We start from the raw sequence: 57,671 nt of genomic DNA, 5'->3' as shown, positions 1-57,671 counted from the left end.
TCGATATGCCTGTGAACTGTCAGAAAAAGAGTGGAAAAAACAATCCACCGCGATGGCGGCAGCCGGAATTGCGGTCATCCTGCTGACGATCGCCGCAGGCTGCGTACCGTCGGTGGGATTACAGGGAAGCATTTTCGTGCTGCTTCCATATGCAGTGCAGCTGGCGGCAGCCTGCAGCCTCGCGTGGGCATGTGCAAGGCTTTTGGGCAAGGAATATCCGCTTCGGGAATACGTTTATCAGCAGACAGTGTGCAAAATATCGCTGCGCAGCGGAGTCTGCATCGCAGCAGCAGGAGTGTCCGTCATAGGAGAACTTGTTGAATTAACGCGTCACAGCAACAAAATTTTATTCTCCATTCCGTTCCTTCTAATAGAAGTAGTTATGGGCACTGCCGCACTTATACTTTTAAAAAACGTTAAAAAATACACGTGGAAACGTGCGTGACTGTGACGGAAAAATGTATTTTTGACACGGAATAGGATTGACAGAAAGCAAAAAAAATAGTAATATATTTAAACATTGGCTAGTACTTTGACGAAAGGAAAAGAAAATGGGCCGATGCAACCTGCAGGTATGGCGATCACAGGGGCGGAAAAGCTGTGAGAACCGGTATATTCTGCAACAAATGTACAATTTTTAAGAAAAAAACTCCTGTGTATCTGCATGAAATAAAAAGGATGCAAACGGTGTTTTTTTCAAAAAAAGGAGGATTCACATGAAAAAGGCGAACAAGGCTCTTGCAGCTCTGCTTGCGCTTACCATGGTGACCGGTTCTCTGGCTGGCTGCGGAAGCAGCAATGGCTCCGGCAAGACAGAGACTGCACCTGCTACGGAAGGCACAACAGAGACAGCAGATGCTGGTGCATCTGCAAGCGGCGCGGATACTCTGGTAGCATCCAGCGCACATTTTGAGGGAAAATTCTCTCCGTTCTTTGCAGCCAGCGCAGAAGATCAGCATATCGTTGATATGACCCAGATCGGTCTGGTAGGCGCTGACAGACAGGGCGCTATCGTGGAGAAAGGTATCGAAGGTGAGACCCGTTCTTACAACGGAACAGACTACACCTACTATACCGCTTCTGATCTGGAGATGACCCAGAACGACGACGGTTCCGTTTATTATGACGTTACTATTCGGGATGATCTGACCTTCTCTGACGGAACACCGATCACAATTGATGATGTAATTTTCAGCATGTATGTATATTGCGATCCTACCTATGACGGCTCTGCTACTCTGTACAGCCAGCCGATCCTTGGCATGGATGAGTACCGGGAAGGTATGGCAACCCTGTCTTCTCTGATCGCAGCAGCAGGCGAGGACAACACAGACTTCTCTCTGTGGACAGAAGATCAGCAGACTGCTTTTTGGGCTGCAGTCAATGACGGCGGTACTGCCTTTGCACAGGAAATCGTTGATTACATGGCAGAGAACCATGGCACAACCGACGTTGCTTCTGCGGCTGACGGATGGGGCTTCACACTGGCTGACGGCGCTACAGTAAAGGATTTCTTTATGGCTATCGGCGATCAGTATGGATGGAACTTCTCTTCCATGGAAGCTGAGACAGCAGGCTCTGCTCTGTCTGACCTGATTCCGGAAGATGTTTACAATTACTCCACTGTTGGTGTAAAAACCGGTGATTCGGCAGACTATATCGAAGGTATCCAGAAGACCGGCGACTACAGCATGAGAGTTGTAACGACCGAAGTTTCCGCAAACATGATCTATCAGCTTTCCTTTGCCATCGCTCCTCTGAGCTACTACGGCGATGCATCCCTGTATGATTATGACAACAACAAGTTCGGTTTTGAAAAGGGTGATCTTTCCAAGGTTCGTTCCGTAACCACCGCTCCGATGGGTGCTGGTCCTTACACCTTCAAGGAATTCAGCAACGGTGTTGTTTATCTGGATTCCAACCCGAGCTACTTCCAGGGCGAGCCTAAGATCAAGCATCTGAACTTCCTGGAAACACAGGAAGACGATAAGGTTGTCGGTGTGGAGTCTGGCACCATCGATATCGCAGATCCTTCTTACTCTACCGAAGTTCGTAACCAGATTACGGAATACAACGGCGGCAGCGAAGAGTTCGACGGCGATGTGATCACGCTGCGTTTGTATGACTTCCTTGGTTATGGCTATGTTGCCATGAGCGCAGACAACATCAAGGTTGGCAGCGATCCTGCATCCGAGCAGTCCAAGGATCTGCGTAAGGCAATTGCAACCATCCTTGCAGTATACCGTGATGAGGGTATTGATTCCTACTATGGCGATTCCGCTTCCGTTATCAACTACCCGATCTCCAATACTTCCTGGGCAGCACCTCAGGTAACAGACGACGGTTATCAGATCGCTTACTCTACCGACGTAGACGGCAATCCGATCTATACCGACGGCATGAGCGCAGAAGAGAAATATGAAGCAGCAGCACAGGCAGCACTTGGCTTCTTTGAAGCAGCTGGCTATACCGTAGAAGACGGCAAGCTGACAGCAGCTCCTGAAGGCGCTAAGCTTGGCTACCAGGTAAACATCGGTGCAGGCGGCTCCGGTGATCATCCTTCCTTCCTGCTGTTAAAGAATGCGGCAGACGCGTTTGCAAAGATTGGCTTCACCCTGACGGTAAACGATATCGCAGTTGCATCTGAACTGTATTCGACCTATCAGTCCGGCGTAGCTGAGATGTGGGTAGCAGCATGGAGCGCAACCGCTGACCCTGATATGTATCAGCTGTATCACAGCAAGGGCGCAACCAACTACTACAAGATCAACGATTCCGAACTGGATGAAATGATCGTTGCAGCACGTCAGTCCGTTGACCAGACATATAGAAAGAGCCTGTATAAAGCAGCCATGGAGATTATCATGGACTGGGGCGTTGAAGTTCCTGTTTACCAGAGAAGCGAATGCTACATCTTCTCTAGCGAGCGTATCAACATCAGCACTCTGACTCCTGATATGACTCCTTACTGGAGCTGGATGAGCGAAGTTGAAAAGCTGGAGTTAAACTAAACGACGGCGATTTCTGTGCAGCTTAAAACGCACAGACTGCAGGCTTATGCCCCTGATCTTCCTCCAAAGGAGGAGATCAGGGGCGATGCTGTATATCAAGGAGCTGCCTGAAGCAGGCGGCCGCTTGATATACAGCGGAAGAAGGGAATCGATAAGAACAAAGGGAGAATTTTTTATGCGGAAATATATTGTCAAAAGACTGCTTTTGTCAGTCGTGATTTTATTTTGCGTATCCTTCATCATTTACACTCTGATGAGATGTCTTCCCGGCTCTTTTGTGGAAACGAGAGCGATGCAGCTTTCGCAGGGAGCAGGTGCAAAATCCTATGATGAATGGATGGAACAGTTAAATGCATCCTATGGTCTGGACAAACCGATCGTACTCGGCTTTCTGACCTGGGTAGGCGACGCGCTGAAGGGCAACTTCGGTGACAGCTGGAAATATACCGTACCGGTATTGGACAAATTTAAGGAAGTTATCTGGCTTTCCTTTATTATGGGCGCGATTTCCTTCGTGCTGGAGCTGATTATTGCGATCCCGCTGGGTGTTATTGCTGCAACCAAACAGTATTCCAGAGCGGACTATCTGATTACGGCGGGTGCATTGATCGGTATTTCCCTGCCGACCTTCTTTTTTGCAACGCTGTTAAAGCTGCTGTTCTCTGTAAAGCTGGGCTGGTTTGATTTATATGGTCTGGTGGGACGTAACTATGCACAGCTGGATTCCTGGGGGCAGTTCCTCGATAAGGCAAATCACCTCGTTCTGCCGATCATCACGCTGGTGATCGTTTCCGTTGGTTCCCTGATGCGTTATACGAGAACAAATATGCTGGAAGTATTAAATGCGGATTATATCCGTACCGCGCGTGCAAAGGGACTTTCCGAGAAAAAGGTTATTTATCACCATGCGTTCCGTAATACCCTGATTCCCCTCGTTACGGTTGTCGGCGGTTCCCTGCCTGGATTGTTTTCCGGCGCACTGATCACGGAAACGCTGTTTGCGATCCCCGGTATCGGTTATACCTCTTATCAGGCGATGGTAGCAGGCGATATTCCGTTTTCCATGTTTTATATGACGTTTCTGGCGGTTCTGACGCTTGCCGGAAACCTGATTTCCGATATTTTGTACGCGGTGGTTGATCCCCGTGTCCGGATTGCATAAGAAAGGAGGAGAGCATGATGCAGGAAGAAAAGAAAGCGACAGAAGAAAAAATAGAGCAGGAACTGTCCTTAAATGACGACCGTCGTGTCAAAGTGCTGTCCCCCGGCGCACTGGTTGCAAAACGGTTTTTCCGAAACAGACTGGCAGTAGTTGGCTTGACTATGCTGGTCGTTATGTTTGTCTTTTCCTTTATCGGCGGTCTGGTAAGCCCTTACGGACAGGATGAACAGTTCTATACTTACACGCACATGGACAAAGAGTATGTGGGTGTGGTAAAAAATAACGATCTGCGTTACACGATCAATGACGGACAGGAGTTTGGCTCCATTCTGCAGGCTCAGCTGATGCTTGCGATCGGCAAGAATGCGGAAAGCTTTGAGTATAAAGATGTGACCTATGAGGTAGAGAAAGAGGGCGAAGACCTTTATCTGATTTCGAGCAACGGCACAGTGCTGGCAATCGCAGCAAAGGACATCGTAAACGCTGCAGACGGCGCAGAGGCTTCTACATTGACTTTCGCAGTCAAGCATGAAGCGTTAAAGGCCTATGCAAACGGAGAAACTGCTTTTACTGCAGACGGACAGGATTATACGATGGATGCAGATGGAAACATTTTATCCGGCGGCGATGAGATCGGTTATGTCAGCCGCTTCGTTGTACAGGCAAAGGAAAACGGCGTTGTCATCAGCCGTGACTTTAAAGAAAAGCTGGCAGATGCCATCGACAGCGACACCGAAGAATTTGTATACACCGATGCAGACGGTGAGGAATACACCTACACCATCACTTACAAACCGGATTCCAAGACCTGGTCTGTACTGCAATCGAAGGAAACCTATGTGTATGACCGTTATGCAGGTCCCTCCAAAACCCACTGGCTCGGCACCGATACCAACGGTATGGATATGCTGACCCGTCTGATGTACGGTGGCCGTGTATCTCTGGTGATCGGATTTATCGTTGTATTTATTGAAGCGTTCCTGGGTATCCTGCTGGGCGGTATCGCCGGATACTTCGGAAAATGGGTGGATAACCTGATCATGCGTATTGTAGATATTTTCTACTGTATTCCGTCCACACCCCTGATCATCATTCTGGGTGCTGCGATGGATGCCATGCAGCTCGATCCCCAGATCCGTATGCTTTATCTGATGCTGGTTCTCGGTTTCCTGGGCTGGCCGTCTATCGCACGTCTGGTGCGTGGACAGATCCTTTCCCTGAGAGAGCAGGAATTTATGACAGCCGCGGAAGCCTGCGGTATCCGCGCTTCCAAGCGGATTTTCCGTCATCTGGTTCCGAACGTTATCCCGCAGCTGATCGTAACCTGTACGATGAGCCTTGGCGGTACGATCATTACGGAAGCAACCCTTTCCTTCTTAGGTCTGGGTGTTAAGTTCCCGTTCGCATCCTGGGGTAACATCATCAACGACGTCAACAATGCTTACGTTATGACCAACTACTGGTTTATCTGGATCCCGGCGGGTATCTGTCTGCTGATCACAGTACTTGGCTTTAACTTTGTAGGCGACGGTCTGCGCGATGCGTTCGACCCGAAGATGAAACGATAAGGAGGGAGAACCAGCTATGGCAAAAAAACATCCGGAAGGCTATCTCTCCGCGAAAGAATCCAGACGGATTTCCAGAGAGAACCGTAAGATTACAGGTAAGTATGAAAAACAGTACAAGCGTAAAAATGTTCCGGAGCAGGAATATCTGACACAGATGCACAATCCGGAAAATGCAGTGGAATTTGATAATCTGCATACCTATTTCTTTACAGACGTCGGAACGGTAAAATCCGTTGACGGCGTAAGCTTTGAGGTTCCTATCGGCAAGACGGTTGGCGTCGTAGGCGAGTCCGGCTGCGGTAAATCCGTAACCAGCTTATCCCTGATGCAGCTGCTGCAGCGTCCCCAGGGGCAGATCGTAGATGGTCAGATCCGCTTAAACCTGGGCGATAAGGCATATGATATTGCAAAAACTCCGATGGAGAAGATGCAGAAGCTGCGCGGCAATTATATGTCCATGATTTTCCAGGAGCCTATGACTTCCCTGAATCCGGTTTTTCGTATCGGTGAACAGGTAGAAGAAGTAATCGAGCTGCATGACGGCGAAGGAAAGAGCAAGGAAGAGATCAAAGCCCGTACCATTGAGCTTTTGGAGATGGTCGGTATTGCAAACAGCGAAGGCGTTTACAAGATGTATCCCCACGAGCTCTCCGGCGGTATGCGTCAGCGTGTCATGATCGCAATGGCGCTGGCTTGTAACCCGAAGATCATCATCGCAGACGAGCCGACGACGGCGCTGGACGTAACGATCCAGGCACAGATTCTGGATCTTCTGCGCAACTTGAAAAATAAAATCAATTCCTCCATCATGCTGATCACCCACGATCTGGGCGTTATCGCAGAGATGGCGGATTACGTTGTTGTTATGTATGCAGGACGCGTTGTGGAAAAAGGTACGGTACAGGAGATTTTTGCGAATCCTTCCCACCCTTACACAATCGGTCTGATGGCTTCCAAACCGGTGATCGGCAAAAAGGTCGATAAGCTTTATTCCATCCCCGGCAAGGTGCCGAACCCGGTCAACATGCCGGATTACTGCTATTTCCGTGACCGCTGCGAAATGCGCTGTCCGGAATGCGATGGAAAATACCCCTGCGAGATCAGCCTGTCCGAAACACACAAGGTCAGCTGCTATCGCTATTACGATAAGAAGGAGGGAAAATAAATGCAGCCAATCGATAAGGATTTCACACCGGTAGAATATGATCCGCAGTATATTCTGATGGTCAATCAGCTGAAAAAATATTTTCCCATCAAAGGCGGTATGGTCGGTAAAACCGTTGGACAGGTCAAGGCTGTTGACGGCGTAACCTTTAACTTGAAGCGCGGAACCACCATGGGTCTGGTAGGCGAGTCCGGCTGCGGCAAGACGACGACCGGACGTACCATCCTGCGTCTGTCCGGCGAAAAAACCGGCGGACAGGTGCTGTTTAACGGAAAAGAGGTTTATGACCTTTCTTCCAAAGAGATGCGAAAGATGCGTACAAAAATGCAGATCATCTTCCAGGATCCGTTTTCCAGCCTTTCTCCCCGTCTTCCTGTCGGTGAGATCATCGGCGAAGCGGTTCGGGAGCACAATCTGGTTCCCAAGGCAGAATTAAATGACTATATCGATCAGGTTATGGATAACTGCGGTTTGCAGCCCTTCCACAAAGACCGGTATCCCCATGAGTTCTCCGGCGGACAGAGACAGCGTATCTGTATCGCAAGAGCACTTGCCTTAAATCCGGAATTCGTTGTCTGTGACGAGCCGGTATCTGCGCTGGACGTATCGATTCAGGCGCAGATCATTAACCTGTTAAAGGAGCTGCAGGAAAAATACAGCCTGACCTACCTGTTCATTTCCCATGACCTGTCGGTAGTCGAGTATATTTCCGATACCGTCGGCGTTATGTATCTGGGCAATCTGGTAGAGTACGGAACGACAGAGGATATTTTCCGTAATCCGCTGCATCCTTACACGGAGGCCCTGTTCTCTGCAATTCCGATCCCGGATCCGGAAGCGAAGATGAACCGTATCGTGCTGGAAGGCTCGATCCCTTCCCCTGCAAATCCGCCGGAGGGCTGTAAGTTCCACACCCGCTGTGCCCACTGCATGGAGCGCTGCAAGCATGAAGCGCCGGTTCAGAAAGAGGTGGAACCCGGACATTACGTTGTCTGCCATCTCTACGATAAATAATGGGAACGGATAAGCAGGAAGAAGAGGACGACGGCCGCGTGATCGCGGACATGAGCGGTATCGAAACGCCGTCTCTGTTTGCCCCTTTTTCCGGACGAAAAAAAAGACGGGAGGGAGAAGTTCCGAAGGTCAAAAACGACCGGCCGTGGGAAGATTCCTCCCTGAATAAAAAAGAACGTTTCTGGTATGCGATGGGAGCGCTCAAAGCGGCGCTTCTCATCGGACTTGCCTATCTTGCCGGACTAGCGGCGGTGATCCTTTTGCTGTTGCTGCTCTGGAAAGTTCTGTAAGCTGGCTGAGCGGCATGGAGGTTCCGTTCAAGGTTTACATGCGCCATTCGCAATACAATAGAATGCACACTCTGCGAACATTCTATTGTTATGAATCGCATCTTGCTTTCTGGAAGCGTTCATGCTATAATCAATGTGTTTCGCATTGAGAGGTATCAATGCAGGGAAAGATGAAATGTGGACGGAGAGCCGGAAAACGGCGGATTGTGAGGAAACATGGAGATTCTGAGAATTATTTTAACTGTGATTTTTATAGTGATGTGTATTGCCCTGACAGTTCTGGTTCTGATGCAGGAAGGCAAAGATGCAGGACTTGGCGCTATCGCAGGCGGTGCAGAGACCTACTGGGGAAAGAACAAAGGTCGTTCTATGGAAGGACTGCTTGTTAAAATTACCAAATGGCTGGCAATCGGCTTCATGGTAATTGCAGTAATTCTGAACATCACCAGAATCTGGGGCTGATAAGCGGTATTGTCTGAGCGCATATCGTGGATAAGAAGTACAGAATGTTACGAAAGCACTCCGCACGGCGGGGTGCTTTTTTAGCTATCAGCTTTGCTGATAGCTAAAAAAGCACTTTATCGCACTGCGGCGGAACGGAAGATGTCGCTTACGCGACCCGCCGCAGGCGACGAATCCGTCAGAAGCCGGATTCGATTTGGCAGCATTACAGTGGTGTAAAGCACGGAGCAATCCGTATGTAACATGAGATCGCACTGCGGTAGCGCGGAAGGCACCGTTTCATTTTATAACAGGTGACATATGGAAGATTTATTGGAAAAGAGAAAAAAACTGATCTGTGAGCTGGTGGAGGACGAAAAGTACGTCCCGATGAAAGAAAAGGAGCTCGCAATCTTCATGCAGGTAAAACCGGAAGACCGGCGCGAGCTAAAGCGTATTTTGGAGGAGCTTCTGGAAGAGGGAAAAATAGAACAGACCAAGCGCGGACGGTATGTGCGCGCAGAAAAGAAGCTTCTGCGTGCAGTTGGTTTGTACCAGTCGAGCGAAAACTTTGGCTTTGTCGTGCCGGACAACAAAAAGCTGCCGGATATTTTTATCCCGCGGGAAAAGAAAAAGGATGCCTATGACGGTGCGAAGGTCGTTGCAGAATATATCGAGAGTCGGGAAGAGGGCAAAAGTCCGGAGGGCGAGATCATAGAGGTGCTGGGCGGAAGAGATGAGCCGGGCATCGATATGCTCTCTGTTGTGCGTGCCCTTGGCATTCCGGATGAATTTCCGGAAAAGGTATTGAATCAGGCGCAGCGCGTCTCCAAGCCGGTCAGCGAGACTGATTGCGTGATGCGGCGAGATCTCCGGGCGATACGGATGGTGACGATCGACGGCGAGGATGCGCGGGACCTGGATGATGCAGTCAGCCTTGAAGAAAAAGACGGCAGATGGCTGCTGGGTGTTCATATTGCGGACGTTGCAGACTATGTGCAGGAAAATTCCGCGCTGGACTGGGAGGCAAAGGAACGGGGAACGAGCGTTTATCTGCCTGACCGCGTGATTCCCATGCTTCCCAAGGAGCTGTCCAACGGGTGCTGTTCGCTAAATGCCGGGGAAGACCGACTGGCGCTGTCGTGCCTGATGGAAGTGGACAAGGGCGGAACTATCGGCAATTATGAGATTGTGGAATCTGTGATCCGTGTGGACAAGCGCATGAGCTATACGCAGGTGCAAAAAATTCTGGACGGCGACGAAGCCCTTTGGGAAGCATACCGCGACGAAGCACCGATGCTTACAGAGATGGCGAAGCTTTCGAAGGTGCTTCGGCAGAAACGAAAAGAGCGCGGCGCGGTGGATTTTGATTTTCCGGAAAGCAAGATCGAACTGGATGAAAACGGCGAGCCGCTGTCGATTCACCCGCATGAGCGAAACGACGCGACGAAGCTGATTGAGGATTTTATGCTGGCGGCAAACGAGACGGTGGCACAGCATTTTTACTGGCTGGAGGAGCCGTTTTTATACCGCGTACACGATAACCCGGATCCGGAAAAAATGCAGCAGTTGTCCGTATTTTTAGGAAACTTCGGCTATCGGCTGCATATCGGGCGCAAACAGGGAAAGCGTCAGGAAAACGGGGCAGACGTCCATCCGAAGCAGCTGCAAAAGCTTCTGGATCAGATCGAAGGGACGCCGGAGGAAGCGATGCTGTCGAGACTGATTCTGCGCAGCATGAAGCGCGCGGTCTATTCGCCGGAATGCAGCGGACATTTTGGACTGGCAGCAACACATTATTGCCATTTTACGTCCCCAATCAGGCGATATCCCGATTTACAGATTCACCGGATTATCAAGGAGTTTCTGCGGGGACGGTTAACCGAAAAGCGAAAAGAGCATTATGAGGACATTTTAAACGGCGTAGCAAAGCATTCGTCCGAGACAGAGCGGCGTGCGGATGAGGCGGAGCGCATCTGTGAAAAGATGAAAAAGGCGCAGTATATGGAAAAGCATATCGGGGAGACGATGGAAGCAGTCATTTCCGGTGTGACGGGCTGGGGCTTTTATGCAGAGCTTCCGAATACGGTGGAAGGACTGGTTCCGGTATCGAGCCTGCGCAGCGATTATTTTATCTTCGATGAAGAAAACTCTGCGCTGGTCGGCGAACACACAGGCAAAACCTATCAGCTGGGCGAAACGGTGACGGTTCGGGTGACGGGGGCAAACCGGTATGCCGGAACGGTGGATTTTGAGCTGGAAGAGGCGGAAAAGAGAGGAAACGATGGCAAAATCAGCACAGAAACTGGTCGCGAACAATAAAAAAGCATATCACGATTATTTTGTAGAGGAAACCTGGGAAGCCGGTCTTGCACTCGCCGGGACGGAGGTAAAGAGCCTGCGCCTTGGAAAGTGCAGCATTAAAGAAGCGTTTATACAGGAAGACAACGGCGAAATGTACGTTTATGGCATGCATATTTCCCCCTATGAAAAGGGAAATCTGTTCAACAAAGACCCGCTGCGCACGAGAAAGCTTCTGCTGCACAAAGCGGAGATTTTAAAGCTTGCCGCAAAATGTAAGGAAAAAGGCTATACGATCATGCCGCTGCAGGTCTATTTTAAGGACGGGCGCGCAAAGATGGAGATCGGTCTCTGCCGCGGCAAAAAGCTCTACGACAAGCGGCAGGATATTGCAAAGAAGGATCAGCGCCGCGAGGTGGAGCGCGAATTTAAGGTGAAAAATCTGTACTAAATTGCAGGATGTCTGCCAATATGCTATGATTGTAAATTGTAATAGTTCGTTCCTGCGAAACTGCAGCGGATCGGAAAGGAGACCGATTTCATGAAAGCATTGAAAGAGCTTTTGAGTGAGCTTACCTTTACCTGTGAAAGAGGAAATCTGGAAAAAGAAATTACGGCGGTCGTTTATGACTCCCGAAAAATTGTAGAAGGCTGTCTGTTTGTCTGCATCAAGGGGGCAAATTTTGACGGACATCAGGCTGCCGCAGAGGCTGCAGAGAAAAAAGCGGCTGCGATTATCGTATCCCAAGAAGTAGAGCTTCCGAAACAGTCGGAAACGACCCTGATTCGGGTGGAGGATACCCGCTATGCCCTCGCGTTCGTATCTGCGGCATGGTTTGACCATCCGGCAAAAAAACTGACGACGATCGGCATCACCGGAACGAAGGGTAAGACGACGACCACTTATCTGGTAAAATCCATCCTGGAAAATGCGGGACGAAAGGTAGGACTGGTCGGAACCATTGAAATAATCATCGGAGACACGCATATTCACGCGGTCAATACGACGCCGGAATCGTATCTTTTGCAGGAATATTTTGCCAAAATGGTGGAGTCTGGCTGTGATACCGTTGTAATGGAGGTTTCCTCTCAGGCACTGATGCTCCACCGGACCCAGGGCTTTGTATTCGATTTCGGTATTTTTACAAATCTGGAGCCGGATCATATCGGACCGAACGAGCATGGGAGCTTTGAAGAATATGCGCATTGTAAGAGTCTGCTGTTTCAACAGTGCCGCGTCGGGATTGCAAACTGTGACGATGTGCACTGGCAGCTTATTACAAAGGAGCACACCTGCAGTCTGGAAACCTACGGCATGTCTAAAAAAGCCGACCTGCGCGCACAGAACCTGCAGTTTACAAACAGACAGGGACATCTCGGCATCGCCTTTGATGTGACCGGATTGATGAATTTCCATGCAGAAATCGCGATGCCGGGAAGGTTTTCGGTATACAACGCGCTGACTGCGATTGCGATCTGCAGACATTTTAAGGTGTCGGAAGCGGATATCTGTAAGGCGCTTCTGGCAGCAAAGGTTAAGGGACGTATCGAAATGGTCAAGGTTTCGAATGAATTTACCCTGATGATCGATTATGCCCACAATGCGATGGCATTGAAGAGCCTGCTGACGACGTTAAAGGAGTATGAGCATGGAAGGCTGGTCTGCGTGTTCGGCTGTGGGGGCAACCGTTCCCGGGAGCGCCGGTTTGAGATGGGAGAGGTGTCCGGAAATCTTGCGGACTTTACGATCATCACGTCCGACAACCCGCGTTTTGAAGAGCCGGAGGCGATTATCGAAGACATTATTACAGGCATGAAAAAGACAGATGGCGTCTATATTTCCATCCCGGACCGAAAAGAAGCCATTGCCTATGCGATCGACCACGGACAGCCCGGCGACATCATTGTGCTCGCCGGGAAGGGACACGAGGATTATCAGGAAATTAAGGGTGTGAAATATCCGATGGATGAAAGAGATTTGATTGCGGATATCTTAAAAGAAAGAGGAATTTCTTTTTGAAAAAAGAATTTGCGAACGTGATCGTGGATATCTCCCATGAAAAAGTGGATCGGCCCTTCGGCTACCGGATTCCGGAGCGCCTGGCAGACAGCGTGACACCCGGCGTGCGGGTAAAAATTCCGTTTGGTGCAGGAAATGTGCTGCGCACCGGCTATGTGATCGAGGTGACGGATCATTCGGAGTTCCCGCGGGAACGGATGAAAGAGATCGATTCTGTGCTTCCGGGAACAAAGGAGCCGTCACAGCGGTTGATCGTGCTGGCGGCGTGGATGAAGCAGCAGTACGGTTCTACGATGATACAGGCTCTGAAAACCGTTTTGCCTGCGAGGGCGACCGTCGGGGAAAAAGAGCGAAAAAGCATTGAACTGCTGTTACAGGATGCACAAACGCAGGAGCTGGCTGCGCAGATGGAAAGAAAGCATCAGACAGCGAGGCTCCGACTGTTACAGGAGCTTATGACGAACCGGACGATTTCGTGGGAGGTAGCGACCAAAAGGTTAAAAGTTCCGTCGTCTGTAATCAGCAAACTGGAATCCGACGGCGTGTTAAAGGTACATGCTTCTGTAGCGTACCGTAACCCGATCCGGAGAATGGGCGAAGAAACGGAAAAAAAGACGCTTTCGGAGGAACAGCAAAGGGCGGTAAATGGAATTTTAAACGCTTTTGACCAAAATGACCGCAGACCGAGCCTGATCCACGGTATCACGGGCAGTGGAAAAACAGAGGTTTATCTGGCACTCATTGAGGGCATGATAAAAAGAGGACGACAGTCCATCGTGCTGATTCCGGAAATTGCGCTGACCTATCAGACAGTGCAGCGGTTTACGGCGCGCTTCGGCGACCGGGTTTCCGTGATGAATTCGACGCTCAGCGTCGGGGAAAAACAGGATCAGTGCAGGCGGGCAGAGCGAGGGGAACTGGATGTTATCATCGGTCCAAGGTCGGCGTTGTTTGTGCCGTTTCCAAATCTCGGGATGATTCTGATGGATGAGGAACATGAGCTGAGCTATAAAAGTGAAACGAGCCCGAAGTATCACGCGCGGGAGACAGCTCAGAAGCTCGCTGAGCTTTCCGATGCAACGCTGGTGCTGGGTTCCGCAACGCCTTCGCTGGAAGCTTACAGTCGTGCTCAGAGGGGGGACTATCATTTTTATAAACTGACGAAGCGGCTGACCGGCGGAAGCCTTCCCAGAGTGGAAATCGCAGACCTTCGCGAAGAGCTGCGAAATGGCAACCGGTCGATTTTTTCGGTGAGCCTGCAGGAAAAATTAAGGGATCGTCTGGCGCGGAAAGAGCAGTCGATGCTGTTTTTGAACCGGCGCGGCTATGCAGGATTTGTCTCGTGCCGTGCCTGCGGCTATGTATGCAAATGTCCGCACTGCGACGTTTCCCTTTCGGAGCACAGGGGCGGAAGGCTGGTCTGCCATTATTGCGGGTATGAGCAGCCTGCCGTGAAGCTCTGTCCGTCCTGTGGTTCGAAATATATACTGGGCTTTCGGGCGGGAACGGAAGCGATGGAAGAACAGCTTCATAAAATGTTTCCGCAGGCACGAGTGCTGCGTATGGACGCGGATACGACCCGCACGCGGGAAAGCTATGAAAAGATTCTGGCGGCGTTTGCCAGAGGGGATGCGGATATCCTGGTCGGTACGCAGATGATCGTCAAAGGGCATGATTTCCCGGCGGTGACGCTGGTCGGTGTGCTGGCGGCGGATCTGTCGCTGTCCATGAGCGACTACCGTGCCGGAGAACGGACGTTTCAGCTGCTGACGCAGGCGGCGGGGCGTGCCGGACGCGGAAGCCGTCCAGGTGAGGTTGTGATCCAGACTTACCAGCCGGATCATTATAGCATTCAGTATGCTGCACGGCAGGATTATGAGGGATTTTATAAAGAAGAGCTGACGTATCGGCAGCTGCTTTCCTATCCGCCTGCGTCTCACATCCTTGCGGTGCAGTTTTATTCCAAAAAGCAGGAAGAGGCGCTTGCAGGCGCACAGGAGGCAGCGAGTTACGTACGACAGGTAACTCAGTCGCGGCAGTTTACACAGAAAATGTCAGGCACTGTGCAAATACCAACACCCGCCGCGACACACAACGCCGCCGGCGCTGCCCTGCCCGATACGATTGTGATCGGTCCTGCGCCGGCACTGATTGGCAAAATTAACGACGTTTACCGCTATGGTATTTATTTAAAAAACCATGACTACGAAAAGCTGGTAGAATTAAAGGACGGAATTGAGCAGATGCGCAGCCTGCCGCAGCGGCAGAAAGCGCTGTGTCAGTTTGATTTCGATCCGGTGCACAGCTTCTAGAAAATCATCAGGAGACAGATGCTGCCTGCATAGCAAGAAAGGACAGCAAACCGATAACAGAGAGTAAGACAGAACATCAGAAAGAGAGGAACAAAAGAATGGCAATTCGCAATATCAGAACGATCGGAGATCCCGTCCTGAATAAAAAATGCAAAGAGGTCAAGGAGATGACACCCCGCATTCAGGAGCTGATCAATGACATGTTTGATACGATGTATGAGGCAAACGGCGTCGGACTTGCAGCGCCCCAGGTCGGCATTTTAAAGAGAATCGTCGTAATTGATACGACCGGAGAAGATCCGATTGTCATGATCAATCCCAGAATTATCGAAACATCCGGCGAGCAGACCGGCGGTGAGGGCTGTCTTTCTGTTCCCGGCAAGACAGGCACAGTGACAAGACCCAATTACGTCAAGGCGATTGCGTTTAACGAAAACATGGAAGCGTATGAAATCGAAGCAACCGAGCTTTTGGCGCGTGCAATCTGCCATGAAACAGATCATCTGGATGGTGAGCTGTATGTGTCAAAGGTAGAAGGACAGCTGATGGATACCGAAGAATATTACGAAGAAATGGACGGGACAGAGGTACTCGACGAAGAATAAGGGCAGTACAGCGCAGCCTGGAATGCAATGCAGAAGCCAATCAGCAGGTTTGAATTGTAATTTCCACGGTGCCAGGCGCCTGCAGAATGGAGGACAAGATGAAGATAGTATATATGGGAACGCCGGATTTTGCAGTCGCTCCGCTGGAAGCACTGCTTGCGGCAGGACATACGGTAACGGCGGTTGTGACACAGCCGGACAAGCCGAAGGGGCGCAGTGGAAAACTGCAGATGTCCCCGGTTAAGGAATGCGCGCTGCAGCATGATATTCCGGTGCTGCAGCCGATTAAGATTAAGAGAGCAGAGGAAATCGAGCGTCTCAGGCAGTATGAAGCGGATGTTTATGTGGTAGCAGCATTCGGACAGATTTTATCACAGGAGATCCTGGATCTGCCCCATTATGGAAGCCTGTGCATTCATGCCTCTCTGCTTCCCGCCTATCGCGGGGCATCACCGATCAATCGTGTAATTATGGACGGACAGAAAAAGAGCGGCGTGACGATCATGCAGATGGATGCAGGAATCGATACCGGTGATATCCTGACACAGTCGGAAGTTGTAATTGAGGACACTGATACCGACCTTTCGCTGGAAGAAAAGCTGTCCAAAGTAGGCGCAGAACTGATTGTGAAAACGCTTCAAAAGCTGGAAGCGGGTACGCTGACTGCGACAAAGCAGGATGATTCCAAAAGCTGCTACGCAAAGCTTCTGACCAAGGCGATGGGACAGATTGACTGGAACCAGAGCGCGCTTTCCATTGACAGACAGGTGCGTGGACTGTATTCCTGGCCGGGTGCATACACTTCCTGTAAAGGGAAAATGCTGAAAATCTGGCAGGCAAAGCCTGCGGAGGAAGAAGGCATTGCCGCTTACTCTATGCCCGGCAGTATTGCCAAGGTGACGAAGAAGGAAATCTTTGTTCAGACCGGCGATGGAGTGCTGTGCCTGCAGGAAGTCCAGCTGGAAGGCAAGAAACGTATGAAGGTGCACGACTTTTTGCTGGGCTGTAAGGTAGAGGAAGGAGAGGTGCTTGGATGAGCGTTTTGGCATACATGGGATATTATTACTATGATGTGACGTATCTTCTTGTAATTTTGGGCGCGGTGCTTTCGATGATCGCGAGCGCCCAGGTCAACAGCACGTTTAAACGTTACAGCCGCGTCAGAAGCAGCTGCGGCATGACCGGAGCAGAGGCTGCGGAGCGGATTTTATACCGGAACGGTCTGACGAATGTGCGGATTGAGCATATCAGCGGCAACTTAACAGATCATTATGATCCGTCCTCCAAGGTACTGCGTCTGTCAGATGCGACCTACAATGCGACGAGTGTTGCAGCAGTGGGAGTTGCAGCGCACGAGTGCGGCCACGCGGTACAGGACGCCAAGGGCTATGCACCGTTAAAATTCCGTTCGGCCCTCGTTCCGGCTGCAAATTTCGGCTCGAAATTCGGTTTGCCGATTTTCGTTCTGGGGCTGTTCTTGGGCTCCAACGAGCTGCTGATGCAGATTGGTATCTGGGTCTTTTTGGCAGCAGTGCTGTTCCAGATCGTGACGCTTCCGGTTGAATTCGATGCAAGTCACAGGGCGATGGGATTTTTAACAGAATACGGAATTTTATCGGAAAACGAAGCAGAGGGAAGCCGCAGAGTGCTTCGGGCGGCTGCAATGACCTATGTTGCGGCAGCAGCGGCGGCGCTGTTGAACCTGCTGCGGCTGGTGATGCTGTCCAGGCGGGACGACCGCAGGGACTGACCGTGCAGCCTGAAACGTGTGAAACGCCGGAAAAGAGACGCTGCGCAGCCTGAAACGTGTGAAACGCCGGAGAAGAGACACTGCGCAGACGAAAAAGAAAAAGCGAAACAGCTGTCTGAAACAGCGGGCACCGCGCCCTGAACATGGAGAACAGAAAATGGATACAAGAGAAACAGCGCTGCTCCTGTTTGTGGAGATGGAGAAAACCAAAAACTTCGGCAGCAGCCTGATCCGGGATACCTTAAATAAATACGACTACGAAGATCCACGGGAAAAAGCGTTTTTAAAACGTCTGACGGAAGGAACGCTGGAAAGTCTCCTGACGCTGGACTATGTCATCAACGCGTATTCCAAAACGCCGACGAACAAAATGAAACCGCTGATCCGCAGTCTGCTGCGCCTGTCGGTCTATCAAATTTTGTATATGGACACCGTGCCGGATTCTGCGGCATGCAACGAAGCCGTGCGTCTGGCAAAGAAAAAGGGCTTTGAGCGGCTGTCCGGTTTTGTAAACGGTGTACTGCGTACAATTACACGGAACAAAGAAGAAATTTTGAATTCGGAGAGTGCGTTTTGGCAGGAACTTCAAAAGAACCCTGTGCAGGCACTTTCGGTGCGCTATAGCGTGCCGGAGTGGATGATTTCTCTCTGGGAAGCGCAGTATGGAGAAGAAAAGACGGAGCCTATGTTGGAGAGACTGAAAAAAGGGCGTCCGTTGACGATCCGTCTGGACAGCCGTCTGACGGAAGAAGAAAAGGCACAGGAAATCGCAGCGATCGAAGTAGCAGGCGTGACGGTGCAGAAGCACCAGTTGTATGCAGATGCGTGGAATCTGGAAGGCTGTGAGGGCATCGGTCATCTGCCGGGCTTTGCAGAAGGGCTGTTTTATGCGCAGGACGTCAGCAGCATGCTCGCGGTGGAGGCAGCAGGAATTTCGGGTGGAATGACGGTCATGGATCTTTGCAGCGCGCCGGGCGGAAAAACAACGCTCGCGGCAAGAAAGGCGGGCAGCGGGAAGGTGATCTGCGGAGATGTTTCCGAAAGAAAGGCTGCGCTGATTCTGGAAAATACCGACCGGATGAAGTGCAGCAATGTTTCGGTCAATGTCTGGGATGCGTCAGTTTTTATGGAGCAGTATAAAGAAAGCGCGGACGTGGTGCTTCTGGATGTTCCGTGTTCCGGGCTTGGCGTAATCGGCAGAAAAAAAGAAATCCGTTACCGGGTAACGAAAGAAGATCTGGCAGCACTTGTCACTTTGCAGAAAAAGATCGTGGACGCATGCTGGCAGTATGTAAAGCCGGGCGGTATTTTGCTGTATTCGACATGTACCCTGGATGTGTCAGAAAACGAAGAGATGGTGCGGTACGTGACCGAAAAGTATCCGTTTGAAGCAGAGAGCATCGACCCATTTTTGCCGGAATGTCTCCACAGCCAACAGACAAGAGCAGGATTTTTGCAGTTGTTTTTGGGCGAGTGGGACACCGACGGATTTTTTATGGCAAGACTGAGAAGGAAGAAATAGACGATGGAAAACAGAGAAAGCAGGGATTTAAAGTCCCTGCCGCTTGATTTACTGAAAGAAAAAATGACAGAGCTTTCCGAAAAACCGTTTCGGGCAAAACAGCTGTACGACTGGATGCATGTCAAGCTGGCGGGAGATTATGACGAAATGACGAATCTTTCGGCGGCGTTTCGAAACCGGTTAAAGGAAGAATATCCGTTGACAACCCTGAGGGTAGTGCGTGAGCAGACCTCTGCGATTGACGGGACAAAGAAATTTTTATTCGCGCTGCCGGACGGAAATCTGGTGGAGAGTGTGTGGATGCAGTATAAGCATGGCAATTCGGTCTGTATTTCCTCTCAGGTTGGCTGCCGGATGGGCTGCCGCTTTTGCGCGTCTACGCTGGACGGTCTGGAACGGGGACTGACGCCTGCGGAAATGCTGGATCAGATTTACCGGATTCAGAAGCTGACCGGGGAGAGGGTAAGCAATGTTGTCGTGATGGGAAGCGGGGAGCCATTGGATAATTACGACAATCTGCTCGTATTTTTGCGGATGCTGACGGATGAAAACGGTTTAAATATCAGCCAGCGCAATGTGACGGTTTCGACCTGCGGAATTGTGCCGAAAATGTATGAGCTGGCGGAGGAAAAGCTTCAGATCACGCTGGCGCTTTCCCTGCATGCGACGACGGACGAAAAGCGCCGCAGGCTGATGCCCATCGCCAACAAATACGGGATGAAGGAGCTGATGGACGCCTGCCGGAATTATGCAGACAAAACCGGACGGAGGCTGACGTTTGAATACAGTCTGGTCGGCGGCGTCAACGATACAAAAGAGGACGCAGAAGAGCTGATTGGTCTGGCAGCGCCGCTGGGCAGTCATGTCAACCTGATTCCGGTCAACCCGATTAAGGAGCGGGATTTTGTACAATCCAACCACGCCGCGATTGCAGCGTTCCAGAAGCGTCTGGAAAAAGGCGGCGTCAACGTCACGATCCGCCGTGAGATGGGCAGGGACATCGACGGGGCGTGCGGACAGCTGCGCCGCAGACACATGGAAGAGCAGAGAGAGTGAGCCGTCTCGAAAGAGGACAATGCCGGATAACAGCTTGTCCTTTTTGTATTTTTGTGCTAGTATGGTAAAGATAATGGGTGAAATTCCGAATACAGAGAGGGTGAGCGAATGAAAGCTTACGCGATTACAGATATTGGAAAAAAGAGATCCTTCAACCAGGACTATGCGTGGATGACCACCGATGAGATCGGAAAGCTTCCCAACCTGTTTATTGTAGCAGATGGAATGGGAGGTCACCGGGGCGGAGGTTATGCATCGCGCCTTGCAGTGGAGACGATTCTGGAACAGATCCGGCAAAGCCAGGCGGACAGCCCGGCAGAAATTTTGGTGGACGCGATCCGTCATGCAAACGAGTGTATCCGGCAGACGGCGGCGGAGGATGAACAGCTGAGCGGAATGGGGACTACAGTGGTAGCCGCCACCTGCGCAGACAGACAGCTTCAGGTTGCAAACGTCGGGGACAGTCGTTTGTATATTGCGGATGATGCCGGCATCCGTCAGATTACCGAGGATCATTCTCTGGTACAGGAAATGGTGCGCTTTGGCGGAATCAGCCGGGAACAGGCGAGGATCCATCCGGATCGCAACATCATTACCCGTGCCGTAGGCGTAGAGGATGATCTGCAGGTGGATCTGTTTTTGGTTCCGCTGGAAGGAAAAGACCGGGTGCTTCTGTGCTCGGATGGCCTGACCGGAATGCTGGAGGATGAAGAAATCCTGCAGATTCTGGAAGGGGAAGGCAACGTGGAAGAGCGGGCGCAGCGGCTGGTGCAGGCTGCAAACGACCACGGCGGAAGAGATAATATCGCGGTGATTATTATGGAGCCGTTTTCAGATGAGGTGAGCGGATGATTAAGATAGGAACAATGATAGGCGACCGTTACGAGGTGCTCGAGCGCATCGGGATGGGCGGAATGTCAGATGTTTATAAGGCAAAGGATCACAAACTGAACCGGCATGTAGCGGTGAAAGTGCTGAAGCAGGAATTTTCCGAAAATACGAATTTCGTATCTAAATTCCGGGTAGAGGCCCAGGCAGCAGCCAGTCTGATGCATCCGAATATTGTAAATGTGTATGACGTCGGGGAAGATAACGGGGTTTACTACATCGTTATGGAACTTGTAGACGGCATCACGCTCAAAAAATATATCGAAAAAAAGGCGCGTCTGTCCGTGCGGGAGGCGTTAAGTATCGCCATTCAGGCATGCATGGGCATCGAGGCAGCGCATAACAACCATATTATCCATCGGGATATCAAGCCGCAGAACATCATTATTTCCAAGGACGGCAAGGTAAAGGTGACGGATTTTGGCATTGCAAAAGCGGCGACAAGCAACACGATCACCTCAAATGTCATGGGTTCTGTGCATTACACTTCTCCGGAGCAGGCAAGAGGTGGATACAGCGACGAAAAGAGTGATATTTATTCGATGGGTATTACACTTTTCGAAATGCTGACCGGACGCGTTCCGTTCAACGGTGAGACGACGGTTGCGATTGCGATCAAGCATATTCAGGAAGAAATGCCGTCTCCGAGAGAATACGTGCCGGAAATTCCGGTCTGCGTGGAACAGATTGTTTTAAAATGTACCCAGAAAAGTCCGGATCGCCGCTATCACAGTATGGCGGCGCTGATTGCTGACCTGAAAAAGGCGCTGATGTCCCCGGACGAGGATTTTGTCCAGATCGAGAACCCGGATGAGGCGATGGCGACCCGTACCGTGACCTCCAGGGAACGCAAGGAAATCAATGAGAGCAGAAATAAAGAGGCAACAGAGGGCGCGCGCCTGAAAAAGAACGAGACGCCCCAGAAGCCCAAAAAGAAAAAACAGCCCGCCTATGAAGAACCGGAAGAGGATGAAGAAGACGAGGATGAGGAGTACGATGACGATTCCAGAATGGAAAAAATCACGACGCTGCTGGCGATCATCGGTGCTGTTTTAATCGGCTGTGCCGTGATCTTTTTAGTCGGCAGGGCAGTAGGTATTTTCAATTTCGGCGCGACGTCTGCGCAGGTGACGGTGGAGAATGTGACCGGTAAATCCGCGGCAGAGGCGCAGAAGATCTTAGAAGACCTTGGTTTGAAGGTAAAATTTGCCTATGAGACTTCCGATACGGTAGCGGAGGGCAATGTCATTTCACAGGATGTACAGGGCGGTACGACGGTTTCCTCCGGTACGCAGGTACAGCTGACGGTGAGCGGCACAGCACCTGCTTCCGATACGGACACAATCCCGGTTCCTGATGTGTTAGGAGCACTGGAGGCGGATGCGACCGCAACGCTGACCAGAAGCGGATTTACCGTGACGAAAGCGGACGGTTACTCCGATACGATTGAAAAGGGAAAGGTTATTTCCCAGAATCCGGTCGGCGGTTCCCGTGCAGCCTCCGGCTCTGCCGTGACGATCGTGATCAGCCAGGGACCGGATACCGGCAGTAAAAATACGATGCCGGCTATCATCGGTCTGGATGTGGAGACAGCGGTTGCAATTTTGACAGAAAACGGATTTTTGATCGGGGACCAGAAAGAGATGAGCGATGACACGGTTCCTGCCGGAAAGGTATGCTATGCAAGCTATACGGCAGGTGCTGCGGTAGAGCCCGGTTCTACGATCGATATCGGAATCAGCGTCGGCCCCAAAGCGGTTACCTACGCATATCAGGAAGCGGTTGCAAGCCCGGCAGATCTGGATCCCCAGTACAAAGAAGGAACCGAGTGTACAGTAACGATCACCGGACAGTCCGGTACGGAATATTTAAAGACGACAGTTCGTTCTTTCCCGATCACGACAGTCAATCTGCATGGAATGGCAGATCCGGCAGGACTGATTACCTACGAATATACGGTGACCGGTGAGGCGACCACGACGACGGACGAGGATGGAAACCTTGTAACCGTGCCCGGAACGACAACGAGACAGACCGTGCAGCGCCAGGTCATGTTTACATCGGAAGGATAAGTGGATGCAGGGAAAAATCATCAGGGGAATCGGTGGATTTTATTATGTGCACACCCATCAGGGCGTATACGAATGCCGTGCAAGGGGCATTTTCCGAAAAGATAAGGAAAAGCCCCTGCCGGGCGACCTGGTTTCAATCAGTGTCCTGGACGAAACAGAAAAAAAGGGAAATCTGGATGAAATCCTGCCGAGAACAAACAGCCTGATCCGACCGGCAGTAGCCAATGTGGATCAGGCGCTTGTCATTTTTGCACTTGTGAGCCCCAAACCGAACTTTAACTTACTGGATCGGTTTCTGGTTTTAATGGAAAAACAGGGAATTCCTGCACTGATCTGTATGAACAAGACGGATCTGGCTTCCGACGAAATGATCGCGGAAGTAAGGGAACGCTATCGCACCAGTGGCTATCCGCTGCTGTTTGTCAGCGCGGCACAAAAAGAAGGTATTGAAGCGATCCGGGAGTATCTTCGGGGGAAGACGACGACTGTTGCCGGTCCCAGCGGAGTCGGAAAATCGTCTCTGATCAACCTGCTGCAGGATGGTGTACAGATGCAGACAGGCGCAGTAAGTGAAAAAATTGAACGGGGACGGCATACGACGCGGCATACGGAGCTGATGTGGGTGGAAGAGGATACCTACATTCTGGATACGCCGGGCTTTTCCTCGATTGAGTTATTCGGCGTTGAGAAAGAAGAGCTGGGCGGCTATTTTCCGGAAATCGCAGCACATGCCGGAAATTGCAGGTTCCGGGGATGCGCGCATCTGGCGGAGCCGGACTGTGCAGTGAAGGAAGCGGTGGATAACGGCGAAATCAGCAAGGGGAGATATGAAAATTATCAGCTGCTTTATGAAGATTTGAAAAAAAAGACGGGATACGGAAGGCGTAGGGACACCTGACTGAGACGGATTTAGACAGAGCATAAAAACGGCTGCCCGGAGGAATGAAAAAATCCTCCGGGCAGCCTATTTTTCATGACAATAGAATGCTCGCAGAGCGTGCATTCTATTGTTTGTGCCTAGCGCCACGCAAATGTCGCCATGCCGTAGATATAAATAAACGCGATGGCAATCGGGACGACGAAGCGAAAGACTGGTTTCATCCATGCCTTCACCTTTAAACCGTGTCCGGTATTGGCTTCCTGTACGAAATTCTCCCAGCCCCAGCCAAAGCTGTTGCAGCAAAACAGAGCAAGCACCAGGGAACCGATGGGCAATATATTGTTGGATACGATAAAATCCCAGAAATCCAGCCATGCCGTGCCTGCTGCGAAGGGCTGAAAATGCAGGAGGCTGTAGCCGAGGGCAGTTGTCAGAGCCAGGACAAAAATGCCGGCGCCGCAGACAATGCAGCCCTTTTTTCGTGACCAGCCGGTGAGCTCGCGGATCATGGCGAGAATATTTTCGCAGACGCCCAGGACAGTTGAAAGGGCGGCGAACACCATGAACAGGAAAAACAGAGTGCCCCAGATGCGTCCGCCAGCCATGTGGTTGAAGACATCCGCCATGGTGTCGAATAACAGGCTGGGTCCTGCATTGACCTCCAGCCCGTAGGTAAAGCAGGCGGGGAACATGATGATCCCTGCGAGAACTGCCACGAGTGTGTCCAGTAAAATAATGGTGACGGATTCCCCCATCAGCGACCGCTTTTTGTCAATATAGCTGCCGAAAATAGCCATGCCTCCCATTCCAACCGACAGTGTGAAAAATGCCTGATTCATTGCGCCGACGATGACGGAGCCGTTGATCTTGGAAAAGTCTGGAACCAGATAAAACTTCACCCCGTCTGCTGCGCCGGAAAGGGTCAGGCTGTGGACCGCCAGCACCAGCATCAGAACGAGCAGAGAGGTCATCATATATTTCGTGATGCGTTCCAGCCCGCCCTGTAAGTCAAAGCTCAGAATCAGAAAAGCGACGATGACTGTGATGAGCAGATAGGACACATTGACGGACGGATTCTGAATCATCTGTGTAAAGCCGAAGGACTGATTCTGCCCGGTTATAAATTTCACAAAGTAATAGATCAGCCAGCCGCACACGACGGTGTAAAACGCCATCAGGGTAATATTGCCAATCAGACTGACGATACCGAAAATCCCCCATTTGTGGCCGGGCTTTTCGAGCTTCTGGTACATGTAGATCGGACTTGTCCGGGCAGCGCGCCCGACGGAAAATTCCATCGTCATGACAGGCAGACCGAGAATGAGCAGGCAGATCAGATAGATCAGCATAAAGCCTCCACCCCCGTTTTGTCCGCACATCCACGGAAATTTCCATACATTGCCGCAGCCGATGGCACATCCTGCCGAGATCATGATAAATCCGAGACGGCTGCCGAGTTGTTCCCTTTTTTCCATTGTTGTTGATTTCCCTCTTTTCTTTTTCCCAAATACAGCTCTGCCCAGGAGAAAAAACAGAGCCTGCAGAGAGAAGTATAGCGGAAAGCATAAAAAAAAACAAGCCATCGGATTTGGAATGACGAAAGTGGATTTTGGGACGGTGTGTTATGCGTTATGATCTTTGGAAAATTGATTTTTGAGGTTTAAAAAAGAAAACAAATATGATATATTATTAGATTGTATCCAACTTTTTGCTTACACGGCAGAGAGAGGGAGAAAATAAAAGAGCTGGAGAAAATAGAAAGCGTCCTGAAAATGTGCAGGTAATTGTGCAGTACAAAAACATAGAAAGGCGAAAATCCCGATAAATCAAGGGTTTTCGGACAGGTAAATCGTAAAATGAAACTAGGAATCGTTGGTCTCCCGAATGTTGGTAAAAGTACCTTATTTAATTCTCTGACGAAAGCTGGTGCGGAGTCTGCAAACTATCCGTTCTGTACCATTGACCCCAATGTAGGTGTGGTAGCCGTTCCGGACGAGCGCTTAAAGCTTCTGGGTGATCTGTATCATTCCAAAAAGGTAACGCCTGCTGTGATCGAGTTTGTAGACATCGCAGGTCTGGTAAAAGGTGCTTCTAAGGGCGAAGGCCTTGGCAACCAGTTTTTGAGCAATATCCGCGAAGTGGATGCGATCGTGCACGTCGTTCGCTGTTTTGAGGACAGCAACGTTGTCCATGTAGATGGAAGCGTGAATCCGCTGCGCGACATCGAGACGATCAACCTCGAGCTGATCTTCTCCGACCTGGAAATTCTGGAACGCAGAATCGCCAAAGTGGCAAAGGGCGCGAGAATGGATAAGGAGCAGGCAAAAGAGCTGGCGATGCTGGAGCGTGTCAAGGAGCGTCTGGAGGACGGAAAGCTTGCAATCGGCTTCGAGACAGAGGATGAAGACGAGGAAGAATACTTCAAGAACCTGAACCTGCTGACTGCAAAACCGGTGATCTATGCGGCGAATGTCGGGGAAGAGGATCTGGCAAACGATGGCGCAGACAACGCAGGCGTACAGGCAGTCAGAGAATATGCAAAAGAAACCGGCAGTGAGGTATTTGCGATCTGCGCACAGATCGAGGAAGAAATTTCCGAGCTGGACGATGAAGAACGCCAGATGTTTCTGGATGACCTTGGATTAAAAGAATCCGGTCTGGAAAAGCTGATCCGCGCAAGTTACCATCTGCTCGGCCTGATGAGCTTTTTAACTTCCGGCGAGGATGAGACGAGAGCATGGACGATCAAACAGGGCACAAAAGCACCGCAGGCGGCCGGCAAGATTCACACCGACTTCGAACGCGGCTTTATCAAGGCTGAGGTTGTCAATTACAAAGATCTGCTGGAAAACGGCTCCCTTGCGGCAGCGAGAGAAAAAGGACTTGTCCGCATGGAGGGCAAGGAATATGTGGTACAGGACGGCGATGTAATCCTGTTCCGCTTCAATGTCTGAGAAAATCGTTACTGTTCACTCGCACCATTCGCAAAAGCGCAAAAAAATTATAAATACAACAAAAGGTACGCTTTTAGGGCATTTTGTTGTCACGAATGACGAAAAAGGCAGTTGGACTTTTCACGGTCCGGCTGTCTTTTTTTTCTGAAATCGCTTGTCAAGGAGGGCATTTTATACTAAAATGGTTTCAAAGTGGTAGAAAGTGGTACGAAGTGGAGTAAGGTGGCAGACCTTTTCCATGAATGGCAGGTGATTGTACATGTTTATGGGCGAATACAATCATACGTTGGATACAAAAGGCAGGTTGATCATTCCCTCCAAATTTCGAGAGACGCTCGGTGAGAAATTTGTAGTGACCAAGGGACTGGATGGCTGCTTATTTGTGTACGACAATGCCGGCTGGACTGCTTTCGAAGAAAAGCTTCAGGCAATGCCCATCAGCAGAAAAGACACCCGTATGTTTGTCCGTCACTTTCTGGCAGGCGCCGCGGAGGTGGAGGTGGACAAGCAGGGACGTGCCCTGATCCCTTCCAAATTAAGAGAATTTGCAGAGCTGACCAAAGACGTTGTGCTGGTGGGCGCTGCAGGACATATTGAAATCTGGAGCCAGGAGCGCTGGGATGCCCTGGAAGAAGAGGCGGAGGAATCCATGGAGGATATCGCAGAGCGCATGGACGACCTCGGACTGTAATTGCTGTAACAAAGAAAGGAAAAATCGATGGAATTTGCACATACATCCGTCCTGTTGGAGGAGACAATTGAAGGACTTGCAATCAAACCGGACGGCATCTATGTGGACGGCACATTGGGCGGGGCAGGACATTCCAGCCACATTGCAGCGCGCCTTAGGACCGGCCGGCTGATCGGTATCGACCAGGATGCAGAGGCGATCGAAGCGGCGACAAAACGGCTGGAGCCGTGGCAGGAACATGTGACGCTGGTGCGCGACAATTACTGTAACCTTCCGGCAGTATTAAACAGCCTCGGCATCGACAAAGTAGATGGCATTATGTTAGACCTTGGCGTATCCTCCTATCAGCTGGATAATGCCGAGAGAGGATTTTCCTATCGTTATGATACCGCACTGGATATGCGGATGGATCAGCGCCAGACCCTGACGGCGAAAACGATCGTCAATGAGTGGTCACAGGCAGAGCTGTTTCGGTGTATCCGGGACTACGGAGAAGATAAATTTGCGCAGAATATCGCCAAACACATCGTGCAGGCGAGAGAAAAGAAGCCGATTGAGACGACCGGGGAATTAAACGACATCATCCGGGCGGCGATTCCGGCAAAGATGCGGGAAAAAGGCGGACATCCCTCCAAACGCACGTTTCAGGCGATTCGGATTGCCTGCAACAGAGAGCTGGAGGTATTGGAAAATTCCCTGGACGCCTTTATCGACCGGCTGGCTCCGGGTGGAAGGCTCTGCATCATCACCTTCCATTCGCTGGAAGACAGAATTGTGAAAAATGCCTTCCGCAGAAATGAAAATCCCTGTACCTGCCCGCCGGAATTTCCGGTGTGCGTGTGCGGCAAAACGAGCCGGGGACATGTTGTGACCCGCAAACCGATTCTTCCGACCGAGGAAGAGATGGAGACAAATTCCAGAGCGAAAAGCGCAAAGCTGCGCATTTTCGAAAAAATAGAGAGCTAGTACATCGTTTTCGAAATAACGATACCACTCACTTGCCTGTGAATCCGATTGGTATCGTTATTTACGAAATGCTGTACCAGAAGCCGGAACAGACGGCGGTGAGGAGAGCAAATGGCAAGAACATCGAATTCAGTCAGAAGAAGCCAATCGGCAGCGTACAAAAGAACGCCTTATCAGAAAACAGCATATGTAAACGGTACGGCAGTCAGACACGCTGAGGTAGGCGAAGGGCTGGAACGCCATTTGGATCAGGTCTCCGGACGGGTTCCGAGACGTGAGCTGGAGAAGCAGAAGCAGGAAATGAAACGCCTGCGCTACAGAAATGCAGCCTATGTGCTGTTTCTGACTGTGGCGTTTGCAGTCACGAGCGTAATGCTGATCAGTTATATCCGGATGGAATCCTCGATCACCCAGAGCGTAAAGCAGGTTGCAGCGCTGCAGAGTCAGCTAAATAACTTAAAGACGGAAAATGACGAAATGAAAAACCGGATTGACAGCTCCATCAATCTGGAGGAAATCAGAAGAATTGCAATTACGGAGCTTGGCATGACCTACGCAGGACAGGGACAGATCGTGGAAATCCCGGATGATGGAAGCGATTATGTAAGACAGTATGCAGACATCAAGAAGTGAGGCAGGTGCCGGATTGGATAAGAAGAATAAGTTTACAATACGAATGCAGAGAAAGCTGGTGGTACTGTTTTGTTTGGTACTGCTGGCTTTTGCAGGGTTGAGCGTCAGATTGATTTTAATTAACCGGGATAACGGCGACAGCTACAAAAAGCAGGTGCTTTCCCAGCAGCAGTATTCCAGTACGACGATTCCTTATAAACGGGGAGAAATCCTGGACAGCAAGGGAACGAAGCTGGCATCGAGTGAAAAGGTTTACGATCTGGTGCTGGATATCAAACAGATGAATAACAAAGAGGACTATGTGGAGCCTACGATCCAGGCACTGGAGGATTATTTTAGCATTGACGGCGATCAGGTGCGCGCTTATGCGCAGGAACACCCGGATTCCCAGTATTATGTCCTCAAAAAGAGAATGTCCTACAATGAAATCAGTGATTATCAGCAGATGATGGCGGATACGAGCCAGAAAGAATATAACCAGTATGTCAAGGGAATCTGGTTTGAGGAAAGCTATAAGCGAGTTTACCCGAATAGCTCTCTCGCAAGCGATGTCATCGGCTTTACGCGGACGGACGGAACCGGAACCTACGGACTGGAAGAGTATTACAACGATGTTTTGAGCGGCGTAAACGGCAGACAGTATGGATATATAGACGGGGACGATAATCTGCAGCGGACGACGGAGGCTGCTGTAGACGGCTACAATGTTTATTCCACGATCGACGCGACGATTCAGGGCATTGTGGAAAAGTACCTCAAAAAATATAACGACGAAAACAAAGACAGCACCCGCGAGGGTAACGGTGCGCAGGATGCAGCGTGTATTGTGATGGATGTCCACAGTGGGGAAGTGCTCGCAATGGCGAGTTATCCGACGTTTGACTTAAACGATACGAGAAATCCGGAGGCACTGATCGGCAGCAAACTGATCGATGTCAGTGGAAACTCGACGGATACGGTCATCAACGAAGAGATTGCAGCGTCGATGAAGCAGGAGGAAAATAACGATCTGCTTGTACAGAACTTAAATGCCCTCTGGAAAAACTACTGCATTAACAGCACTTACGAGCCGGGTTCCACGATGAAGCCCTTCGTTGCAGCGATGGGATTGGAGGACGGCAGGCTCAAAGGCAATGAATCCTTTGAATGCACCGGTATCATCGAGATCGGCGGCTACAAAATCCGCTGTCATAACTACACAAACGGTGCGGAGGGGTGGCTGACGATCGGAGAATCCATTGAACGCTCCTGTAATGTCACGCTGATCCGGATGGCACAGGTTATCGGGATCGATGAATTTCTGAAATATATGTCGGAATATAATTTCGGCTTAAAGACCAATATAGATCTGGCGGGCGAGGCAAGAACGGCTTCCCTGGTATTCAATTCTTCAACGATGGGACCTACGGAGCTTGCAACCTCGAGCTTTGGACAGGGCTTTAACGTGACGATGATCCAGATGATCACAGGTTTTTGCTCCCTGATCAACGGAGGCTATTATTATGAACCGCATATGGTAAGCAAGATTACGGCAGCAGATGGATCTGTGGTAAAAAATATTGAGCCGAGACTGTTAAAACAGACCATTTCCGCGGAAACTTCGGAGAAAATCCGTGAATACTGCGTTCAGGTTGTGGAAGGTGCAAATGGTACCGGTAAACGTGCAAAGCCTGCAGGCTATCGCATCGGCGGTAAGACTGGTACAGCAGAAACTGTCAGCGCCAGCGGTACTCGTGAAAAGGAGGATTACGTCGTATCGTTTCTGGGCTATGCGCCCGCAGAAGATCCACAGATCGCAATTTATGTGGTTTTAAACAGACCAAACGCCCGGGAACAGGATCTGGAAACGAGAAAAGCATGTATCATCGCCAAAAACATATTGACCGAAGTGCTTCCTTATTTAAATATCTTCATGACACAGGAGCTGACGGACGAAGAGCGCGCAGAGCTGGAAGCGATGCAGATTGAAATCCGCGAGCAGCTGAGCGCAAACGCGCCGGCGTCGGATGTCAGCGGGAATGATGTCAGTGGAAATACAACCGATACCGGCGGGGATCCGTCTGCCGGGGATACTACGGCAGGGGAGAACAGCAGCGCTGCGCAGCCTGCGGGCGACGACCCGTCTACAACAGGTGGAGATACTGCAAATGGAGCAGAAGCGGACAATCCGTATGTCAACAGCGACGGGCAGTTGATCGATCCGACGACTGGAGAGGTGATCACGGAGGATTCGGATGGCTATGATGTGCCGGTTTCCGGCATTCTGGAAAATGGTGCAGCAGGCGACTCTGGTGGGGATACGCAAAATCCCATGGAATAATGGCAGAAAAGAGGTAACTGCTCAGTAGGTCTGCGCATTTACTGCGCTGACCGTAAGAAAACTTAGACTAGAAGGCAAAAATCCTATCGGCATAGCCGATTTGAAATGGATTTTTGCGCGTAACTGCGAGGGTACGGAACAGTTACGAAAAGAGCTGTATCGCTGTCTGATGTGGTCACAGCGCGCAGCGGCAGCGTGTGCATATTTTAGGCAGCGGTTTCATAAGGTATAGTAATTTCTGCTTTGCAGGGAACCTATGGAACTGAGCAAACCGTTTCACCGCAAAAAGATCGTCGTAATTTTTCTGGCGTGCATTCTGATCTTTTCAGGGCTGTCCGCCAGAGTGGTATATCTGATGGTATTTCGGGCGGCACATTATTCTGAGCTCGCGCTGGATTTGCATCAGAGAGAGCGCAAAATCAAGGCAAAGCGCGGGAGAATTTTAGACCGGAACGGGATCGTGCTGGCGGATAACCAGCCGGTCTGTACGATTTCTGTCATCCATAACCAGATTCGCGATCCCAACGCAGTGATTGCGCTTTTGTGCAGCAAGCTTGGACTGTCGGAAGAGACCGTTCGAAAAAGAGTGGAAAAGGTATCGTCCATCGAAAAAATCAAAAGCAATGTCGATCTGGAAACCGGGGAGGAAATTTACCGGACAGGGCTGGACGGCATCAAGGTGGACGAGGATTATAAACGATATTATCCGTATGAGAATCTCGCTTCCAAAGTGATCGGCTTTACCGGAGGCGATAATCAGGGAATTTTGGCATTGGAAAGCCGGTATGAGGAAGTGCTTTCCGGGCAGGAGGGCCTGATTCTGGAAATGACGGACGCACGCGGCGTCCGGCTTCTGGATGAAGGAGAGAGCCGGGTAGAGCCGGTGGATGGAAAGGATTTATACATTAGTCTGGATGCCAACATCCAGCTGTACGCACAGCAGCTGGCGGAGCAGGTCTGCCTGGAAAAAGAAGCGGAAAGCGTTTCGATTCTGGTGCTGCGTCCCGATAACGGAGAAATCCTTGCGATGGTGGATGTGCCGGAATATCAGTTGAATGACCCGTTCACACTTCCGGAGGGGCAGCAAGAACAGCTCATGAACGAAAAAGAAAAGCAGGAAGCCCTGAATAAAATGTGGAGAAACGCCTGCATCAACGATACCTACGAGCCTGGCTCTGCCTTTAAGGTCATTACGGCGGCAGCCGCATTGGAAAACGGCGTTGTCCGGGAAGAGGATTCTTTTCAGTGCCCGGGCTATATTGTCGTAGAGGGCAGAAAAATCCGGTGTGCAAAGGTTCGGGGTCATGGAACTGAAAATTTCGTACAGGGGACGATGAATTCCTGCAATCCGGTGTTTGTGACGGTAGGGCTTCGGATGGGTGCAGATACGTTTTACCAAAGCATGAAGCAGTTCGGGCTGCTGAACAGAACTGGAATCGATGTGCCTGGAGAAGCCGGTACAATCATGCACGCACAGGATCAGATCGGTCCGGTGGAGCTTGCGACGATTTCGTTCGGGCAGTCCTTTCAGATCACGCCGATCCAGCTTGCAGCGACGGTCAGCTCCCTCATTAATGGCGGGACGCGGATTACACCGCATTTGGGACTGTATTGCGAAAAGACGGACGGTTCGGAGCGCATTTCGGTGCAGAAGGAAACGGAGCAAAAACGGATTCTTTCGGAAGAAACGAGCGCCCGGCTGCGCAGCATCCTGTTTCAGGTCGTGGAAAACGGCGGCGGAAAAAATGGAAAAGTCGAAGGCTATCAGGTGGGCGGCAAGACGGCGACCAGCGAGACGCTTCCTCGCGGTACTGGTCGGTATATTTCTTCGTTTCTGGGTTTTGCGCCTGCGGACGATCCGAAGGTGCTGGCATTGTGCATTATCCGAAACCCCCAAGGCGTCTATTATGGTGGATTGGTGGCGGCACCGGTAGTGCGCGAGCTTTTTGAAAATATTCTTCCCTATCTGGATGAAATAGGGTATTATGAGAAGAATGAAACAATAAACCGCAATTAATTGCAGGGAAACATAGAACGAAAGTGCTGTCTATGGCAGCGAAAGGAGAGAATCAACATGGATTTACTGGGAAAAAAGGTACTGGTAGCCGGATGCGGAAAGAGCGGACTCGGAGCCGCCGGACTCTTGCAGAAAGCGGGAGCCGTTCCCGTTCTGTTTGATGAAAATGAAAAGCTGGATGGGAAGGCGCTCTGCGCGCGGGAGGATTATCCAAAAGATACTGCGCTGGTACTGGGAAGCCTTCCGAAGGAGTTGCTTTCCGAGCTTTCGCTGGCGGTTTTAAGCCCCGGTATTTCCATTGAAGAAGCGTTTGTTTCTACACTGGAAGAGGCGGATATTCCGGTATGGGGCGAAATTGAGCTCGCCTGGAACTATGAAAAGGGAAAGGTGCTCGCAATTACAGGCACGAACGGAAAGACCACGACGACAACGCTGGTGGGCGAGATCTTGAAGCGTTATCAGGACAATACGTTTGTTGTCGGCAATATCGGAACCCCCTATACGCAGGAGGTTTTAAAAACAGATAAGGACAGCGTGACGGTAGCGGAGATCAGCAGCTTCCAGCTGGAAACTGCAGTGCATTTCCATCCGACTGTCAGCGCGATTTTAAATATCACGCCGGATCATTTGAACCGTCATCATACGATGGAGAACTATGCGGCGGTCAAGGAATCCATCACGAAGAACCAGACAAAGGACGATTTCTGTGTGCTCAATCACGAGGACAGCTGGTTAAAGGCGTTTGCACCGAAGTGCCCGGCCCAGGTCATCTGGTTTTCTTCCAAAGAAAAGCTGGAGAGAGGCTATTATCTGGTCGGCAGCAAAATCTGCAGAAATCTCGGAAATGGGGAAGAAGTCCTGATGGATGTTGACAAGATGCAGCTGATCGGCGTACATAATTTTGAAAACGTGATGGCGGCGATTGCGATTGCAGCAGCATACGGCGTGCCGATGGAAACAATTCTGGATACCGTAAAACATTTTCAGGCAGTAGAACACAGAATCGAATATGTAGCGACCAAAAACGGCGTCGTTTATTATAACGATTCCAAGGGAACCAATCCCGATGCGGCGATTCAGGCGATCCGCGCAATGAAGTGGCCCACCGTGCTGATCGGCGGCGGCTATGATAAGCAGAACACCTACGACGAGTGGATTGAAGCGTTTGACGGCAAGGTGAAGCTGCTTGTGCTGATCGGTCAGACGCGGGAAAAGATCGCGGAGTGCGCAAAGAAGCACGGAATGGAAAATATCGTTTTGGCGGACAGCTTTGAAGAAGCGATGGATACCTGTGTAAAGGCAGCGTGTCCGGGCGACGCGGTGCTGTTGTCCCCCGCATGCGCGAGCTGGGGAATGTTCCCGAATTATGAAGTGCGCGGTAAAATGTTCAAGGAATATGTAAACAGCCTGAAGGGGTGAGCAAGTGGCAGGACGGAGAAAATCTCAGAAAACAGAATACTATTTTGATTACAGTCTTCTGTTCATCATCCTGTTTCTGACAGGCTTCGGACTGGTTATGATTTATTCCGCCAGCGCTTACGATGCGACGACGCAGAATCTGAACGAGGACTATTATCTGATGCATCAGGCGTTTGCGGCGGCGCTGGGGCTGGTGGGGATGTTTTTCGTCTCCCACATCCCATATCATTTTTGGGAACGGTTTGCGGTAATCGGCTATGTGGTTTCCCTGATTTTGATTGTACTCGTGCTGTCGCCGCTGGGCGTCGAGGTCAACGGTGCAAGAAGGTGGCTGAATCTAGGTATGTCGATTCAGCCTGCGGAGATCGCAAAGCTGGCGATGATTCTGTTTCTGGCGACGTTTATCTGCAAGATGGGAAGAAACATTCGGACGTCGAAAGGCTTTTTGACGGTTATTGGAGTTTCCCTGCCGCACGTTTTTTGTATCTGGCAAATCACCAACAACCTGAGCTCTGCGATTATCGTGCTGGGAATTGCGGTCCTGATGCTGTTTGTGGCGAGTCCGCAATACAAACCATTTTTCATCATAGGAGGAATTGGAGCACTCGCAGTTATAGGCGTAATTTTCGGTGTCAAGCAGCTGCAGAGCATCGAAGGGCTGGATTTCCGTTTCGCCCGTATCATGGCGTGGCTCGATCCGGAAGCCTATGCGTCCGGCAAGGGCTTTCAGACGCTGCAGGCACTTTATGCGATCGGCTCCGGCGGTATTTTTGGAAAGGGGCTCGGGCAGAGTATCCAGAAACTGGGCTTTTTGCCGGAGCAGCAGAATGATATGATCTTTTCGATCATCTGTGAGGAGCTGGGGCTGTTCGGCGGCATTGCTGTGATCCTGATTTTTTTGCTGTTGATCTGGCGTCTGATGATTATTGCGAACAACGCGTCGGATCTGTTCGGTGCGCTGTTAGTTGTCGGTGTGCTGGGACATATCGCGATTCAGGTCATTTTAAATGTTGCGGTCGTAACGAACTCAATGCCGAACACCGGCGTGTCCCTGCCGTTTATCAGCTACGGCGGCTCATCGATCCTGTTTTTGCTGATCGAGATGGGGCTCGTCATGAGCGTTGCCCGCGGCATCAAGGTCCGGGATGTGTAATGGTGTATGCGCGTATCGCTCGTTCATCGGGAGCAAAGAAGACGAGCGTGTTATCTGGACACGGGGCAGCAGTGCAGCTGCATTTGTCACGTGTGCGGTACGTTTGCCATAGTATAGGGTAAGGGCAACGCGGACGGTGGTTTTGTGGATTCAATCTGGATCAGAGGCAAAAGACCTCTTTATGGGGAAATGACAGTGCAGGGGTCGAAAAACGCCGTGCTGCCGATTTTGGCGTCGACCATTCTGATCGCCGGAAAGACGACACTGCGAAACTGCCCGGATATTTCGGATGTGGACTGCATGTGCCGCATTTTGCAGAAAATCGGCGCAACAGTGACAAAAACCGGTCACGAGATCTGCGTGGACGCTTCCGGTGCGCTGCAAAGCAGGCTTCCGGCAGAGGAAGTGGTTCGGATGCGTTCCTCCATCGTGCTGACGGGCGCGCTTTTGGGGCGGCTGGGGCAGGCGTCCTTCTGCGATCCGGGCGGCTGTGTCATCGGCGACCGCCCGATCGATTTGCATCTGAAAGCCTTTGCACGCTTCGGTTGTCAGATAAGACGGGAGGATGACAGTTTTTTGACGGTACTTGCAAAACGCCTGAACGGTGCACAGATCCGTTTTCCGTTTTCGAGCGTCGGTGCGACGCAGAATGCGATTTTATGCGCGGTCTGTGCAAAGGGAGAAACAGTGCTGACAGGTTGTGCAAAGGAACCGGAGGTCATTTCGCTATGCCGTTTTTTAAACGGTGCAGGGGCAAAGATCGAAGGAGCCGGAAGCAAAACGATTCGAATTGAGGGCGTAAAAAAGCTTTACAGCACAGAATTTTCCATCGATGCGGACCGGATCGTGGCAGGAACCTGTCTGATCGGTGTACTCGCGGCAGGCGGGGAAGCTTTTTTGCGGCAGGCGCCGACCGGGCAGCTTACAGCGGTGATTGCAGTTGCCAAAAAAATGGGCGCACAGATTGTCCCGGATTCAGAAGGACTGTTGGTAAAACGTACAGGCAGGCTGGTTTCCCCGCTTTTGCTGAAAACGGACGTATATCCGGGCTATCCGACCGACCTGCAGTCCCCGATGCTGACGGCACTGTGCTGCGCAGAAGGAAACTGTATGGTGTCGGAGCGCGTTTTTAATGGAAGGTTTGGCGTGCACGAGCAGTTAAACCGTATGGGTGCTGCGATCGTCGCCGGACAAATAAGCGCGGAGGTCACCGGAGGCAGAAAACTGCACGGAGAGCGGGTTTTTGCAAAAGAACTGCGGGGCGGGGCGGCACTCGTGCTGGCGGGGCTGTGCGCAGAGCATAAGACGGTCGTGGAAAACTGTCATTTTATCCGGAGAGGATATGAAGATATCGTAAGGGATTTCAGAGAGTTGGGAGCAGACATTGGCACAGAAACAGAAATATAAGCTGCTGGACGGCGGAAAATCTGAAAAAAGTCGGAAGAAATCAGCTTCCGGCAAAAAAAAGAAAAAAAGCAGCGGCAAAGCTGCCGGGTATTCCTATGCAGTGGCAACGCCGGGCGAGTGGCTGCGTGCAAATCTCGGTGTACTGATTGCCAGCATCGTGATCGTCTGTTTGGCGGCGGCTGCCCTCGTCGTGGTGTCCGTGTTTCGGGTGCAGAACATTTCGGTCGAGGGAAACGTCCACTACACGAGTGAAGAGATTGAGGCGATGGTTCTGACTGACCGGCTTTCCTACAATTCGCTCTATCTTTCGTTAAAATACCGGAATAAGGAAATCCGGGACATTCCGTTTATCGAAACGATGAGTGTCCGGGTCGATTCGCCGGACAGCATCACGATCCGTGTTTATGAAAAGTCTGTGGCGGGCTACGTGGAATACATGGGGCGTTACATGTATTTTGACCGGGACGGTATCGTGGTGGAATCTTCGGAGACGAGGACAGAAGGAATTCCGCAGGTGACGGGAATTAGGTTCGACCATGTTGTTTTGTATGAGGCGCTTCCGGTGAAGAATACCGATATTTTTCAGGAAATCCTTTCGATTACGCAAATGCTTTCCAAGCATCAGATCACGACGGATAAAATATATTTCAACGAATCAAATGAAATAACACTTTATTTCGACAATATCCGGGCAAAGCTGGGAAAGGATAATCTGGAGGAAAAGGTGATGCGTCTGGAGCAGATTTTACCGAATCTGTCGGGCGAAAGCGGAGTACTCGATCTGCAGAATTACTCGGAAGACCGTAAAAATGTGACGTTTCAGAAAGATGGATAACCGCAAAGAAATTGAAAAAATGGGTTGCGTAATTCTGAAAATGATTATATGATAAATATTATGAAGTTTGTCAGGAATGAAGGAGGAAATACCCTTGCTGGAGATTAAAGTAAATGACGCAGAAGCGGCAGCGCACATCCTTGTCATTGGAGTTGGCGGTGCAGGCAATAATGCTGTAAATAGAATGATTGATGAGAAAATTGACGGTGTGGAGTTTATCGGAGTCAATACAGACCGACAGGCTCTGCAGTTCTGCAAAGCGGAAAAGCACCTGCAGATCGGCGAGAAGCTGACCAAGGGACTGGGCGCAGGCGCAAAGCCCGAAATCGGTGAGCAGGCAGCTCAGGAGAGTGCAGAAGAAATTTCCAAATCCTTAGACGGAGCAGATATGGTATTTGTTACCTGCGGTATGGGCGGCGGAACCGGAACCGGTGCGGCTCCTGTTGTCGCAAAGCTCGCCAAAGACAAAGGAATCCTGACCGTCGGGGTTGTAACCAAGCCGTTCCGCTTTGAAGCAAAGACCCGTATGAACAATGCGATGTCCGGTATCGAGAAGCTGCGTGACAGCGTGGATACTCTGATCGTTATCCCGAATGACAAGATTCTGGAAATTGTGGACAAGCGTACCAGCATGCCGGAAGCCCTGATGAAGGCCGACGAAGTCCTTCAGCAGGCAGTACAGGGAATTACCGATCTGATCAACGTCCCCGCAGTCATTAACCTCGACTTTGCAGACGTGCAGACCGTTATGCGCGACAAGGGCATTGCTCACATCGGTATCGGCGAAGGTAAAGGCGACGATAAGGCTGTCATGGCAGTCAAAGCCGCTGTAGAGAGCCCGCTGTTAGAGACAACAATTGCAGGCGCAACCGATATCATCATCAACGTGTCCGGCGATATTTCCATGTTCGACGCTTCCGATGCGGTGGATTATGTCCGTGAGATCACCGGCGATGACGTTAACATCATCTTCGGTGCCATGTATGATTCCAACCAGGCAGACTACTGCCGGATTACCGTAATTGCAACCGGTATTGAGGAGACACCGGCTTCCCGCTTCGGTACTTCCTTTGCAAGAAAACCGATCACTCCTTCTGTAGGCCAGACCGGTATGAAGACCACAGTGAGCGCGACCGGCGCGAACACGACAAGACCGTATAACAGCGCACTGCAGCAGCCGGTTCATCCCGGAGCTGCTTCCAATGCGGAATTAAAGAAGCCGGCAGGCATAAATGGCATTCAGCCTGCTCCTACGGTACTGCGCAGCAAGGTACAGGAGAGAGATTTAAAGATTCCGGATTTCCTTCAGAAAAAATAAATAATTTTAGTAACGAAACAGAAAACACCGCGAGGTGACTGAAAAAGTCATTTCGCGGTGTTTTTTTGTCGAAACTTTCCCCGGCAGCGCACAGCGTTTCGACAAAATCCACGCGCCAGCATTTTTATAATAAGGACATACAGTTTTGGAAAACGTGCGGGAGGAAAGGCTTGTGAGCTATCGGATTTATGCAGACCGGGTCTGGATAATGCACACCTGTATCAATGTGCTGCTGTTATTTCTGACAGCGAAACTGTCTGGGATAACAGTAAGGGTTCGACGGATTATCGAAATAGCAGCCGGAAATGCGCTGTGCTTTACGGCAATCCTGTTGCTGCCTGCTCCGGCGGTTTTGCAGGGAGAAGTAGGGATAATTCTGGCAGGAAAAACGTTTTTTTGCCTGATTGCAGCACTTTGGTGGGTACAGCGATGCTTTCAGGTCAAAAGCCGGGAAGGAATGCGGCGTGTCTGGATCTGCTATATGTGTTGTGCCTGCGTGCTCGGCGGCGTCTGCAACGGTATTTCTGAAGTCCGGGAGCTGTTTGGAACCGATCAAAACGGTTTTGGGACCGGCGGGCAGGTTTCCATGATGCAGCTTTTGGTCTGGTGCGCGATTGTCGTCTGGTATGGTGCAAAGCTTCTGGACCGGGAGCGCAGGCGGCAGAAACATCCGATCTGGAAAGTCTCTTTTTTCTGGAAAACGAAGTTTTTTTCCGGAAGCGCGTTGATGGACAGCGGAAATTCCCTGAAAGACCCGTACACGGGGCGCCCGGTCTGCATTCTGGACGAAGAGACGGCGAAAAAGCTTGGAATTTCGACGGAAAAGGCGGTTCGGCTGATTCCCTATCACAGCATCGGCAGGGCCCACGGACTCCTTCGGGCGGTGACGGTTTCAGAACTGTATCTGAGAAAAGACGGACAGGAGAAAAAGATTGCAGATGTGACGGTTGCGGTCGGACCCGGGCGTTTGAGCCGGTCGGGCGGATACCAGATGATTCTGCATCCAGCATTACTGGAGGAAAAGAAAGGAGCAGACCATGATATTAAAAGTAGCGATGCCGGGAAAAGTGCAGTTTAAATTGATCCGCCGGGAACCGGCATTTTTTATGGCACATGAGGGGGATATTCATTATATTGGCGGCGCAGATGTGCTTCCGGCACCTCTGGAAACGGAACAGGAAAACGAGGTGATTCAGGATCTGGCGACAGAGGAATATGCGCAGGAGGCGCGGTCAATTTTAATTGAACACAACCTGCGCCTGGTTGTTTACATAGCAAAGAAATTCGATAATACGGGCGTTGGCGTGGAGGATCTGATTTCGATCGGCACGATTGGACTGATCAAGTCAATCAATACATTCAATCCCGGGAAAAATATCAAGCTCGCAACTTATGCATCCCGATGCATTGAAAATGAAATCCTGATGTATCTGCGCCGCAACCACAAGACGCGGATGGAGGTTTCGATCGACGAGCCGCTGAACGTGGACTGGGACGGGAACGAGCTGCTTTTGTCGGATATCCTGGGGACGGATGAGGACGTGATCTACCGGGATATGGAAAATGAGGCAGAGCGCAGGATTTTAAGAAATGCGGTGGCGAAGCTTTCCGAGCGGGAGCGCACAATCGTCAGCCTGCGTTTTGGACTGGATACGCCGGACGGGCAGGAAATGACCCAGAAGGAGGTCGCGGCATATCTGGGTATTTCCCAGTCCTATATTTCCCGGCTGGAAAAAAAGATCATGAAGCGGCTGAAAAAAGAGATGGTGCGGGAGTGAAGCTGCGCGCTGCAGCTGCGTTCGACCGCCATGCCAGCACGCATTCCGGGATGTGCTGTCATGCCGTGAAATACTCACACCGTGTGTTACATGCTCCCTGCATCATGCGCTCAAATACGCGCGCATGATGCGGAGAGCATTTTTTTCGAGCCGGGAAACCTGTGCCTGGGAAATTCCGATCAGCTCGGCAACCTCCATCTGCGTTTTTCCCTCGAAAAAGCGCAGAGAAATGATCTCATGTTCCCGGGCATTGAGCTTTTTTAACGCGTCGGACAAAGACAGATGCTCGACCCAGTTTTCCTCCCGGTTCTTTTTATCCCGAATCTGATCCATCACATAGAGCGTGTCTCCTCCGTCTGTGAAAATCGGCTCATACAGGCTCATGGGATTCTGGATGGCGTCGAGGGCATAGACAATATCCTCCCGGGAGATGCCGACCTCGGAGGCAACCTCGGTGATGGACGGCTCCTTCTGGTTCTTTTTTAAAAGCATTTCCCGCGCGTAGATGGCTTTATAGGCGGTGTCGCGCAGCGAACGGCTGACCCGGATGGAGTTGTTGTCCCGCAGAAAACGCCGGATCTCGCCAATAATCATTGGAACAGCATAAGTTGAAAACCGTACTCCCAGTTCGGTATTGAAATGGTCGATTGCCTTGATCAGACCGATACAGCCAATCTGAAATAGATCGTCTACGTTTTCCCCTGCAGAGGAAAAGCGTCGGATGACGCTCAAAACGAGCCGCAGATTTCCCTTGATAAACTGTTCCCGTGCCTCGGCGTCGCCCTGCCGGATCTGGATAAAAAGCGCGTCTTTTTCTTCATTGGTTAGGATCGGCAGGCGGGCGGTGTTGACGCCGCAGATTTCCACTTTGTTGAGTGCCATGGCATTGCCTCCTGTGATTGAAAAGCTATGAAAAGAGCATGGACGAAAAAACGAAATTTATTCAAAGCGATGACGCAGATTTTGATGTATTGCAGCGCATGGCAGCCGTAGTGAAAAGCGCTGCACCAGCGTGCGCGCCGCTGCATAGGATAGAAAAAACGGGAGAATTTCGGATGCTTTTTTCAGAATTAAAAAGCAAGGAAGTCGTAAACTTACGCGACTGCCGAAAAATGGGACATGTGACGGACTTCGAGTTCGATGAGTGCAGCGGCGTGATCCAGAAAATTATTGTGCCGGGCATCGGCGGCAAAAACTGGAAGTGCCTGTTTGGCTGCGATACGGAGTATGCGGTTGCGTATCAGGATATCAAACAGATCGGACCGGATGTGATTATGGTAGATGTGCCGTAACACAGCGGAGTATAAGGGTCGAAAAACGGCAGATTTCCGGCGACAGTTTTATTATCGTATAGGAAGCTTCGTTTCCATACGCTAATAAACGCGCTACGAGGATGCGTGTTTTTCTCAAATTTTACCAAAATGACAATGCAGCGGATATTCGGGTGTGCTATACTGAACATAAGAGAAACTGCGTCGCAGGCGACACAAAGTAGCCAGGATCGCAGAGACGAACTGGATGTTCGTCTCGCGGTTCCTTTGGCACAAAGCGCCCGCGGAATGGAGATTGGTATGAACATTCTTTTGATCAATGGAAGCCCGAAAGGCGATCGAAGCAACACGTTAAAGCTTTCCAAAGCATTTCTGGAGGGCATTTTGGAAATCGACAAGGATGCAGAGATCAGACAGATGAACCTTTCCGAGAAAAAGATCGCTTCCTGTAGGGGCTGTTTTGCCTGCTGGAACAAAACGCCGGGCAAATGCGTGATGACAGACGATATGCAGGAGGGCATCGAAGGCGAGCTGTGGGCGGATCTCATGATCTGGAGCTTTCCACTTTACTATTTCAGCGTTCCGGGGCTTTTGAAAAACTTTATCGACAGGCAGCTGCCCATGAACCTTCCGTTTATGGAAGAGCAAGAGGGGCAGACCGGGAGCGGCGGGCATCCGTCCCGATACGATATGAGCGGTAAGCGGCATCTGCTGATTTCCACCTGCGGATTTTATACCGCAAAGAATAATTACGACAGCGTGACGAAGCTGTTCGACCATGTGTGCGGCGCAGGACAGTATGAAAGCATTTTCTGCGGACAGGGTGAGCTGTTCCGTGTTCCCGAATTAAAGGCGCGGACGGATGAATATCTGGAATGCGTCAGACAGGCGGGGCGCGAATACGCACAGAAACAGGCGATTTCAGAAGGCATGAAGGAAAAGCTGAGGGAACTTCTGTATCCGAGAGATGTATTTGAAAAAATGGCGGATGCGAGCTGGGGCGTGGAAAAAAAGAGCGGCGAAAAGGAAGATCCGGTGCTGACCTTTACCAGGCAGATGGCGGCACTTTATAACAAAGACAGCTTCGACCAAAAAGAGCGCGTGCTGGAAATTCGCTATACAGACCTGGGAAAAGCGTGGCAGATCGTGCTCGGAAAAGACGGCAGCACGGTGCTGGATGCAGGCAGCAGGGAGGCAACGACGGTGATCGAGACGCCCTGGGACGTCTGGCAGTCGATTGCAAGGGGAGAGATCCGTGGGGATGCAGCACTGGCAAAAGGAATGTATCGCGTGACTGGAGATTTTTCCCTGATGATACACTGGGATGATTTCTTTGGTGCAGCAAAGGCAGCTGCGGGAAAAGAAAAATCCGGCAAAAATTCCGACGGGAGGACAGCAGAAAAAGAAAAACAGCCGCAGATGATTTTCATGCTGGCAGCGTGGATTACGTTCTGGGTGGCGGTGCCTGTCGGAGGAAATGTCGGAGCGATCGTGACGATGGCGATCTGCGCGTGCCTGCCGCTTGCTGCGTGGAACCGGAAGCTGACGGTTTATGACCGGCTTTCCTTTGGAATTGTCGCACTGCTTTCTGTCCTCGCCCTGCAAAAAGGCTGTGTCAATATCGCACTGCTTGCCGGATATCTGGGCTTCGGGCTGATGTGGCTGTTATCCTGCCTGACAAAAGAGCCACTCTGTGCGGCTTATGTCAAATACAACTACCATGGCGACGATGCGCTGGAAAATCCGATTTTTATGAAAGCGAACAGAATCCTGGCGGCTGGCTGGGGAATCCTCTACATTCTGATTGCAATTTGGTCGGCATTTCTGTTGCCGGCAGGGCATACGACGCTGATGCAGATTTTAAACAACATGGCGACCGTGCTCATGGGCATCTTTACGGGTTGGTTTGAAAAATGGTATCCGCAGCGCGTCGCGGCGGGAAAATAATTCCATCCCCCTCTTTACAAAGATGTTTTGCACGAAGTATAATAATTTAAACAAAACTAAAGAACCTTACAAATAGATAAGAAGGAGGTATTGTTGTGAAGCTTCAGATTTCAAACTGCAAAAAGGCGGCGGTTCAGGACGGCATGATCGGTCTGTTTTTTGAGGATATCAACTACGCGGCGGACGGCGGTCTGTACGCAGAGATGATTGAAAACCGGTCGTTTTCCTTTGTGGACTGTTACGGGGACGTGGGAGATTATTATACTAAGCCTGCATGGGGCTATGGCTGGAATGCGACCAAAGAATGTGGTGAGGGCCGCATGGAATATGTGACGGGCAGCCCGATCAGCCGCGTGAATCCGTGGTATCTGCGGTTCACGGCGCAGGATGCCGGACAGGGCTTCTGGAATAAGGCGTATGACGGTATTTATCTGGAAAAAGGAAAGACCTACACCGTTCGGTTTTATGCGCGGGCGGCGCAGTATCCGGAAGGAGATATTACGGTACAGGTCACAAAGGACGGCAGAATCTGCGCACAGGCAGAGGTTTCCTGCATCCATGCGCCGGAGAAAACCTGGCAGAAATGGAACCTGTATGAAGCAGTACTGGAAGCCGGGGAGACAATCCGGAATGGCAGATTTACGATCAGCCTGACAAAGCCCGGCACGGTCGAGTTCGATTTGATTTCCATGATGCCGGACGATGCGGTGGCAGGTGTGTTCCGCAAAGATCTGTTTGACCTGTTAAAAGGCTTGCATCCCGGTTTTTTGCGTTTTCCGGGTGGATGTATTATCGAAGGAAATACACTGGAAAATCGTTACCGCTGGAAAGAGAGCGTCGGCGACATCAAAGATCGCCGCACGAATTTCAATCGCTGGGCAGTGCATCTGACGAGCGAGGAAAACGGATGGCACACGCAGTATTCCCATTACAACCAGACCCTCGGCATCGGTTTTTATGAATATTTTCTGCTGTGTGAGCTGATCGGTGCAAAGCCGTTGCCGGTTTTGAATGTCGGTCTGGCGTGTCAGTTCCAGTCCTATGAGCTGGTGGAAATGGACGAGCCGGAGTTTCAGGAGTTTTTGCAGGATGCGGTTGACTTGATCGAGTTTGCAAACGGTCCCGCAGACAGCACCTGGGGCAGTGTCCGTGCAAAAATGGGACATCCAGAGCCCTTCGGGTTGACGATGGTCGGCATCGGCAATGAGCAGTGGCAGACGGAAAAGATTGACTTCTTTGGTCGATATCAGGCATTCGAAAAGGCAATCCACGCAAAATATCCCGAAATTAAGCTGATCGGCTCTGCAGGACCGGATATCACCTCCGAGCATTACGACAAGGCATGGGAATTCTATAAAAAAGAAGTTCCTGCAAGAGACAATTTCTGCTATGCAGTGGATGAGCATTACTATGTAAAACCCGACTGGTTTTATGCACATACAGATTTCTATGATGAATATCCGAGGGATGTCAAGGTGTTCTCCGGGGAATATGCTTCTCATCCGATCAGCGGCATGAACCTGCCTCAGGCAAACACCCTGGGCGGCGCACTGGCAGAGGCGGCATTTTTGACCGGCGTGGAAAGAAATGCGGACGTTGTTGTGCTGGCTTCCTATGCGCCCCTGTTTGCAAGAGTCGGCTACGCGCAGTGGTCTCCGGATATGATCTGGTTCGATGAGACGAAAGCCTATGGGACGCCCAGCTATTTCGTACAGAAGCTTTATGGAGAAAATATGGGAACCGTGACCCTTGCGATGGACGGACAGGAAAAAGAGCTGCGCAAGGAGCAGGTTTATGCAAACGTAAGCCTCGATGAAAGAACCGGAGATCTCATCCTCAAGGTGGTCAACCATAACGACTGCGAAAAAACGCTCGAGCTTGACCTGGGCAGCTTCCGGGCAGCAGGAACGGCAAAGAACGTGATTTTGACCGGCGAGGGTGAAGACGCGTATAACTGCATTGAGCATCCGGACAGCGTAAAACTTTCGGAGTGCGAGAGCAATGCAGCAGACGGCATCGTGCTTCCGGCAAACAGCTTTGTTGTAACACGGATTCCGACTGTGCGGTAAAAAAGGATTCTAAAATGGCAGGAGAAATAAAAAAGAATGTGCCTTGGCACATTCTCGCGCCGAGGCGCGGTTGCTTCAGCAACCATCTACCCTTGCGCCGAGTGCGCATCCTCGCGGAGCGTTTTTATCGTATGGAAACGAAGTTTCCATACGATAAAAACAGCGCCTGCCGACAATATCTCGGCGTCATACAGCTGCTGTCAGAAAACAGCTGTATGGCGCCGAGTTGTTTTTGCCCTTCGCAGCTTTCCAAGGAAAGGTCTTGAGAAATACGCTCCCTTTCGCTATAATCAGGTTATATGGGTAGATTTTGCCCAAATACAGGTTGATCTGTCAAAAAACGTTGCCGCCGCTGGTGACAACAGCAAAAGAGAGGGTATTATGGAGATCCAATTACAGAACCTGACAAAGAAATTTCCGAACCGAAACCGCAAGCATCCGGGGGATGTCACCGCGGTCAACGAATTTAACTTTACGATCCCGGACGGTCAGCTGATCGGTCTGTTAGGACCGTCGGGCTGCGGTAAGAGCACGACGTTAAACCTAATCTGCGGTCTGGAAAAGCCGACCTCGGGCAAAATTTTCTTCGGCGGCGAGGATGTGACGGGCGTGGAGCCGGAGCATCGTGGTGTCGGCATGGTATTTCAGAATTACGCGCTATACCCGCATCTGACGGTGCGGAAAAATATTATGTTCCCGCTGGAGAATTTAAAGGGAAAAGATCGCCTTTCCAAAGAAGAGATGGAAAAGCGTGTGCTGGACGCAGCGAAGATGGTTTCGCTGGAAGAACTGCTGGATCGAAAGCCCAGGGAGCTTTCCGGCGGTCAGCAGCAGCGTGTAGCCATCGCGCGTGCACTGGTAAAAATGCCTCGCGTACTTTTACTGGATGAGCCGCTGTCGAACCTGGATGCGCGCCTGCGCCTGCAGACCCGGGAAGAAATCCGCAGGATTCAGCGCGAGACGAAAATCACGACGATCTTCGTCACGCACGATCAGGAGGAGGCACTGAGTATTTCCGATCTGATTGTTGTCATGAAAGAAGGCATCCTGCAGCAGATCGGCAAACCGCAGGAGGTCTATGACCAGCCGGCAAACCTGTTTGTGGCAAAATTTTTGGGCACGCCGCCGATCAATGTCTTTTCCGGAAAAGTGACAGACGGTCAGGTGAAAATTGGGGAAGAGACGGTGCTGCTTGCCGATCTGCCTGACCAGGAGGTAACGGTCGGTATCCGTCCGGAGGGCTTTGTTGTGGACGAGGACGGAACGTTTTCCTGTGCATTAAAGGGCATCGAGGTGCTGGGCAGAGATATCAGCATTGTCGCGTCCCATCCGGCTGCGGAAAATGCATCCATCCGCGCGATCGTCGGCTCGACCAGGTTAAATCAGGATATGGCACAGGCAGTTTTCTTCTCGCTGAAAACAGATAAGGTATTTTTGTTTGATGCAAAAGACGGCAGCCGGATTGAGACTGCGTTAAAGCGGCCTGCAGGCAAAAGGAGCTGACCATGAAAAAACAAACCCTCAGGGCATGGCTGTATTTGCTGCCTGCCATTTTATTTCTGGGATTTTTCCTCGTCTATCCGCTGATCGACGTGTTTGTCTATTCGATGGAGGAGGGCTATAACTTTGCGTCCCAGACCTATTTCGGAACCGGATTTTACAACTATTCCTATGTCCTGCATGACCCGTATTTTTTACAGGCGGTCAAAAATACATTCCTTCTGGTTGTCATCACCGTGCCCCTATCCACAGGCTTTGCACTGCTGATTTCCCTGGCGCTCAGCTCGATCAAAGCGCTGCGCGACCTGTACCAGACGGTATTTTTCCTGCCTTATGTGACCAATACGCTGGCGGTTGGCATGGTATTTATGGTGCTGTTCCAGAAAACAGAATATACGGACGGTTTAATCAACCTGATGCTGCACTGGTTCGGTGCAGGACCGGTCGATTTTATCAGCGGTCCCTACTGGGCGAAGATGTTTGTCCTGTGCTTTTACACGATTTGGGTCGTTATGCCCTTTAAAATTCTGATCTTAACGAGCGCCCTCGCTTCGGTAAATCCCGACTATTACAAGGCGGCGAAGGTGGACGGAACCTCGAAGACGAGAATTTTCTGGAAGATCACAGTGCCGATGATTTCCCCGATGATTTTTTATCTGATTATCACTGGCTTTATCGGCGCGTTTAAAGCCTACAGCGACGCAGTTGCGCTGTTTGGAACGGATTTGAACGCGGCTGGGATGAATACGATTGTCGGCTATGTTTACGACATGCTTTACGGGGACAGCGGAGGCTTTCCGTCCTATGCTTCCGCGGCGGCAATCCTTTTGTTTGTGATCGTTTTGACGATTACCTGTATCAATCTTCTCGTAAGCAAAAAACATGTGCATTACTGAAAGGCAGACCGTTATGGACAAAGAATTGGATTATGGACAAACCGAAGAACGGGACCGGAAAAAAGCCAGAGCTGGCAAGACAGGAACCTATATTTTTCTGACGTTCTGGGCGCTCGTGGTGTTGTTTCCGTTTTACTGGATGCTTTTAACCTCCGTAAAAAGCTACGGTTCCTATAACGCAGAGCATATCCCGAAGCTGTTTACGCTTTCGCCGACGCTGCAGAACTACGCAGATGCGTTTACTTCTGTACCGCTGGGCAAATACCTGCTCAATACGCTGATTTTCACGGTTGTGACGACGGCGCTGATGATGGTCGTGATCACGCTCGCGGCATATGCGTTTGCACGCCTTTCCTTTCCGGGAAAAAATCTGGTGTTCACGTTTTTTCTGTCCCTGATGATGATTCCGGCGGAGCTGGTCATGATCACCAACTACGCGACGATCACACAGTGGGGCATGCGCAACAGCTTTGCCGGATTGGTACTGCCGTCCGTGACCTCGGTGTTTTACATTTATTTATTGAAAGAAAATTTTGAACAGGTTCCAGACGAGCTGTACCGTGCGGCAAAGGTGGACGGAACCTCTGATTTGAAATATCTCTGGAAGGTGATGCTGCCGATCTGCCGCCCAACCCTTGTTACCGTCGGGATCTTAAAGGTCATTGAGTGCTGGAACTCCTATCTCTGGCCGCGCCTGGTGACGGACGATCCGGCATATTATTTGGTTTCCAACGGCATTCAGGAGATCCGGGAAAACGGCTTCGGCAGAGAAAATATCCCTGCCATGATGGCGGCGGTGGTCGTGATTTCGGTTCCGCTGATCGTGCTGTTTTTGGTGTTCCGCAAAAAGATTATGGCGGGCGTATCGCAGGGAGGGGTAAAAGGATGAGACCATTCTGGAAAAAGATGTTGTCCTGTGCGATGGCGTTTGTCTGTCTGACCGGGGCTGCAGCAGGGCTGACCGGATGTCACGGCTCGAAGGAAAAGGCTGCGTTTGAAGTGCCGGAGAGCTTCGACACGACAAAGCAGTATGAGATCACGTTCTGGGCAAAAAATGACACGAACATCCGTCAGACGGATATTTACAAAAAAACGATCGCGGATTTTGAGGCACTCTACCCGAATATTACGGTCAATCTGAAGCTGTACACGGATTACGGCAAAATTTACAACGACGTTATTACGAATATTGCGACGCAGACGACGCCGAATGTCTGCATCACCTACCCGGACCATATTGCAACGTATTTAACCGGCAGTCAGGTGGTCGTACCTCTGGATGAGCTGATGGCAGATCCCGCCTATGGACTTGGCGGAAGCAATCTGGAATTCGATTCCCCGACGCAGGAGGAAGTAATTCCGCAGTTTTTGAAGGAATGTTCCTTAAACGGACATTATTACGCGCTTCCCTACATGCGTTCGACAGAAGCCTGCTATATCAACCAGGATTATGTGGAGCAGCTGGGCTATACGGTTCCTGACGTGCTGACCTGGGATTTTATCTGGGAAGTCTCTGAGGCAGCTGCGAAAAAGGGCGCGGATGGAAAGTATGTGTTAAATGGGGGCGACGTTATGATCCCGTTTATCTACAAATCCACCGACAATATGATGATTCAGATGCTGCGTCAGAAAAACGCCGGATATTCCACGCAGTCCGGCGAGGTCGAGATTTTCAACGATACGACAAAGGACATTCTGTTTACGATTGCGGATCATGTCCGTTCCGGTGCATTTTCAACGTTTAAGATTTCGAGCTATCCGGCGAATTTTTTAAATGCCGGTCAGTGCGTATTCGCCGTGGATTCCACCGCAGGCGCGACCTGGATGGGCCCCGATGCGCCGCTGTCGGATATCAGCGACGAGGCAAAGCAGTCCTTTGAAGTGGCGGTGCGTCCCGTTCCACAGTATGACCCGGAAAATATGCAGATGATTTCGCAGGGCCCTTCGGTCTGTGTTTTTTATAAGGAAGATCCGCAGGAGGTGTTGGCGTCCTGGCTGTTTACCCAGTACCTTCTGACCAGCGACGTGCAGATTTCCTATTCTGAGACAGAAGGCTATGTGCCGGTCACGTCCAAAGCGCAGGAGTCCGCCGAATATCAGGATTATCTTGCGCGGGAGGGCGAGGATTCGGACACCCATTACAAAGTAAAAATCGAAGCGGCGAAGCTTTTGTTAAATCATACGCAGGATACGTTTACAACGCCCGTCTTTTCCGGCTCGGCTTCCCTGCGGGATGCGGCAGGACAGCTGATTGAAAAAACGGCAAAATCTGTACGTCGAAAAGAAACCGTGGACGAGGCATACACGGATAAGCTCTTTGATGACGTGACCGCGCTGTATCACTTAAATGATACGCTGCAGAGCACGGCGGGCAAACAGGATCTGGGACCGCTTCCGACGACCTCCGTCGTATTACTCAGTGTGATTGGCGCTGCCTGGGTATTGATTCTTTTGTATGTGGTCTGGCAGCAATTGCAAAAAAGCAAAAGAGGGGATTGATTTTCCGGACATTTCGGCTATAATAAGAGTGTTTAAGCAAAAATGGTTTTCCATGGGACGGGAAACGTCCTGGAGACAAAGGAGAAGAAAGATGAAAAAATTACTGGCAATGGTTCTGACCGTTTCCATGACTGCAGCAATGGTTGGCTGCGGACAGGCAGCAGAAACCACAGAGACAGCAGCTGAGAGCACCGCAGTAGAGACTGTTGAAAGCACTGCAGCAGAAGAGACCGCAACTGAGAGCGCAGAAGAAAGCACTGCAGCAGAAGAAGCAGCAGGCGATGTTTTATCCTATGCAGATTATGTTGCAGCAGATCTGGACAGCGAAGTGACCATCGAGAGCTACGTTCAGGCAAAACAGTCCTGGTGGGAAGACAAGGCTACTGTTTATACACAGGACAAGGACGGCGCATACTTCCTGTATGACATGGCTTGTTCCGAAGAAGATTATGAAAAGCTCGTTCCCGGCGTAAAAATCCGCGTAACCGGTTACAAATCCGAGTGGTCCGGCGAAGTTGAGCTAATGGATGCAACCTTTGAGTTTGTAGAGGGCGCAGACGAATATATCGCTCCTGCAGTTGATGTTACTGACCTGCTTGGCACAGACGAGCTGATCGATCATCAGAACCAGCATGTTACCTTTACGGATCTGACTGTAGAAGCGGCTGGTCAGGATGCAGACGGCAACGATGTTCCTTATCTGTACAACTACGATGGTTCCGGTTCTGAGGGCGATGACCTGTACTTCAACGTTTCCAGCAACGGCGAAACCTACACCTTCCTGGTTGAGTCTTATCTGTGTGACAAGGACAGCGATGTTTACAAGGCTGTTAAAAATCTGCAGATCGGTGATACCATCGATGCAGAAGGCTTCCTGTACTGGTACGAGGGTGTAAATCCCCATATCACAGCAATCACAGTAAAATAATCTGACGCTGCAGCTTGCAGCCGATACAGACCGCCGGCGGCTTTTTCGAAAGCCCCGGCGGTTTTGTTATCTTTTCCTTAAATTTTTACGAATTCTGTTTGCCCTGTATTGACTTTGGAAATATTTGTGGATAAAATACAGACTTAGTAAAGATAAGGTTAGGAAAAACAAAGGATAAGGGTTCTAAATGTACTGTGAATGTGAATATGGGGACGGCAGGCTTCCATTATTGTTTATTGTAAATCCTGCAGCCCACTCAGGAGAGGGCTATGCGCTCTGGAAACAGGCAGAAGCAGTTTTGCAGGAGCGCAGCATTCCTTATGAGGTTTATTTTTCGGAAAAGCGCGGCGATGTCAGGCAGCTGGCAAAACGGCTGACGAATGTTTCCGAAGGAGCGGAACGGTTTTTAATTGTGCTCGGCGGAGACGGAACGCTCAATGAAGCCATACAGGGGATGCAGCATTTCGAACAGGTTCGGCTCGGTTATATCCCGACCGGTTCGAGTAACGATCTGGCGCGGGATCTTAAGATTGGGCACGACATTAGGCCTCTGATGAAAAAGCTGCTGGAGGGCGGCACAGAGCATCGGATGGATCTTGGATGCGTCACATGGAATGCTGATGGAAAAACGCAAAAAAGGCATTTTCTGGTCAGCTGCGGCATAGGATATGATGCAGCGGTTTGTCAGGAGGCGCTCGATTCCCCGATGAAGGATGCGTTAAACAAACTCGGGCTCGGCAAGCTGACGTATCTTGGGATCGGCTTGAAGCAGATGCTGACGCTGCAGTATTGCAGGGCGTCGATTCGCTTGGACGGCAGGGAGATCATCAAAGCAGGAAAGCTTTTATTTGCGGCGGGAATGATTCACCGCTACGAGGGCGGCGGCTTTTGCTTTTGTCCGAAGGCAGACGATCAGGACGGGCTGCTCGACCTGTGCGTGGTCAATAACGTGCCGAGATGGAAATTCCCGATCATTATCCCTTTTGCATTGAAGGGAAAGCACGGAGGATTTAAAGGCGTGGATCAGTATCGTGCCTCCCGGATTGAAATTCGTACGTCGACGCCCTGCTGGGTGCAGACAGACGGAGAGATCCCGGGAAAGCTCGACAGAATTGAACTGACAGTAGAAAAACAGAAGATTCGGTTTATCGTATAACGATTGTATAGAACGTATAAAAATAGAAGAAACGCTGTTTTTCGTGAGGATGGAATCGCTGCCCGGCAGCGAAAGAGGAGAGTAATGAAACGCTATTATGAGAAATATAAGCATATCATACCGTTGGCAATCTTCGGTGTGATCTACGTTCTGTGGTTTTATTTGCTGGAGCACCGCACCAATGTGCAGTATATGGTAGTGCATATGAACATTGATGATTATATACCGTTCTGTGAATATTTTGTCGTGCCGTACCTGCTCTGGTTTGCTTATGTACCGGCTGTGCTTGGGTATCTGTTTTTCAAGGATCGGCGCAACTATGACAGATGTGCAGTGTTTCTGTGCACGGGAATGCTGATTTTTTTGGTGATTTCGACGTTTATTCCGAATATTCAGCATCTGCGGCTTCACACCATGCCGCGCCACAATGTATTTACGGTTCTGGTGAGTCAGCTTTGGCAGACGGATACGCCGACCAACCTGTTCCCCAGTATCCATGTATATAATTCCCTCGGAGCGCATTTCGCGGTGATGAACAATGAAACGCTCTCCGGCAAAAAGTGGGTGCGCAGAGGCTCCCTGATTCTCTGTGTTTCGATCATTTTATCCACGATGTTTATCAAACAGCATTCGATGTTCGACGTTTTGATGGCGTTTATTATGGGCGCTGTGATGTATGCAACGGTTTATTATTACGACGTCGTAGGCGCATATCGTTTCCAGACAGGCAAGCGACAGCGCAAACGGGCGAGAATCGGATAAAAATAGTTCTTGCGTAATTTGGTAGGCTATGTTAGAATATCCCTCAATGGCGCACAAGTGTGTGCGACATAAGAACATAAAGGGGGCGATATTATGACAGAGCCTACCAAATATTTTGTGGTGACAAAAAAAGCGGTACCGGAGGTATTATTGAAGGTTGTGGAAGCGAAACGGCTGTTGGAGTCAGGAAAGCTGCCCACCATTCAGGACGCGGTAGATGCGGTTGGTATCAGCAGAAGCTCTTTTTACAAATATAAGGATGATATTTTTCCGTTCCACGACAGTACCCAGGGAAAAACTGTAACGCTTTCGATGCAGATCGAGGACGAACCGGGACTTCTGTCAGATGTGCTTCAGGTCATTGCACAGTTTGGCGCAAATATTCTGACGATTCATCAGAGTATTCCGATCAATGGCGTTGCGACGCTGAGTATCAGCGTACAGGTTCTTCAGACGACAAAGGACATTTCGGAAATGCTGGATGCGATGGAGAAGCGGACAGGCGTGCACAGCGTAAAGATTCTGGCGAAAGAATAGAAAACGGAGAACAGCAAAGCATGGTAAAAGCAGCGATATTAGGATATGGTACAGTGGGAAGCGGCGTGGCTGAAGTGCTTTCCTGCAATCAGGAGCTGATTGCAAAGCGTGCCGGTAATCCGATTGAAGTGAAATATATTCTGGATCTGAGGGATTTCCCCGGAGATCCGAATGAGACGAAAGTCGTACATGATATAGAAGTTATTTTACAGGACCCGGAGATTTCGATTGTCTGCGAGACGATGGGCGGAAACGAACCGGCATACACGTTTTCCAAGCGTGCATTGGAAGCCGGAAAGAGCGTATGCACTTCGAATAAGGAGCTGGTTGCAAACCACGGCGCAGAGCTTCTTCGGCTGGCGCGGGAGAATGGCTGCAATTACTTTTTTGAGGCGAGCGTAGGCGGCGGTATTCCGATCATTCGTCCAATTAACAACTGCCTGACGGCGGAGCGGATTGTGGAGGTTTCCGGTATTTTAAATGGAACGACGAATTATATTTTAACAAAGATGGAACAGGAGGGCATGTTGTTTGAAGAAGCCCTTGGTCAGGCGCAGGCACTGGGCTATGCGGAGCGCAATCCGGAAGCAGACGTGGAAGGCTACGATGCGTGCCGCAAAATTGCGATTCTGACCTCCCTCGTAGCGGGAAAGACCGTTGATTTCCACAAAATCCATACGGAGGGCATCGCCGGAATCGATCCGACAGATTTTGCCTATGCAAAGAAGCTGGATGCGACAATCAAGCTTCTGGCGGTCAGCCGGGAGACGGAGGATGGCTATCAGATATCCGTTGCGCCGTACCTTCTGAAAAAGGAAAATGCCCTTGCCGGTGTCAACGATGTGTTCAACGCCGTGGCGGTATGCGGCAATACGTTGGGCGATACGATGTTTTACGGACGCGGTGCCGGAAAGCTGCCGACTGCGAGTGCGGTAGTCGCCGATGTGGTGGAATGCGCGAGACATCTACAGAAAACAGTCGGATGCCTGTGGGAAGAGGGCGAGGCAAAAGTCGCCGACTTTGACAGTCAGGAGGGACGCTTCTTTGTCCGGGTGTCAAAGAAAGCCCGGGCGGATGTCGAAAAGGTATTCGGAGCCGTAGTGCCGGTCGTTTTGGACAGCGCTTTGGAGGAATTCGCTTTTGTGACAGAATCCATGCAGGAAGCAGAGTTTGAGAAATGCCGGGAGCAGATCTCCGGATTTGTGAAAAAGATCAGAATCAAGGATTGAAAAAAGACAGGAGAATACAGAGACCATGAGAAAAGTAGTAAAATTCGGGGGCAGTTCCCTTGCGAGCGCACAGCAGTTTGAAAAGGTCGCGGAAATCGTCCATGCAGAAGCATCCAGAAGATACGTTGTACCGAGCGCGCCGGGCAAACGGTTCCGCAAGGACACAAAGGTAACGGATATGCTGTATGGCTGTTACGCGCTGGCGGAGCAGGACGAAGATTTTTCTGAAAACCTGCACCAGATCGAGGAACGCTATCAGGAGATCATTGACGGTCTGTCCCTGACGTTGTCTCTGGCAGACGAGTTTGCTGTCATCGAAAAAAACTTCCGTGCCCATGTCGGAAAGGATTATGCGGCATCCCGCGGAGAGTATTTAAACGGTATCGTAATGGCGGCTTATTTGGGATATGAATTTGTCGATGCGGCACAGGTCGTATTTTTTAAGGAAAATGGCGAATTCGATGCAGTAAAGACCAACGAAGTACTGGGCGAACGCCTTCAGAACATGGAAAACGCGGTTGTGCCGGGCTTTTATGGCGCAAATCCGGACGGAAGCATTCGCACGTTCTCCAGAGGCGGCTCCGATATCACCGGTTCGATCGTTGCAAAGGCGGTTCATGCGGATGTTTACGAAAACTGGACGGACGTATCCGGATTTCTGATCGCAGACCCGAATATCATCCCGAACCCGGAAAAGATCGAGACGATCACTTACAGAGAACTGCGCGAGCTTTCCTATATGGGCGCGTCCGTGCTGCATGAAGAGGCAATTTTCCCGGTCAGAAGCGAAGGTATCCCGATCAACATCCGCAACACCAACGAACCGGACAACAGTGGCACCTGGATTGTGGAGAGCACCTGCCAGAAGCCGAAATTTGTCATTACAGGTATTGCCGGCAAGAGAGGCTTTTGCTCAGTTAATATCGAAAAAGATATGATGAATTCCGAAATTGGGTTCGGCAGAAGAATTTTACAGGCTTTTGAAGATAATGGAATTTCGTTTGAGCATGTACCGTCAGGCATCGATACGATGACCGTATTTGTACATCAGGATGAATTTATGGATAAGGAACAGAACGTAGTCGCAGCGATCCATCGCCTTGCAAAGCCTGATATGATCGACATCGAGGGCGACCTTGCGCTGATCGCAGTCGTAGGCCGTGGCATGAGATCGACCAGAGGCACTGCGGGACGTATCTTCTCCGCACTTGCGCACGCTAATATCAACGTTAAGATGATCGACCAGGGCTCCAGCGAGTTAAACATCATCATCGGCGTGAGCGACGGGGATTTCGAAAACGCCATTCGCGCGATCTACAATATGTTCGT

The 57,671-nt window shown here is 50.7% G+C and carries 49 protein-coding genes (1 of these 49 only partly in view); 47 read left to right on the top strand and 2 right to left on the bottom strand.

The window, feature by feature from the left end:
• From OCV62_RS08480 to rsgA, 20 genes are all read left to right on the top strand, one after another.
• On the top strand, positions 1 to 445 hold the 3' portion of the coding sequence (locus OCV62_RS08480; protein ID WP_262586015.1) for a hypothetical protein. Its footprint begins 206 nt before the window's first position; only the last 445 of its 651 coding nucleotides appear in the window; its start codon lies beyond the left edge, outside the window; the stop codon is at positions 443 to 445.
• 271 nt (positions 446 to 716) lie between these two features.
• Entirely contained in the window at positions 717 to 3,011 is a 2,295-nt protein-coding gene (locus OCV62_RS08475; RefSeq protein WP_021915801.1) for an ABC transporter substrate-binding protein, read from the top strand.
• Between the two features lie 175 nt (positions 3,012 to 3,186).
• Positions 3,187 to 4,173, top strand: a complete 987-nt coding sequence (locus OCV62_RS08470) for an ABC transporter permease (RefSeq protein ID WP_262586012.1) — start codon at positions 3,187 to 3,189, stop codon at positions 4,171 to 4,173.
• Between the two features lie 14 nt (positions 4,174 to 4,187).
• Positions 4,188 to 5,741, top strand: a complete 1,554-nt coding sequence (locus OCV62_RS08465) for an ABC transporter permease (protein ID WP_262586010.1) — start codon at positions 4,188 to 4,190, stop codon at positions 5,739 to 5,741.
• 16 nt (positions 5,742 to 5,757) lie between these two features.
• On the top strand, positions 5,758 to 6,906 hold the full coding sequence (locus OCV62_RS08460) for an ABC transporter ATP-binding protein (RefSeq protein ID WP_021915804.1): 1,149 nt from the start codon (positions 5,758 to 5,760) through the stop codon (positions 6,904 to 6,906).
• On the top strand, positions 6,907 to 7,920 hold the full coding sequence (locus OCV62_RS08455) for an ABC transporter ATP-binding protein (RefSeq protein WP_262586009.1): 1,014 nt from the start codon (positions 6,907 to 6,909) through the stop codon (positions 7,918 to 7,920). It abuts the gene before it with no gap.
• Positions 7,920 to 8,210 (top strand): hypothetical protein, encoded by a 291-nt coding sequence (locus tag OCV62_RS08450; protein WP_021915806.1) that lies wholly within the window; start codon positions 7,920 to 7,922, stop codon positions 8,208 to 8,210. The genes OCV62_RS08455 and OCV62_RS08450 overlap by 1 nt, the downstream gene beginning before the upstream one ends.
• 216 nt (positions 8,211 to 8,426) lie before the next feature.
• Entirely contained in the window at positions 8,427 to 8,672 is a 246-nt protein-coding gene (gene secG / locus OCV62_RS08445; protein WP_021915807.1) for a preprotein translocase subunit SecG, read from the top strand.
• Between the two features lie 300 nt (positions 8,673 to 8,972).
• On the top strand, positions 8,973 to 10,973 hold the full coding sequence (rnr, locus tag OCV62_RS08440) for a ribonuclease R (RefSeq protein WP_262586006.1): 2,001 nt from the start codon (positions 8,973 to 8,975) through the stop codon (positions 10,971 to 10,973).
• Positions 10,936 to 11,403, top strand: coding sequence for an SsrA-binding protein SmpB (gene smpB / locus OCV62_RS08435; RefSeq protein ID WP_021915809.1), 468 nt, complete (start codon positions 10,936 to 10,938; stop codon positions 11,401 to 11,403). The genes rnr and smpB overlap by 38 nt, the downstream gene beginning before the upstream one ends.
• A gap of 90 nt (positions 11,404 to 11,493) precedes the next feature.
• The gene (locus OCV62_RS08430; protein WP_262586004.1) at positions 11,494 to 12,972 is read left to right on the top strand and encodes a UDP-N-acetylmuramoyl-L-alanyl-D-glutamate--2,6-diaminopimelate ligase; all 1,479 of its coding nucleotides are present in this window, start codon (positions 11,494 to 11,496) and stop codon (positions 12,970 to 12,972) included.
• Positions 12,969 to 15,284: a replication restart helicase PriA gene (gene priA, locus OCV62_RS08425; protein ID WP_262586002.1), complete on the top strand. Its 2,316-nt coding sequence runs from the start codon at positions 12,969 to 12,971 to the stop codon at positions 15,282 to 15,284. The genes OCV62_RS08430 and priA overlap by 4 nt, the downstream gene beginning before the upstream one ends.
• Before the next feature lie 98 nt (positions 15,285 to 15,382).
• Positions 15,383 to 15,889: a peptide deformylase gene (gene def / locus OCV62_RS08420; protein ID WP_262586000.1), complete on the top strand. Its 507-nt coding sequence runs from the start codon at positions 15,383 to 15,385 to the stop codon at positions 15,887 to 15,889.
• Between the two features lie 98 nt (positions 15,890 to 15,987).
• Positions 15,988 to 16,926: a methionyl-tRNA formyltransferase gene (gene fmt / locus OCV62_RS08415; RefSeq protein ID WP_262585997.1), complete on the top strand. Its 939-nt coding sequence runs from the start codon at positions 15,988 to 15,990 to the stop codon at positions 16,924 to 16,926.
• A 5-nt stretch (positions 16,927 to 16,931) separates the two neighbouring features.
• Positions 16,932 to 17,639, top strand: coding sequence for a zinc metallopeptidase (locus OCV62_RS08410; RefSeq protein WP_416822288.1), 708 nt, complete (start codon positions 16,932 to 16,934; stop codon positions 17,637 to 17,639).
• 157 nt (positions 17,640 to 17,796) lie between these two features.
• Positions 17,797 to 19,161: a 16S rRNA (cytosine(967)-C(5))-methyltransferase RsmB gene (gene rsmB / locus OCV62_RS08405; RefSeq protein WP_262585994.1), complete on the top strand. Its 1,365-nt coding sequence runs from the start codon at positions 17,797 to 17,799 to the stop codon at positions 19,159 to 19,161.
• Between the two features lie 3 nt (positions 19,162 to 19,164).
• Positions 19,165 to 20,217, top strand: a complete 1,053-nt coding sequence (rlmN, locus tag OCV62_RS08400; RefSeq protein WP_262585992.1) for a dual-specificity RNA methyltransferase RlmN — start codon at positions 19,165 to 19,167, stop codon at positions 20,215 to 20,217.
• A 108-nt stretch (positions 20,218 to 20,325) separates the two neighbouring features.
• Positions 20,326 to 21,069, top strand: a complete 744-nt coding sequence (locus OCV62_RS08395) for a Stp1/IreP family PP2C-type Ser/Thr phosphatase (RefSeq protein WP_262585989.1) — start codon at positions 20,326 to 20,328, stop codon at positions 21,067 to 21,069.
• Positions 21,066 to 23,177: a Stk1 family PASTA domain-containing Ser/Thr kinase gene (pknB, locus tag OCV62_RS08390; RefSeq protein ID WP_262585987.1), complete on the top strand. Its 2,112-nt coding sequence runs from the start codon at positions 21,066 to 21,068 to the stop codon at positions 23,175 to 23,177. Before OCV62_RS08395 ends, pknB begins: the two co-directional genes overlap by 4 nt.
• Positions 23,178 to 23,181: 4 nt before the next feature.
• Entirely contained in the window at positions 23,182 to 24,075 is an 894-nt protein-coding gene (rsgA, locus tag OCV62_RS08385) for a ribosome small subunit-dependent GTPase A (RefSeq protein WP_262585986.1), read from the top strand.
• 119 nt (positions 24,076 to 24,194) lie between these two features.
• Here rsgA and OCV62_RS08380 read toward each other — a convergent pair whose 3' ends face one another.
• Positions 24,195 to 25,532, bottom strand: a complete 1,338-nt coding sequence (locus OCV62_RS08380) for a sodium-dependent transporter (RefSeq protein WP_262585983.1) — start codon at positions 25,530 to 25,532, stop codon at positions 24,195 to 24,197.
• A gap of 381 nt (positions 25,533 to 25,913) precedes the next feature.
• Between OCV62_RS08380 and ychF the strand changes: the two genes are divergently transcribed.
• The 13 genes from ychF to sigE all read left to right on the top strand — a co-directional run bounded on the left by ychF (position 25,914) and on the right by sigE (position 41,548).
• Positions 25,914 to 27,011, top strand: a complete 1,098-nt coding sequence (ychF, locus tag OCV62_RS08375) for a redox-regulated ATPase YchF (protein ID WP_262585981.1) — start codon at positions 25,914 to 25,916, stop codon at positions 27,009 to 27,011.
• Positions 27,012 to 27,270: 259 nt separating this feature from the next.
• Positions 27,271 to 27,702, top strand: a complete 432-nt coding sequence (mraZ, locus tag OCV62_RS08370) for a division/cell wall cluster transcriptional repressor MraZ (RefSeq protein ID WP_021915822.1) — start codon at positions 27,271 to 27,273, stop codon at positions 27,700 to 27,702.
• A 27-nt stretch (positions 27,703 to 27,729) separates the two neighbouring features.
• Positions 27,730 to 28,668: a 16S rRNA (cytosine(1402)-N(4))-methyltransferase RsmH gene (rsmH, locus tag OCV62_RS08365; protein ID WP_021915823.1), complete on the top strand. Its 939-nt coding sequence runs from the start codon at positions 27,730 to 27,732 to the stop codon at positions 28,666 to 28,668.
• A 111-nt stretch (positions 28,669 to 28,779) separates the two neighbouring features.
• Positions 28,780 to 29,301, top strand: coding sequence for an FtsB/FtsL family cell division protein (locus OCV62_RS08360; RefSeq protein ID WP_021915824.1), 522 nt, complete (start codon positions 28,780 to 28,782; stop codon positions 29,299 to 29,301).
• The gene (locus OCV62_RS08355) at positions 29,282 to 31,621 is read left to right on the top strand and encodes a peptidoglycan D,D-transpeptidase FtsI family protein (RefSeq protein WP_262585979.1); all 2,340 of its coding nucleotides are present in this window, start codon (positions 29,282 to 29,284) and stop codon (positions 31,619 to 31,621) included. Before OCV62_RS08360 ends, OCV62_RS08355 begins: the two co-directional genes overlap by 20 nt.
• 256 nt (positions 31,622 to 31,877) lie before the next feature.
• Positions 31,878 to 33,638: a peptidoglycan D,D-transpeptidase FtsI family protein gene (locus tag OCV62_RS08350; protein WP_262585976.1), complete on the top strand. Its 1,761-nt coding sequence runs from the start codon at positions 31,878 to 31,880 to the stop codon at positions 33,636 to 33,638.
• A 57-nt stretch (positions 33,639 to 33,695) separates the two neighbouring features.
• Positions 33,696 to 35,057 carry a UDP-N-acetylmuramoyl-L-alanine--D-glutamate ligase gene (murD, locus tag OCV62_RS08345; RefSeq protein ID WP_262585974.1) on the top strand — a complete coding sequence of 454 codons (1,362 nt, stop codon included), beginning with the start codon at positions 33,696 to 33,698 and terminating at the stop codon, positions 35,055 to 35,057.
• Between the two features lie 4 nt (positions 35,058 to 35,061).
• Positions 35,062 to 36,210 (top strand): FtsW/RodA/SpoVE family cell cycle protein, encoded by a 1,149-nt coding sequence (locus OCV62_RS08340; RefSeq protein WP_262585972.1) that lies wholly within the window; start codon positions 35,062 to 35,064, stop codon positions 36,208 to 36,210.
• Positions 36,211 to 36,354: 144 nt separating this feature from the next.
• A complete protein-coding gene (gene murA / locus OCV62_RS08335; RefSeq protein WP_262585968.1) occupies positions 36,355 to 37,617 on the top strand; it encodes a UDP-N-acetylglucosamine 1-carboxyvinyltransferase in 1,263 nt (420 codons plus the stop codon).
• Positions 37,595 to 38,452 (top strand): cell division protein FtsQ/DivIB, encoded by an 858-nt coding sequence (locus tag OCV62_RS08330; RefSeq protein WP_262585966.1) that lies wholly within the window; start codon positions 37,595 to 37,597, stop codon positions 38,450 to 38,452. Before murA ends, OCV62_RS08330 begins: the two co-directional genes overlap by 23 nt.
• A gap of 94 nt (positions 38,453 to 38,546) precedes the next feature.
• Positions 38,547 to 39,770 (top strand): cell division protein FtsZ, encoded by a 1,224-nt coding sequence (ftsZ, locus tag OCV62_RS08325; RefSeq protein ID WP_021915831.1) that lies wholly within the window; start codon positions 38,547 to 38,549, stop codon positions 39,768 to 39,770.
• 172 nt (positions 39,771 to 39,942) lie between these two features.
• Positions 39,943 to 40,848 carry a sigma-E processing peptidase SpoIIGA gene (locus OCV62_RS08320; protein ID WP_262585963.1) on the top strand — a complete coding sequence of 302 codons (906 nt, stop codon included), beginning with the start codon at positions 39,943 to 39,945 and terminating at the stop codon, positions 40,846 to 40,848.
• A complete protein-coding gene (gene sigE / locus OCV62_RS08315; RefSeq protein ID WP_021915833.1) occupies positions 40,808 to 41,548 on the top strand; it encodes an RNA polymerase sporulation sigma factor SigE in 741 nt (246 codons plus the stop codon). Before OCV62_RS08320 ends, sigE begins: the two co-directional genes overlap by 41 nt.
• Positions 41,549 to 41,650: 102 nt before the next feature.
• Here sigE and sigG read toward each other — a convergent pair whose 3' ends face one another.
• A complete protein-coding gene (gene sigG / locus OCV62_RS08310; protein WP_117960275.1) occupies positions 41,651 to 42,430 on the bottom strand; it encodes an RNA polymerase sporulation sigma factor SigG in 780 nt (259 codons plus the stop codon).
• 38 nt (positions 42,431 to 42,468) lie between these two features.
• Here sigG and OCV62_RS08305 point away from each other — a divergent pair, with 38 nt between their 5' ends.
• From OCV62_RS08305 to OCV62_RS08240, 14 genes are all read left to right on the top strand, one after another.
• Positions 42,469 to 42,840 (top strand): YlmC/YmxH family sporulation protein, encoded by a 372-nt coding sequence (locus tag OCV62_RS08305; RefSeq protein ID WP_262585960.1) that lies wholly within the window; start codon positions 42,469 to 42,471, stop codon positions 42,838 to 42,840.
• A 267-nt stretch (positions 42,841 to 43,107) separates the two neighbouring features.
• Positions 43,108 to 44,766: a flavodoxin family protein gene (locus tag OCV62_RS08300; protein ID WP_330667318.1), complete on the top strand. Its 1,659-nt coding sequence runs from the start codon at positions 43,108 to 43,110 to the stop codon at positions 44,764 to 44,766.
• Positions 44,767 to 44,861: 95 nt separating this feature from the next.
• Positions 44,862 to 46,835 (top strand): alpha-L-arabinofuranosidase C-terminal domain-containing protein, encoded by a 1,974-nt coding sequence (locus tag OCV62_RS08295; protein WP_262585958.1) that lies wholly within the window; start codon positions 44,862 to 44,864, stop codon positions 46,833 to 46,835.
• Between the two features lie 14 nt (positions 46,836 to 46,849).
• Entirely contained in the window at positions 46,850 to 47,101 is a 252-nt protein-coding gene (locus OCV62_RS08290) for a hypothetical protein (RefSeq protein WP_262585955.1), read from the top strand.
• A 115-nt stretch (positions 47,102 to 47,216) separates the two neighbouring features.
• Positions 47,217 to 48,338 carry an ABC transporter ATP-binding protein gene (locus tag OCV62_RS08285; protein ID WP_262585950.1) on the top strand — a complete coding sequence of 374 codons (1,122 nt, stop codon included), beginning with the start codon at positions 47,217 to 47,219 and terminating at the stop codon, positions 48,336 to 48,338.
• 2 nt (positions 48,339 to 48,340) lie between these two features.
• Positions 48,341 to 49,231, top strand: a complete 891-nt coding sequence (locus OCV62_RS08280) for a carbohydrate ABC transporter permease (protein WP_117960285.1) — start codon at positions 48,341 to 48,343, stop codon at positions 49,229 to 49,231.
• A 13-nt stretch (positions 49,232 to 49,244) separates the two neighbouring features.
• Entirely contained in the window at positions 49,245 to 50,120 is an 876-nt protein-coding gene (locus OCV62_RS08275; protein WP_117960342.1) for a carbohydrate ABC transporter permease, read from the top strand.
• Positions 50,117 to 51,730 carry an ABC transporter substrate-binding protein gene (locus tag OCV62_RS08270; RefSeq protein ID WP_262585947.1) on the top strand — a complete coding sequence of 538 codons (1,614 nt, stop codon included), beginning with the start codon at positions 50,117 to 50,119 and terminating at the stop codon, positions 51,728 to 51,730. Before OCV62_RS08275 ends, OCV62_RS08270 begins: the two co-directional genes overlap by 4 nt.
• Before the next feature lie 91 nt (positions 51,731 to 51,821).
• On the top strand, positions 51,822 to 52,658 hold the full coding sequence (locus OCV62_RS08265; RefSeq protein WP_262585945.1) for a hypothetical protein: 837 nt from the start codon (positions 51,822 to 51,824) through the stop codon (positions 52,656 to 52,658).
• A gap of 187 nt (positions 52,659 to 52,845) precedes the next feature.
• The gene (locus OCV62_RS08260) at positions 52,846 to 53,814 is read left to right on the top strand and encodes a diacylglycerol/lipid kinase family protein (protein ID WP_262585943.1); all 969 of its coding nucleotides are present in this window, start codon (positions 52,846 to 52,848) and stop codon (positions 53,812 to 53,814) included.
• An 84-nt stretch (positions 53,815 to 53,898) separates the two neighbouring features.
• A complete protein-coding gene (locus tag OCV62_RS08255; protein ID WP_262585941.1) occupies positions 53,899 to 54,576 on the top strand; it encodes a phosphatase PAP2 family protein in 678 nt (225 codons plus the stop codon).
• A gap of 93 nt (positions 54,577 to 54,669) precedes the next feature.
• Positions 54,670 to 55,113, top strand: a complete 444-nt coding sequence (locus OCV62_RS08250) for an ACT domain-containing protein (protein WP_117960294.1) — start codon at positions 54,670 to 54,672, stop codon at positions 55,111 to 55,113.
• Positions 55,114 to 55,133: 20 nt separating this feature from the next.
• Positions 55,134 to 56,342 (top strand): homoserine dehydrogenase, encoded by a 1,209-nt coding sequence (locus OCV62_RS08245; RefSeq protein ID WP_262585939.1) that lies wholly within the window; start codon positions 55,134 to 55,136, stop codon positions 56,340 to 56,342.
• Positions 56,343 to 56,367: 25 nt separating this feature from the next.
• On the top strand, positions 56,368 to 57,671 hold a 1,304-nt coding region (locus OCV62_RS08240), incomplete at its 3' end, for an aspartate kinase (protein ID WP_262585937.1).

Origin of the sequence: Gallintestinimicrobium propionicum (genome assembly GCF_025567525.1) — a bacterium.
GTDB classification, from domain to species: Bacteria; Bacillota; Clostridia; order Lachnospirales; family Lachnospiraceae; genus Gallintestinimicrobium; species Gallintestinimicrobium propionicum.
The sequence above is the reverse complement of the archived record's forward strand: the minus strand, read 5'-3'. Positions and strand labels throughout refer to the sequence as shown.

Excerpts from the sequence above, each read along its gene's own strand:
- fmt (WP_262585997.1), top strand. The coding sequence starts at position 15,988 with ATGAAGATAGTATATATGGGAACGCCGGATTTTGCAGTCGCTCCGCTG.
- OCV62_RS08245 (WP_262585939.1), top strand. The coding sequence starts at position 55,134 with ATGGTAAAAGCAGCGATATTAGGATATGGTACAGTGGGAAGCGGCGTG.
- secG (WP_021915807.1), top strand. The coding sequence starts at position 8,427 with ATGGAGATTCTGAGAATTATTTTAACTGTGATTTTTATAGTGATGTGT.
- rsmB (WP_262585994.1), top strand. The coding sequence starts at position 17,797 with ATGGATACAAGAGAAACAGCGCTGCTCCTGTTTGTGGAGATGGAGAAA.
- OCV62_RS08285 (WP_262585950.1), top strand. The coding sequence starts at position 47,217 with ATGGAGATCCAATTACAGAACCTGACAAAGAAATTTCCGAACCGAAAC.
- OCV62_RS08430 (WP_262586004.1), top strand. The coding sequence starts at position 11,494 with ATGAAAGCATTGAAAGAGCTTTTGAGTGAGCTTACCTTTACCTGTGAA.
- OCV62_RS08360 (WP_021915824.1), top strand. The coding sequence starts at position 28,780 with ATGGCAAGAACATCGAATTCAGTCAGAAGAAGCCAATCGGCAGCGTAC.
- OCV62_RS08250 (WP_117960294.1), top strand. The coding sequence starts at position 54,670 with ATGACAGAGCCTACCAAATATTTTGTGGTGACAAAAAAAGCGGTACCG.
- OCV62_RS08280 (WP_117960285.1), top strand. The coding sequence starts at position 48,341 with ATGAAAAAACAAACCCTCAGGGCATGGCTGTATTTGCTGCCTGCCATT.
- OCV62_RS08355 (WP_262585979.1), top strand. The coding sequence starts at position 29,282 with ATGCAGACATCAAGAAGTGAGGCAGGTGCCGGATTGGATAAGAAGAAT.
- OCV62_RS08470 (WP_262586012.1), top strand. The coding sequence starts at position 3,187 with ATGCGGAAATATATTGTCAAAAGACTGCTTTTGTCAGTCGTGATTTTA.
- rsmH (WP_021915823.1), top strand. The coding sequence starts at position 27,730 with ATGGAATTTGCACATACATCCGTCCTGTTGGAGGAGACAATTGAAGGA.
- OCV62_RS08260 (WP_262585943.1), top strand. The coding sequence starts at position 52,846 with ATGTACTGTGAATGTGAATATGGGGACGGCAGGCTTCCATTATTGTTT.
- murD (WP_262585974.1), top strand. The coding sequence starts at position 33,696 with ATGGATTTACTGGGAAAAAAGGTACTGGTAGCCGGATGCGGAAAGAGC.
- OCV62_RS08455 (WP_262586009.1), top strand. The coding sequence starts at position 6,907 with ATGCAGCCAATCGATAAGGATTTCACACCGGTAGAATATGATCCGCAG.
- OCV62_RS08475 (WP_021915801.1), top strand. The coding sequence starts at position 717 with ATGAAAAAGGCGAACAAGGCTCTTGCAGCTCTGCTTGCGCTTACCATG.
- OCV62_RS08305 (WP_262585960.1), top strand. The coding sequence starts at position 42,469 with ATGGACGAAAAAACGAAATTTATTCAAAGCGATGACGCAGATTTTGAT.
- OCV62_RS08350 (WP_262585976.1), top strand. The coding sequence starts at position 31,878 with ATGGAACTGAGCAAACCGTTTCACCGCAAAAAGATCGTCGTAATTTTT.
- OCV62_RS08265 (WP_262585945.1), top strand. The coding sequence starts at position 51,822 with ATGAAAAAATTACTGGCAATGGTTCTGACCGTTTCCATGACTGCAGCA.
- smpB (WP_021915809.1), top strand. The coding sequence starts at position 10,936 with ATGGCAAAATCAGCACAGAAACTGGTCGCGAACAATAAAAAAGCATAT.
- rsgA (WP_262585986.1), top strand. The coding sequence starts at position 23,182 with ATGCAGGGAAAAATCATCAGGGGAATCGGTGGATTTTATTATGTGCAC.
- OCV62_RS08270 (WP_262585947.1), top strand. The coding sequence starts at position 50,117 with ATGAGACCATTCTGGAAAAAGATGTTGTCCTGTGCGATGGCGTTTGTC.
- sigG (WP_117960275.1), bottom strand. The coding sequence starts at position 42,430 with ATGGCACTCAACAAAGTGGAAATCTGCGGCGTCAACACCGCCCGCCTG.
- ychF (WP_262585981.1), top strand. The coding sequence starts at position 25,914 with ATGAAACTAGGAATCGTTGGTCTCCCGAATGTTGGTAAAAGTACCTTA.
- sigE (WP_021915833.1), top strand. The coding sequence starts at position 40,808 with ATGATATTAAAAGTAGCGATGCCGGGAAAAGTGCAGTTTAAATTGATC.
- def (WP_262586000.1), top strand. The coding sequence starts at position 15,383 with ATGGCAATTCGCAATATCAGAACGATCGGAGATCCCGTCCTGAATAAA.
- OCV62_RS08275 (WP_117960342.1), top strand. The coding sequence starts at position 49,245 with ATGGACAAAGAATTGGATTATGGACAAACCGAAGAACGGGACCGGAAA.
- rnr (WP_262586006.1), top strand. The coding sequence starts at position 8,973 with ATGGAAGATTTATTGGAAAAGAGAAAAAAACTGATCTGTGAGCTGGTG.
- mraZ (WP_021915822.1), top strand. The coding sequence starts at position 27,271 with ATGTTTATGGGCGAATACAATCATACGTTGGATACAAAAGGCAGGTTG.
- OCV62_RS08460 (WP_021915804.1), top strand. The coding sequence starts at position 5,758 with ATGGCAAAAAAACATCCGGAAGGCTATCTCTCCGCGAAAGAATCCAGA.
- rlmN (WP_262585992.1), top strand. The coding sequence starts at position 19,165 with ATGGAAAACAGAGAAAGCAGGGATTTAAAGTCCCTGCCGCTTGATTTA.
- OCV62_RS08300 (WP_330667318.1), top strand. The coding sequence starts at position 43,108 with ATGGAGATTGGTATGAACATTCTTTTGATCAATGGAAGCCCGAAAGGC.
- OCV62_RS08395 (WP_262585989.1), top strand. The coding sequence starts at position 20,326 with ATGAAAGCTTACGCGATTACAGATATTGGAAAAAAGAGATCCTTCAAC.
- OCV62_RS08290 (WP_262585955.1), top strand. The coding sequence starts at position 46,850 with ATGGCAGGAGAAATAAAAAAGAATGTGCCTTGGCACATTCTCGCGCCG.
- OCV62_RS08380 (WP_262585983.1), bottom strand. The coding sequence starts at position 25,532 with ATGGAAAAAAGGGAACAACTCGGCAGCCGTCTCGGATTTATCATGATC.
- OCV62_RS08255 (WP_262585941.1), top strand. The coding sequence starts at position 53,899 with ATGAAACGCTATTATGAGAAATATAAGCATATCATACCGTTGGCAATC.
- OCV62_RS08465 (WP_262586010.1), top strand. The coding sequence starts at position 4,188 with ATGATGCAGGAAGAAAAGAAAGCGACAGAAGAAAAAATAGAGCAGGAA.
- OCV62_RS08450 (WP_021915806.1), top strand. The coding sequence starts at position 7,920 with ATGGGAACGGATAAGCAGGAAGAAGAGGACGACGGCCGCGTGATCGCG.
- pknB (WP_262585987.1), top strand. The coding sequence starts at position 21,066 with ATGATTAAGATAGGAACAATGATAGGCGACCGTTACGAGGTGCTCGAG.